The organism is Pseudoalteromonas sp. RWi3 (genome assembly GCF_054960735.1).
Map to the genome: position 1 here is coordinate 1 of NZ_JBHNYL010000007.1, position 55912 is coordinate 55912.

Genomic DNA, 55912 nt, shown 5'->3' on the forward strand with positions numbered 1-55912 from the left:
TTTTCTGCACGCGCTTTTGTTCTGCTTTTTTGACGTGTTTGCTGATCCACTTGGTCATTTTTGCCATTAATGCTGGCGGGAAGTCATGACCCATACCGTTTACTATCTTTAATTTTGATTTGCGAATCTGTTGGGCGGTTTGCTTTGCGGCGGCGACTGGCATGACAGGGTCTAAACTGCCATGTATAACGAGGGTTGGAGCTTTTATTTTCGGCATTAAATGTTGCCGACAATCGCTAGCAGCAATGGCTGCGAGTTGACGGTTAAAGCCTTGTGGGTTGTGTGCTCTATCCACTCCTAATGTGGCTTGTTTACGCAAAGCTTGTTCGTTTTGAGGATATGCTGGACTGCCAATTAATTGATTAAGCTTTATATTATAATGTATAGCACTATCACGGCTGAATTGACGAGGACGATGTTTTGCCAGCTGTAAAAATAGTTTTAAGCTCGATGCAGATAGTTTTGGCTTGCCAGAACTCGACATAATGGAGGTTAAACTTAAAACCTTCTTTTTATTTTTCGCGGCAATCAATTGCGCAATCATTCCTCCCATTGATGCACCCACTAAATGTGCTTTTTTGATTTTTAATGCGGCCATTAATTCTAATACATCATTTGCCATATCATCTAACGTATATGGAATATGGGTTTTAATAGGTAAACGTTTACTTAGCCAGATTTTAAATAGGTTAGGGCTACCAAACTGCTCTAGTTGGCTTGAAAGCCCGGCATCGCGGTTATCAAAACGGATTACTCTAAAGCCTTTAGCTATAATGCCTAAATATAATTCATCAGGCCATACCGTGAGCTGCGCACCGAGACCCATAATTAAAATAATAACAGGAGCGGTTTTATTACCTGTATCTTGGTAATTTATAGTAATACCAGTATGTGTTTTTATTGTAAGCATATTCGACATTTAACATGTTCTGACTTTACGCTTTTTAGTATAGTCATATTAGCCTGAAGGGTCATCGCATCTATTATGAACTTTTATGGTCATAGCCTCGCTCATATGCTGAATATAGTTATACATATCTCAAACACAAATGAAGGGAAATATATGTTTAGGTGGTTGTTTATTTTATTTTTTTTGACGGGTTGTACAATCCAAAAAGCACCCATTAATCAAACGCGGCTTAGCAAAAGTACGATTACACCGCCAGCGACATCGAACACGCTCAAAACAATAGGGGTCATTTCCATAATTGGCGATGTGCTACAGTGCGAACATACCGGGTTCACTGTATTTAATAACGAGGAACAACGCTATTTACTGCCTGCAGCATTAAATGAACAGTTAGTGCAATATGCTGTGACCAAGTTTGCTACCGATGGTGTCGTGTTAAAGCCATTGAATCGGGAGGTGCTATCTTTTATCAATGATGAAATAGGCGTATCTCAATTTACTAATATAAAGCTTAAAGAGCGCTTGGAAATTGATCTATTATTAGTGCTTAGTGGCACGTTTGAATACCGTTCAAAGGATGGTTACTACGCTGAGGATAACGCACTCAATACCAACGCGAGAGGCGTTTTATACCAACTATCATCGGGTGAAATTATTTCAGAGGCTGAACATTACTAATATGACTTAAAAAAGCAGTTCAGTTGTACGTTAGACGCATTTCCTAACAATGATGAGCTCTACGAGTTAATCAAAAAAGCGGGAACAGAGTCTCAAGAAGTTGTGGTGAAAACGCTGATTAAATCGCTTTCACCAAAGCAAAGCCCTAATTAACTAGGGCTTATGAATTAATGTTGCTGTGCGTATTGCTCCGCTTTTTTCCAAACGCGAAGCGTATTACCGCTTAAAATCTTTTTAATATCGGTATCGCTGTAGCCTCTATCCATCAATCCTTGTACTAGGTTTGGATAAGTGGACACATCTTTTAAGCCGATAGGCAGCGAGTCACCTACACCATCATAATCAGAGCCAATGCCCACATAATCAATGCCAATTAATTCAACAACGTGATCTATATGATCAAGTACTTGCTCAAGGCTGGCAAAAGGGAATGGGTTTTTAGCGCGGTACATCGCATCAAAATCTTTGCTTAACTTAGTACCTTGCTTTTTCGCGGCGTCCTTTTTGTCATTTAATTGATCGTACCAATTACGTGAACTAGAGGTAACAAAACTTGAGCCAAAGTTTATCTGAATAACACCGCCGTTTTCTTTAAGCGCTAATAACATCTTGTCATCCATATTGCGCTCAAAACCAGGGGTGTACTTACGCAATGACGAATGTGATGCAATAACAGGAGTTTTCGACAGCGCCATTACTTGGTAAAACGCATCATCAGATATATGTGATACATCAATCAACATGCCGATGTTATTCATCTCTTTTATTAGCTCTTTACCAAATGGGCTTAAGCCTTTCCATTTACGACGGATATCATACGATGAATCTGAAATGTGGTTACTTTGAGAGTGAGCTAGCGTGATATACCTTACACCACGGTCAAAAAAGTGTTTTAGGTTTTTCATGTCACCTTCAATGGGCGAGCCGTTCTCCATGCCCATTGCTATTGATATTTTCTTATCTTTAAACTGTTGTTCTATATCGCTTGTAGAGTCAGCAATGGCAAACTTATCAGGGGCGCGCTGTACAATCGCCTCCATCCCATCAATTAATTGATTCGCTAATTGATAGCTTTTGCCTTTACCTTCAAACTCTAAATGAGCAGGAATATAAATCGACATAAACGGGGCATTCAAGCCACCTTCAACCGCGCGTGGGTAGTCAAAGTCACCGCCATCAGTAGCTTTAGTTACATCAGCCCACTTTGCATGAATACGGTAAGGAACATCAATATGGGTATCGATTAAAATGGTATCTTGCGTGAGTTTGACAGCTTTATCTGAAAGGGTGGCCGTCGTTGCTTGTACCCCTGCAACTGTTAGTGCGATGGCGCTAAGTGCTAAACGTAATTTCATGTTCTTACCTATTTATTATAATAATGCTAATGATTGTAACAACAATCGATTCGTCCTGCCTACTATCCGTTTATCCTCTTTTTTAGCCATTAATTACTTATTACCCTTCGGTATCAAGTGTAATCGTTATAGTCCTAGCCAACAAAGACTCAGTATGCATCTAAGGCGTACTGCAATTTAAGGGACATCACTATGCAATTTACTATCAACAATAAGCAGTGCAAACTATCTTTTAAACCAATCTTAGCAACATTATTATTGGGTTTTTCATCATTCAGTTACGCAGATGAAATAGATGAAAACGATTTAGTGCTTAAATTCCATGAGGGTTTTTCTGTTGACTTTCAAACAGCCAAAATCAAAGACGTGTTTGATGGTAACGGTGTTGGTATTAATTACCAAGCTTCATTAGGCGAACTTTCAGAAGACCAGCTCTATGGTAAGGTTGATCTTTATGGGCGCTTGCAGCATCAAATAAATGAAGAGGGTGGCAAAGCTAATTTAACTCAAACCGAAATCACCTTAGGGGTTAATTGGGCATATTCAGACAAAGCACATTTTTATATTGAAAGTGCATTAATGAAGCAGCAGCTCGATGTTAATAATCACGTAGGTTCTCAAACATTTGATATAACTCGTGTGGGTGGAAAATATAATTTTTATAAGGATTTTGTGCTGAATACGGCACTAGAGCATCGCGATGCGTTAAAAAGTGAGACTGGTTATAAGTTCGCACTGGAAACAACGAAAGCAAAATATGCCCTATTTAGCGCGGGTTACCTAAGTGTTGGCAATAATCAATCAATGTTTTTTACTGTGGTATCAAAATTTTGAGTAGTAACTTAATCGGTCTTGGGTACAATACTGAGTATTATCAAAGGAGTGTACCCATGCGAAGTTATTGGTTTTGCCAGTTGTTGGTTTTTACTTGTATTGTGCTTATAAACTATAGCTTAGGAGTTGCGATATTAAATACAGCATCAGAGCACCATGCTAATTTGCTTTTAAGGACTATCTCGCATGCATCTGTATTTGTGTTATTGACCCATTTTATCCTTTACACCTTAGGTAACCGATTGTGTGGTAAGTTAAAAATAACACGACTCAATATTTTTTTGCTAAGTGCATTATCTATTGTGTTAGCATTAATACAGACTCTGAATGTAGTTTATTTTACGCCTTTCATTTTACCTGAGAGTGCTTCGAGTATGAGCATACAAATGTATGGAGAAGCAACAGTAGATTTAAATGAGCAACAGTTTACCGGAGTGTTCTCAAGCTTTTTTAATGCGTTAGTAATGAGTTTAATATGGAGTGGTTGTTACTTAGCGGTAGTATCGCGAAGAGAAAAAAAGCTTATTATGAGTCAGCTGAAAGAGCAACAACTTGAAAACCTTAAAAACCAAATAAACCCTCATTTTTTATTCAATACCTTAAACTCAATTCGTGGCATGATTTACCAAGATCAAGATAAAGCCGCTGATATTGTTACTCAGCTTTCTGAGTTATTTAGATATAACCTCACCACAGATTTACAAACCCACGTCAATTTTGAACAAGAGTGGGCGGTATGCGAACATTATTTGGCGATTGAAAAAGTACGGTTTGGTAAACGGCTTTTAGTCACAATGCAGTGTGATGACGCGTTAAAAAAAGTCGTATTACCGAGTATGGCTTTATTAACTTTAATCGAAAACGCTACAAAGCACGGCATTGCCCATTTAGTAGAGGGTGGAGAAATAAAAGTAGATGTAGTGAGAACAGGGGAAACAGTCACGATTACAGTGAGTAACCCTTTTGATGAAACGAAACTTAAATCCGGCACCAAATTGGGATTACAGAACATTCAATCAAGACTTGAGCTGATGTTTGCGCAACATGGTAAGTTGCTCATTAAAAAACAGAGCGGACAGTTTAATGCAACTTTGGAGGTACCCTATGCAACATAATAAGCCGACCATAACAGCATTAATAGTCGATGATGAGCTACTTGCTCGAAATGAGTTAGCTCGGTTATTACAACCCTATAAACACATAGATATAATCGATGAGGCAGAAAATATTAGCCATGCTTATGAATTAATAAAAAAGCATAAGCCTGATGTTGTTTTTCTTGATATTGAAATGCCGGGCGGCACAGGTATTGAACTTGCAGAGCAGCTAGCTGGTGAGACGAATATAATATTTTGCACAGCCTATAACGAGTTTGCTGTAGATGCCTTTAGCCTTAATGCCGTTGATTATTTACTAAAGCCTATTGTAAAAGACCGTTTAGAAGGCACATTAGCAAAGCTTGAAGGGCAATTGACACAGCGCCCAGTTAGTTACTTAGAAGATAACTTTAAATTGATGGTTAAATTTTCTGAGAACATGAGAATTATCCAATTAGCGGATATTTTAAGGTTTGAAAGTATTGGTAATCATGCAGCGATTTATACTGCTTTCGGGAAGGCCTATATTCATAGCTCTTTAACTAAAATCGAAGCTCGCTTAAACCCAGATTACTTTTTACGAGCAAGCCGCAGTGACATAATACGACTAGACGCGATAATGGAACTTGAAGAAACCATAAATTATGGGCTATTGGCAAAGCTCAGTAATGGTGCACAAGTTGAAATATCTCGTCGTCAAGCAAGTAAGTTAAAGCAACAATTGAGCTTTAATCTATAGCTATTGTTGCAAATGTTGCTCTTCACTTTGCATGGCTTTGAATTCGTTTTTTGAAATAATGGTGACCGACTCGTGTAGCTCAGAGAAAAAAACCATGGCTTCACCATTTTTTAACTGCTGGTGAACTTGCGCCACTTTACTTTCAATACTGAACTCTTGCTCACCGTAATCGGTGCCTTCGCGTAAAACGTAACTTTCAATTAAGTTATACAGTGTATCTTTATCGAGTTGCTGGTGTGGAATGATCATAACTGCTCTTTATTGACTAGCTGATTAAAATACTCTGGCACGATTTGCTCTAACCAATAAATAGGTTTAAACGGGTTGTTACCTGATATAAAGCCGACGTGGCCGCCTTTTTCAGAGATGCGCAGCGTAACATGCTCGCTCACATCTTGCCTACTCGGAACTGCTTTAATAGATAACATGGGGTCATCTTTGGCATGTACAACCAATGTAGGTGTGCTTATGTGCTTTAAGTAGGGTTTGGCGCTAGCTTGTTGGTAATAATCCTCTGCACCGTCAAAGCCATGAAGAGGGGCTGTTAGCTGATCGTCAAATTGCCATAGGTCATCAATCTCCATCAACTGCTCTGGCGTTAAATCGATTTGCTGCTTAATTTGCGGTAATTTACGGCGCATGGATTTTTTCATCCGATCGAGTAAATATTTTTGATAAATTTTACCTAGGCTTTTACGAATAACTTGGCACGATGGTGATAAATCATAAGGGGCTGACACAACCGCTGCGCCGTCAAGTAAACAGTCATCACCTTGTTCACCAACATACTTAGCCAATACATTACCACCTAATGAAAAGCCGACCGCAACCATTGCACGATTTGGAAACTGCTGCTTTAGGTGCTTAATTAAAAAATCAAGATCGCCTGTTTCGCCGCTATGATAAGCGCGAGGTAATTTATTAGCCTGTGTTGAACAATTGCGAAAGTGCATTAGCACCACTTGATAGCCTTGCTTTTTTAATGCCTTCATCATGCCTTTGGCGTAAAAGCTATTGATGTTGCCTTCAAGCCCATGCAGCACAATAGCAAGCGGGGCTAAATCATTTTTTGGTAATGACCATGCAAGTTCTAAAAAGTCGCCATCTGGAGTATCAAGTAGTTCTAATTGGTAACGTGTATGATGAAACGGCCTAAAAAAACGCGGTATGATAGTTTGCACATGACGGTTTTGCATCCACCATGCTGGGTTAAAATGTGAAAGCATTTTTGGTAACTGTTCAGCTAATCGAGGGGTTAGTGTAACAAATTTTTTGTAATAAAAAGCCCCTAATCAAACAAGTTGATAGGGGCTTTGCGCGTCGTGCTTAATGTGGTTGGTTAAGAGTGTCATCGTCGTGTACTTTTTTAATAAAAAAATACACAAAGAAAAGGCATAAACTAATAACAACACCTAAAAAACCAAATGATAAAAATAATACTGGGTCGCTAAAAAAATCTCTAAAGAATACGTCCATAACCGCCTCCTAATGTCTATGGGTTAATCATAGGCTGGCTGAGCATGGTTCGATATGATCCAGATCAAGCTATTTTCCTGATTGTTAAATGAGCCGTAAAGAAGTTGATTTGGATCATGTTTTGAACCAACTCCTTGGGCTTTTCACTGGCACTTACTCCCATTGTTGCAAAGTAACGCCTTGATATTAAGCTCCTGTGAAATGCTGAATTCTGCCTCTTGAAGAGGTTTGGGTATAATAATAAAACCCTAGTTCATTTTTAGCTGTTTATAGAGTGTTGAGATAAATTTGCGACCTACATCAGCTTTCAAAGCTTTGCGATTCCTTTTGCAGATAGGCTTTATTGTGAATGCATTTGCTTTATATATGTTTTATCTAGTCAATTAGTTTTTTAATAACTAGCATGTGTACATGTGTTTTAGCAAAGAAGTTAATATTTTGACTAGAGATTAAATCGCCTTCTTTTAGAAGGGGAATTTCGGTATCAGTATCGGCTTTTAAGTTTTCAGCAATAGCAACACCAGAAATAATATACGCTAGGTTTTCTTGTGCGATTGTTATTGATTCGCTTGTTTTTAAATGCACTATTTCCATAACCGTATGACTGTTAAAAGTCGCATGTTGATTTTTATCACCGCCATAAATACGGGTGATGCCCGATTTGCTGGGGGTGTATGCTTTATAGTCGGCTGGTTGGCCTTTTTGCTCAGGTAAGGCCCAGACCTGTAGCATGCGGTTTTGCTTATTATCTGGGTTGATTTCGTTGTGGTTAAAGCCTTCACCGCCGGCTCTTTGTACTTGAACATCACCAGCTTTTAAATCTTTACCATGTTCCATAGAGCCTTCGTGGCTAACTCTGCCTTCAACAATAATTGAGATAACATCAATTTCACTGTGAGGGTGCATCCCAGAGCTACCTAGTGGATTGTACCGCGCATCAGCAAGGTATACCATATTGCCAAAACCTTCAAAAGTCTCGGCCTTTTTGCGTTCCCCAAATACTCTACTATCTGTCACTAAGCGATGTTCTGTAATGCCTGCAAAACCGCCTAACTCTAATGAATCTCTTGATAAAACTTTCATACTTAATACCTAATTGGTGCGTTGAGTTGATGGAATCATTTTAGAGAGATATGATTGTTTGATAAATATGTTAAAGTGAAAACTTCTTTTTCAAATTCAACAACAATAGGTGTTTGAGTGTCTGACATTGATTTAAACGATATGATGCTATTTATAGCTGTAATAGATGCAGGTAGTTTTACGCTAGCCGCCGAGCGGGTCAATATTCCTAAAGCTAATCTGAGCCGCAAAATAGCAAGACTAGAAAGTAATTTAGGTGTTACCTTGTTAGAGCGTACGACACGCACACAACACATAACAGAAGTAGGTATGTGTTACTTAGAGCATTGTCGACGTATTCAGCAAGAACTTGAGTTTGCGAAAGTAGCAGTGGCAAAATCACTTGACACAGTCAGTGGTAAGTTAAAAGTAGGGGCGTCGGTAGGAATAGGACATGAAGTACTCAAAGATCATTTAGCGCAGTTTATGAGGCAATACCCTAGTGTAAATTTACAACTTGAATTAATAAACCGTCGCGTAGATTTAATTGAAGAAGGATTTGATCTCGTTATCAGAATAGGGGACTTAGATGACTCTCGATTGATTGCAAAGCGCTTGGGGAAAATCAGCCGAAAAATATATTCAAGCCCACAGTATTTACAATCTCACGGGGATATTCAGTCAATACAGCAATTGAGTGAATGTGATCTCTTATTGATGAGCAGCGTGCAAAATAGTACTAAGTTAAGGTTGTCTGCTGGTAAGAAGCAGTATTATGAATGTAAATTGGAGCCTAAAGCCATCGTTGATGATTTCACATTATTAAAGCAATTCGTTATTGATGGTTTAGGTGTGGCAGTTCTTCCTGATTATATGTGCCAAGATGCGCTGAAAAAATCTGAGTTGGTCTCTGTGCTTCCTAATTGGGGAATGGAATCAGTTGATATATTTGCCCTTTATCCAAAGCATCGCTTGGATATACCTAAAGTACGTGCATTTTTAGAATTTATTCAAACATTATTTGCACAAAAGTTAGTCTAATCTTGCCGGTATGCTATGGATTTTGGTTCTGTAAACGGTGATTGGTTTATGCGTAAAATATCTGTGTAACGTTTGTGTGTTGTTAGTATTTTTTATATACGCTTTATTTTATGGACAATAAAAGAACCACAGACCCATAGGTACTGTGGCTTTCATTCATGATTGTATTACTTAGCTGAGTTACGTAACTCTATTTTTTCGATGCCACTCATTAGAGCATGTCAATATCTACCGCCAAACTATCCAAGTGTTTACTAATCGCAGGGCTCGTTTTATCACTCATTTGACCGCCCAAATGTTTATTAAAAAATTGCTCCATCGCTAGCATCGCCGCCAGCATATTCTCTGACTTTTTAAAACCATGCCCCTCATCTTGGGCTAGTATATATTCTACAGGCAGAGATTTTTTAGCTAGCGCTTTAGCCATGTTGTCTGATTCAGCTTGTACTACACGTGGATCGTTCGCTCCTTGAATTAATAAAACTGGCGCAGTGATATTATCAACAAAATTTAGAGGAGATTTTGACTGCATATCAGCCAACTCAGTAGGAATAGCACTATCGCCTATGCCGCTGTACCAAGCTCCTAAGTAAGGTCTTGCCCAATCAGGAAATGAATCCATTAGGGTAACAAGGTTAGAGGGTCCACAGAATGAAATTGCCGCTTTAAAAAGTTCAGGGGTAAACGTCGCGCCTGAGAGAGCCGCATAACCACCATATGAGCCACCCATAATGCCAAGGCGCTCCTTATCAGCAATGCCTTGCTCAATAAGGTAATGAGCACCATCGGTTAAATCATGTTGCATTGTTCCCGTGCCCCAATTTCTATCTCCAAGGCTTGAAAAGTGCTTACCAAACCCAGTGGAGGATCTAAAGTTGGGTTGTAATACGGCATAGCCACGGTTTGCTAATAGCTGTGCAACAGGGTTAAAGGTGTCAGATTTGAGTGTCCAGTGTACGCGTAACCAAGGGCCTCCATGAGGTAGAATAATAGTCGGGAGATTCGTTTTCTCTCCTTTAGGCAGAGTTAAATAAGCTTGTATAGTAACTCCGTCTCGTGCTTGATAAGTAATCGACTTTCGCTTTGCTAACAGCTCAGGTGCAATAGCGTCCGCTTGCTTTGCTAATACACTTACTTCGCCCGTGGCTTTATTGTAAATATAATCGCCACCAGCATCAATATCACTTGCTACATGCAATTGCCATGAGCCAGACTTTTCATTACGGCCTGTAATTGTGATTTCGACATCCGATGTAAAGTGTTGATTAACGTTACTCCAATGCACGGCAAAATTCTGATCAAGGGGGTATGTTCGTAAGCGACCGCCATAGTATGAAACCGCCAAAGGCTTACCATCATCATTAAATACAGTGCTGTATACATCTGACTCGTTTTCAGGATCTTTATGCAGCGTAGTCAATTGCAATGTAGTTAAGTCTAAGCTTAGTAGTTCTTTTTTATCGCGACCTTCAATACTGGCACTAATATAGGCTATTTGTTGCTCGTTATCATACCCGGATATTGAAATATCCTCTCCCGAATGAGTCTTTATAACGCTTTTCCACTGGCCATCAATGTTGGCAAATAGCTCACGACTATTATCGCTTAGCATAGCCACACCCAATGTCGCTTTACCTGTTGAAGAAAAATAGAAAGCTTGAAAGTTATTACTATTGTTCAGTATTTTTGTCATCTTCTTTGATTCAATATCAAGTAAGTAGCCATCTAACCTTGTTGACTTATCGTGGTTGGCAATGACCACTAGTTTGCTGGTATCACTGCGTACCTGCTGAGACAAAATATAGCGAACCTTATTGTTATTAGTTAATTGAGTAATTTTGGCGACTGGTTTTGAGTCAGAAAGAAGTGATTGCTTAAGCGTTAAACGATATATTTGAGTGTTCTCATTACCACCAATATCCTTGGAAAAAAACAGTTCATCATCGTTGTATGACCATAAAAAATTTTGAATCGGCTCCTTTGAAGAGGTAATGGGAAATGCCTGATCAAGGTTGGCTCCTTTTGGCATAATGAAAATATTAGCCGTGCCCTGATATTTTTTCTGAAAGGCAACCCATTCACCATCTCCCGACACCTTTATGTTAGTAATATCACTGGTGGCAAAAAAATGTTCTAACGGAATTAACTCAGCCGCTTGTGGTTGGTTGTCGATAGACTGCACATCTGCTTGAGTCGTTGTTTGTTTAATCACGGTACAACCTGTAAATGCACTCATTAATAAACTTGCGAAAGTGGCGACGATAATCGTTTTTTTAAGTGTCATGCTAATTCCTATACATCTGTTATTTGAGCGGCTAATCAATGGCTGCTCAATAATTTAAAAATATAGTAACACGCTAATTAATTATCGTAAAACGATAATTAATTATTATTTTATAAGTTCATGATTGTTGTTATACTAGTCCGATATATTATTACAAACAAAATTTATCATGAACGAACAAATGAAAAACCTACAGATGATTGGGTTTAGTTTAAGAGTCTTTGTACTACTTTTTATATCTGTTTCAGTGATGTATGTCGCTTATAGCTATATAGTTAATGACGTCTTAGTATTAGTAAAAGGGGGGTTATTTGATCAATTATGGGAGAATGAGCGTGCTAATAGAACATTATTACTTTTGACTCAGTTGCCCCATATCCTTGTCTTAATTACAGGCGGATACTGGTTACAGCGCTTACTAGGCAACTTCCAACGAGGCGATTTTTTTACTGATGATGTTATTAAATCATTTTTTTGGTTAATTTGGCTTAAGGTTATTAGCATCTTGCTGATGATTGGTGAAGATATATATGTAGCCTACTATCACTCTACATTGTTTGAAAAAACAGCATTGGAGTTAAATCTCGACATTGGCGAAAGTCTGACTATGTTATTACTATTGTTAGTGGCCTATATGCTTAAAGCTGCAAAAGATATCGAAGCTGAAAATAAAGAGTTCATATAAACATGGAAATAATTGTTAACCTAGATGTGATGATGGCGATGCGTAAAGTAAGCTCTAAAGAGCTGGCTAAAGCAATTGATATAACAGAAGCAAATTTGTCGTTACTAAAGCGTGGTAAAGTGAAAGGTGTCCGCTTTGAAACCTTGGCCAATATTTGTAATTATCTAGACTGTCAGCCTGGTGATTTATTAGTTTTTAGCAAAAATGAGTAATAATTTTACCCATTTGAAGATATATTACCCAAGCCACCATCAAGATAGAAATTTACTTTCATTAAATTGTGTCGTTAAAGTACGTTTAGGGTAGTGCTTAACTTTTAGGGGGGGATTTAATTAAGCCCTAGTTTATTATGGAATTAACATTTACCACTCACACGCTTACCAAATACATCCCAATATTATTCGGAGCTGTCAGTTTGGCTAAGTTCATGTAGTTAGCTGTATCAATTAACATCTGTTGCTGCTGTTTTTCAAGCTTTAGCTCAGTACTGAGTAGCTCTTTGCGAATTATAGCGTAATTTGCAATCGTGGTTTGATTGGCTTTTAGATAGGCGCGGGTAGCACGTAGGGGCTTTAATACCTGCTGGTCAAATTCACAAATGGATTGTTCAAGTTCGTTTAGCTGGTTTTGGCTAATTGCTAGATTGAGAGAGTCTAGATAATACAGTAACAAGCACAGGTTTACGTTTTTACCTTGCTGGTTTTGATAAGCCAACAGGCGTGTTTGCATATCACCTTTGCTATAAAGGTCACATGCAAATTGCCAAAAGTTATCGCTGTTAAGCAAGTTCATCGGCAAACGCTTGTTCTTTTTCTTCCATCTCTTCAAGGGCCATGAGTAGCTCTTCTTCGATGTCGTTTACTTTAGGTGTTAATGTCGCTTGTTTTGCGATTAACTCTTTTAGTTTAGCTTTGTTGTCATCGTTATAAAGCTCGTTATCGCCCAGTGCAACTTCCACTTCGCTAAGTTCTGCTGAGTGTTTATCGAGTTGCTTTTCAAGTTTTTCAATCTGCTTTTTAAGGGGCTGAATTGATTTTCTAAATTCTGCCTCTAAGCGCTTTTGCTCTTTACGGTTAATTTGTGAGTTTGCTTTTGGTTCGTCATCAGTTTGCCCAACCTTAGCAGCTTCTTTATTGGCATTAAGTAACCATTGGTAATACTCGTCTAAGTCATAACCAAACTGCGTGACTTCGCCATTATCAACCAAATAATATTCATCAGCGGTGTTTTTTAGCATGTGGCGATCATGCGATACCGTAACCATCGCGCCTTCAAAACCTTGCAATGCCATCACTAAAGCGTGGCGCATTTCTAAATCAAGGTGGTTGGTTGGCTCATCCAGTAGCAATAAGTTAGGTTTTTGATAGACCAACATAGCTAAAACAAGGCGGGCTTTTTCACCCCCTGAGAATGGGGCAACTGGCTCAAGAGCCTTGTCGCCTATAAACGCAAAACCGCCTAAAAAGTCACGCAGTGATTGCTCGGTGGCTTTTGGGTTTAAGCGTTGTATATGTGTAACGGCACTGGCTTGTAAATCTAAGGATTCTAATTGGTGCTGCGCAAAGTAACCGATGTTTAAACCCTGGTGTTGAAATACTTCACCAGCTTGCGGCTTTAGTTCGCCAGCTAGGAGTTTAATTAAGGTCGATTTACCCGCACCGTTGCGCCCGAGAAGTGCAATACGACTACCCGGTACTAAGTTAAGTTTTATACTATCTAAAATAGTCACATCACCATAACCTGCTTTGGCTTTATCAAGTGTCATGAGTGGGTTAGGTAAAGCAATTGGTTCAGCAAATTCAAAATCAAACGGTGAGTCGGCATGTGCTGGGGCAAGCTTTTCCATGCGTTCAAGTGCTTTAACACGGCTTTGTGCTTGTTTAGCTTTACTTGCCTTTGCTTTAAAGCGCGTAATAAATTGCTCAAGGTGGGCAATTTGCTCTTGTTGTTTTTCAAACATCGCTTGTTGTTGCAGCAATCGCTCGGCTTTTTGACGTTCAAATTGCGAGTAGTGACCTTTATAAACATTAATTTTTTGTTGGTCGATATGCCAAATTTGATCAACCACCGCATCTAAAAATTCACGGTCATGAGAGATCAATACCAGCGTGCCTGTGTAAGCGCGTAAAAAACGTTCTAGCCAATATACGGCATCTAAGTCTAAGTGGTTAGTTGGCTCATCCAGCAGTAGTAAGTCGGCATCGCGAATAAGAGCTTGGGCTAGGTTTAAACGCATACGCCAACCACCTGAAAATGCACTGACTGGGTTTTCAATTTGGTTATTGGCAAAACCTAAACCGTGCAGCAGCTCGCCTGCTTTGGCTTCAATACTGTAACCTTTAATGTTCTCAAGCTGAATATGCACTTTGGCTTGTGTATCGCCGTCGTTATTTTGCTCAGCTTCACGTAATGCAATCCGCAGCGCGTAGTAATCAGGGTGGCCTTGCAATACGTAATCAATAGCGCTTATTTCAAGCGCTGGGGTTTCTTGTTTTACCGACGAAATAGACCAATCTTTAGGGATGGTGTAATTACCCGCATCTAACGAAAGCTCTGACTTTAATAAGCTAAATAAGGTAGATTTACCGCAGCCATTTGCACCGACTAAGCCTACTTTGTGCTCTGGAAATAAGGTTGCTGAAGCATCTTTTAATAGTGCTTTACCGCCACGCAGAAGTTCTATTTCTGAAATTTGGATCATGAATACGTTACTTTACTGTGCCCTGATTTAATTGCCCACATCATAGCACGGATCGACTTATGGTTATCAATCGTATCTTTATTAGGATAAAATGAAGGCAGTTAAAACTGTGGAGAAACGGTGTGAAACAGAGAAAACGATTTATTGCGGGTGCAACCTGCCCTGAATGTAAAACCATGGACATGATGATGCTATATAAAGAGCATGACGTTGAAAAGGTTGAGTGCGTTCAGTGCGGTCATAAAATGACTCAGCCAGAGCAAGCTGTGCAAGCATCAACACGCCAATTTGAACAAGTGATTGGCGTGTTTAAGCCGGGCGATTAACCGTTTGTTTAATAATGCGGTGGCGGCGGCTCTTGCATTTGCGACATTAAAGAGGGTTGTTGCGACTCTTTTATTTTTTCAGCCAGTAGCTCTGTTTGGCGTTTCATTTTAGCCAACAGCTGCTGGTGAGCTTTAATTTCATCATTTAAAATATCAATGGTCTCGTCTTGGAAGGCTACTTTGGCCTCAAGCTCCATTAAGCGATGTTCAATTGTGTTCATTAGCTTCTCGTATAGTAAAGCGCTCAGCGATTCCGCTGGAGCTTTCGGTTAACAACGCAGTATCGTTATCAGTAAACGCGACATCTAATACCACCGCAGATTTAGGCTTACTGCCTTCACGCGGAGTGACTCGCCAGCTTTGAATATTTTCACCATCAGCTATTTGCCATAAATCAACTAAGCGGTTAGGTGAGCCAGTTAACAGCAACGTTGCTTGTTCGTTAAATCGAACCGCAGTAAAAATTTTCTGACGGGCAATATACTTTAGTTTGCTAACAAGATCACCTGTTGTCAGCTGCCATACATGTGCTTGTGCCATACTGTCTGCGGTAAAGGCATAGCGACCTTGTGGATCAAGGGCTACTTGCGTAACACGGTTGGGGTGATTAAAACGGTGAATAACTTGGCCGCTTTGCGTATCCCAAAAGTAAGCAACATAATCATTTGAGCCACTTAATGCAAAACGGCCATTGGGTGAAAGATCTACCACGTTAATTTTTTCTTGGTGGCCAAGGAACTCAATGCGCCTTCCGGTCTCTAAGTTGAGGTAAACCACAACATTGTCGCTACGGCCATACAAAACACTGCGGCCTTGGTTGCTAATAGCGATATCGCGAATGGTGGCGGTTTTTATTTTGTAGTAGCCAACGTTGTCACCCGTGTTGATATCCCAAACGGCAAACGTGGTTTTTTCAGCGGTAACGGCATGGCTGTTATCAAAGGCGATGGCAACAGTATGTACCAAACTATCTTGGTCTTGTTGCTGAAACCATTGGTATTTTAATACTTGCTGTTGATTATCCCATAGGGCGACCCCATGGTGTATAGATGAGATCAGGCTATACCGGCCATCATGAGAAAGGGCAGAGGCAAATGCGCCCTTTGCTGCGTGCTCATAGCTGGCAGTCGCGTGTTCTTTTTGTTCTGAGCAGGCAATTAATAAAGTGCAGCACAGAAGATACAAAAAAGTACGAAATATCGACATATTACAGGTATTTCCCCTTAACTCTTATTGACTGAGAGGTTAGACTAGGACGCGATAAAGGTCGAGGTCGTTTATCTAATGATTTGAAATTGGCTTTTTGCCGTATTCAGTAATTAGATAAGCAGCCTATCACGTAGGCCGTTAATCTTTAACTAGTAATAATACAATAAATGACATCTGCAAAGTGTGTCGGAGATTTAAAATGAAAAAGACGATTAAATTGTCATTGATTGCAGCGTCAGTTTTAGCGCTTACAGCTTGTAATCAAGAAGCAAAACAAGAACAAGCACCTGTAAAGCTAGAAACTGAAGCACAACAACAAGCATACGGTATTGGTGCATCTGTTGGTAACTTTTTAAATAAAGACTTAGCTGACAAAACTGAACTAGGTGTTGAACTTGATCAAGCACTACTTATGCGTGGATTTAAAGATGCGCTTGCTGGCGAGTCTAAGCTTGATGAAGAGAAAATCCGTGAAGTATTAACTGCACTTGATACATCTGTACGCACTAAGCAAGAAGCTCAGGCTAAAGTTGAAGCAGAAAAGAGTAAAGCAGCTGGTGAGCAATACCTAGTTGATAACGCTGCAAAAGAAGGCGTAACAGTAACTGAGTCAGGTCTTCAATACGAAGTACTTTCAATGGGTGACGGTGAAAAACCTGTAGCTACTGACGTTGTTAAAGTGCATTACAAAGGTACTTTACTAGACGGTACAGAATTTGATAGCTCTTATTCACGTAATGAGCCTACAACTTTCCCACTTAACCGAGTTATCGCAGGTTGGACTGAAGGTTTACAACTTATGCCTGTAGGGTCAAAGTACAAATTCACTATTCCATCTGACCTTGCTTACGGCGAACGTGACCTAGGTAAGATCCCTGCTAACTCAACACTTGTTTTCGAAGTAGAATTACTGGAAATTCAAGGCGAAGAGGAAGTGGCAGCTGCTGAGTAATTTACTCAAGTTAGCAAAAAGGGGCCAATTGGCCCCTTTTTAATGTAACTTATAAAACATTAATCTGTATGATTTGAGTATAGGTTATCGATGAGTTCATCCTCTAGCTCAAAGCGTAGTTCTAACGCTTCACCTAACTTAGATAAGTCATTATCAAATTGGTCCAACAAATCATCTTTTGCAACTTCGGCATACTTATCGTTAAAGTCTAATGCTATGTCCGTTGTGTCAGAGATGCGAGGGTATAATTCATTTGCAAGTTGTTGGCTTTTAGGCCCCTTTTGCTCACAGGCTTTTGCTATGTCGTCATAAACTTCAAAGTGCCCAGCAGACAAATAATCCATTAAAATTTGGCAAAAGGTCTGAATTTGCAGCTGATCTGGTAAAGCGTGGTCTTTTTTATCATACGGTGAAAAACCAGCGATTTTACAATAAAGTACGAGTAGCTCTTGGCGCTCTGTTAGCCATTTATCGATTATTGTGTGGCTACCGCCCCATTTTTGTTGAGCTTTTTCCAAACGCGTCAGCATGATTATTCTCCTAAGCCGGGTTGGTTTTGTTTATATAACAATGAAATATGGAGAAAAGATCAACACATTTTTTTCTTTATTCCGTAATAAAATTTTAAGTTGTTGATATTAATTGATTTATCAAAGTTAAATAAAAATGTATTCAGTTTATTTAAGGCAAGAAAAAACCACCATAAATGGTGGTTTAATTTCTTTTTCCATGACTTGTTAGAACAAGCTTTCTTTTTGTTTTGGGAAGATTTTTATTATTGTTGTTATACAATTTTTATTATTGTTTTTGTTAACGCGGGACAAGTTATACCAAGGTTTTTTGTATGTTGCAAACTTATTAATAAAAAAATTTAAATGTTACATTCTTTTTCGGGCATTTTTTTACGTTGCATAAAACCTTTGATCTAAATCTATACAGGGGTGAATTATAGCGATAGAGCGCTGTGCGATATGGTGATACAATCTGCACAATATCTACAAGTTTTAGGATCCTTTACGCTATGAGCGAATTAAAAAACGACCGTTATTTACGTGCATTACAAAAACAACCTGTTGATGTGACTCCGGTATGGATGATGCGCCAAGCTGGCCGCTATTTGCCTGAATACCGCGCAACACGTGCACAAGCGGGCGATTTTATGAGCCTGTGTCGAAATGCTGAACTTGCCTGTGAAGTGACTTTACAGCCATTGCGTCGTTACCCGCTAGATGCTGCTATTTTATTTAGCGATATTTTAACGATTCCAGATGCAATGGGCTTAGGCTTGTACTTCGAAACCGGTGAAGGCCCTAAATTTGAACGCCCAATTTCATCTTTAGCTGACGTTAAAAAAATTCCAAAGCTAGACCCAACTGATGAACTAGGTTACGTAATGAACGCAGTCAGTACTATTCGCCGTGAACTAAAAGGTGAAGTGCCATTAATTGGTTTTTCTGGCTCGCCTTGGACCTTGGCTACATATATGGTTGAAGGTGGTAGTAGTAAAGTATTTGGTAAAATCAAAAAGATGGCGTTTGCAGAGCCGCAAACATTGCACTTATTACTTGATAAACTTGCTGACTCAGTGATTGATTACCTAAACGCACAAGTAAAAGCCGGTGCTCAATCACTTATGGTTTTCGACTCGTGGGGTGGTGTATTAAGCCCGCGTGATTACAACGAGTTCTCATTGCAGTATATGCACAAAATTGTTGATGGTTTAATCCGTGAATATGACGGCCGCAAAGTGCCTGTAACCCTGTTTACTAAAAATGGTGGTCAATGGATTGAAGTAATCGCTGCAACAGGTTGTGACGCAGTAGGGCTTGATTGGACTATTAACATTGGTGATGCTAAACGTCGTGTAGGCGATAAAGTAGCGTTACAAGGTAATATGGACCCATCAATGCTGCACGGAACGCATGATCGTATTCGCCAAGAGGTAGGCACAATTTTAGAAGATTTTGGCACAGGTAATGGCCATGTATTTAACTTAGGCCATGGTATAACGCCAGATGTTGACCCTGAAAATGCAGGCGTATTCATCAATGCGGTACATGAGTTAAGTGCACAATATCATAAATAACAAATAGCTATTTATACTCTTTATTAAAAAGCCCGCTTAATATTAAGCGGGCTTTTTGTTACTTATCAGTGGTTGCGTTTAGACCTACGTAAATAAACGGTTTAAGCCATTTAGTGCCGCAACGCGGTAGGCTTCAGCCATGGTTGGATAGTTAAATGTGGTATTAACAAAGTAATCGATATTATTACCGCCATTTTTTTGTTCCATAATGGCTTGGCCAATGTGAACAATTTCTGAGGCACGCTCGCCAAAGCAATGTACGCCAAGTACTTCTTTGGTTTCAGTGTGAAACAGTATTTTTAAACTACCGACTTCAGTACCTGCAATTTGTGCGCGGGCTAAGTGTTTAAACTGCGCACGCCCTACTTCATAAGGAATTTTTGCGGCAGTTAGCTCCTGTTCTGTTTTACCCACAGAGCTCATCTCAGGAATGGTATAAATACCCGCCGGAATATCAATAATTAGTTTTTCATCGCAATTGCCACAAGCGATAGCATCAGCAGCAATTCGACCTTGGTCAAACGCCGCACTGGCAAGGCTTGGATAACCAATCACATCACCTACTGCATAAATGTTATCGATTTCGGTTTGGTATGTTTCGTTTACTTTTAGCTGGCCACGGCCATCAGCTTTTAAGCCAACAGCTTCAAGATTTAAGCCGTCGGTGTTACCGGTGCGGCCATTGGCAAATAAAATACAATCCGCTTTTACACGCTTACCTGATTTTAAATGCATTATCACGCAGTCTTCACGGGTTTCAATGCGGTCAAACTCTTCGTTATGACGAATAACAATGCCGCTGTTCCAAAAGTGGTAGCTTAATGCGTCTGAGATCTCAGCATCCATAAAGGCTAGTAGGCGGTCACGAGTATTTACCAAATCAACCTTAGCACCTAAGCCTTTAAAAATAGATGCATACTCACAGCCAATTACACCTGCACCATAAATTAAGACGCGATGTGGGTCATGCTCAAGGCCTAAAATAGTGTCACTGTCGTAAATGCGTGAGTGAGTAAAATCGACTTCAGGTGGGCGATAAGGGCGCGAACCAGTGGCAATAACAATTGTTTTAGCTGTTAAACGCTCTGTTGAACCATCTAGGCGAGTAATTTCAACGGTGTTTTTATCGATAAAGCTCGCATCACCTTGGAATAGGTGAATACGGTTACGATCGTAAAAGCTACTGCGTAAATTAGACTGCTTTGAAATTACCGAACTTGCGTGGCGCAAAATATCAGGAAACGTTAAGCGAGTAGGGCGTTCACCCATGCTAAATAGTGGGTTCGCTTTGTATTCAATATAGCGGCTAACAGAGTGACGTAGCGCTTTTGATGGAATGGTGCCCCAATGAACACAGCCCCCACCTACACCTTCTTGGCGTTCAATAACAGCCACTTTTTTGTTGCTTTTAGACAGGTTCATGGCGGTACCTTCACCGCCAGGACCTGTGCCTATAATTATTGCATCATATTGATATGATGGTTGTTCTTTCTTTACTTGTTGTTTGGCCACAGCCACTCCTACATTAACTAAAAGAGGCTTTTAATAACCTCGCATTCAGTGCTAGCCATGCTTGTTTTTGACTTTCCCAAGCGGCTTCTAATTCATGGTATTGTGTAATTAAAGCTGATTTTTCGCATTGTTGCAGCATGTTATTCTTTTTAACTTCTAGTACCTGTTTTTTTAGGGCACAAAAGTGTTGTAGCTTTTTCAGCAATAAATCATATTCTTGCTGCAATAATGTTAGCTTATCTTGCGCTAGTGGCAATTTAGCTAAGCGAATTTGCGTTTTGTTCATGAGTGTTTCGGCTTTCGCTTTTTCAATACGTTCGACCGGCGTACGTTTCAATTTACGTGCTAAGCCTAATGCCGCGAGTGAGCGAATTAACCATTTTGTTGGATCATAATGAAACCACCTAATGCCATTACGGTAGTCGCTGGCAAATATATGGTGAAAATTATGATACCCCTCGCCATAGGTAAATAGCGCTAAAAAGCCATTATCACGGGCTGTATTTTTTTCAGTGTAAGGGCGTGAGCCCCAAATATGCGCCACTGAATTAATAAAAAAGGTAAAGTGTTGGCTTAACACTAAACGCAATAATCCCGCTAATAATAGCATACCAAATACATCGCCGACCATTAAACCAAGGGCTAAAGGAATACCAATGTTTGTTGCCAATACCAATTTCATATAGTGACGATGCTGCCACATAACTACTTTATTGCGTTGTAAGTCACGGCAGTTGCTGTAATCACCATAGCTATCACCTTGATAATCACGCAACATCCAACCTATATGACTATACCAAAAGCCATTAGTTGCAGCGTATGGGTCTTTTACAGGGTCATCTACTTGGCCGTGATGAATGCGGTGATCACTACTCCAATGCAGCGCACTGTTTTGTAATGCAAATGCTCCGCCTAAAGCAAAAAAAGCTTCTATGGCAGGGTGAGCGTCGTAGGTTTTATGTGCCCATAGGCGATGATAGCCAGCTGTTATCGACATGCCGGCGTAAAACATACACGCAACAAAAGCAATCCAATGCGCGCTTGAAAATCCGTAGGTAACTCCATACCAAGGAACTAAAGTAACAGCAGCCAAAAATGTAAGGCTAAAAAATAGGACATTGGTCCAAATAATCGGTGGTTTTTTCATCTTTAAAAATCTGAGCGTACACTTGTACGCTAAAATAGTATTTCATTCTCTCGCCGTCAAGTATTAGACTGGGGAATTAAGCTAAAAGTCAGCATAATTTGATTTAAATTAAATCAGGAGTAGTTCATGTCGGGTGTTCGCGCGCAACAAAAACAAAAAACAAGACAAGCCTTAATTGAGGCGGCATTTAATCAATTAAGTGCTGATCACAGTTTTTCTAACCTCAGTTTACGTGAAGTTGCTCGTGAAGCGGGTATTGCGCCTACCTCTTTTTATCGGCATTTTAAAGATATGAATGAGCTCGGTTTAACCATGGTTGATGAAGCTGGTTTAACATTACGTCAATTGATGCGCCAAGCGCGGCGACGTATCGCTAGCGGTGGCAGTGTGATCACGACCTCAGTGGTGACTTTTATGGAGTTCATAGATAACTCAAGTAACCAATTTAGACTCCTTTTACGCGAGCGCTCAGGTACTTCCAAAGCATTTAGAGCCGCCGTTGCCCGTGAAATTAAACATTTTATTTTAGAGCTGGCACACTACCTTGAAAGCGAAACACCTTGTGATGCAACTCAAGCATATATTCAAGCAGAAGCAATGGTTACCCTGGTATTTAATGCAGGAGCAGAAGCCCTTGATTTGGAAGGCCAACAACGTGATGAGTTGGTTGAGCGAGTGATTTGGCAGTTACGTTACATTACCCGCGGTGCGAGTAATTACATTAGAGATAACAATAATAGCTAAAACTACAGATAGTTAATCTAAGCAGTGACAAGTTAAGCACTGGTTTAAAAAGCTTAAAAATCTACCTTGTAGTATTAATTTATCCACTTTAAGTTGTTTTTTGAATTATATATCCTATTGAAGTCGGTTTAAATGATATTTAAAGGTGATATTATGCTTGCACCTTATGTGGATGAGTGTTAAAAATAGGCCTCACTGAACACACACATTTAGAAAAGATGATGCAAAATACACGTTTAATTACATTAAAACTAAACCTCCTGCTGCTAACTTATGTGAGCGGGCGTTAGTGTATTTTCATTAAGAAACATTAAAAGACCCCGCAAAATGCGGGGTTTTTTTTATCTCGCAATTAGGGTAGCTGAGAACTAAGGGTAAATTATGCAGGATAAAGACAAGGTATGGATTTTCGACACCACATTACGTGACGGTGAGCAGGCGCTAAAAGCAAGCCTAACAGAAGATGATAAAATTCAACTGGCACACACCATCAGCCGCTTAAATGTGGATGTAATGGAAGTGGGGTTTCCGGTTTCGAGCCCTGCCGATTTTCGTTCAGTACAACGCATTGCGACTGAAGTAAAAGGTCCTATTATCTGTGGCTTAGCTCGCTCTGTTGCTAAAGATATTGAAGCCTGCGGCGAAGCACTTCGCAGCGCACAGCAAAGCCGTATTCACACTTTTATCGCTACCAGCCCATTGCACTTAGAGCACAAATTACGTATGAGCTTAGATGACGCCACGGCGATGGCGGTTAAATCAATTAAACTTGCTCGTAACTATACCGATGATGTGGAATTTTCATGTGAAGATGCTGGGCGTACACCGCATTGGGATTTATGCAAAATTGTTGAACAGGCCATCAATGCCGGTGCTTCAACAATTAATTTACCCGATACCGTTGGTTTTGTAACACCAGACGAGTACGCGGCGATGATCCATCATTTAATGAATAATGTGCCTAATATTGATAAAGCCCGTTTAAGTGTACATTGCCATAACGACTTAGGCTTAGCGGTGGCAAACTCTGTTGCAGCTGTTCAAGCTGGCGCACGCCAAATTGAATGTACTATCAATGGTATTGGTGAACGTGCGGGTAACTGCTCGCTTGAAGAAGTGGCGATGATTATGAAAATGCGCCAAGACCACTTAAAAGTACATACCGATATTCGCAGTGAAGAAATTTATCGCGCATCACGCCAAGTGGCAAAAATTTGTAATATGCCAGTGCAGCCTAACAAAGCGATTGTGGGCGAAAACGCCTTTGCGCACAGTTCTGGCATTCACCAAGACGGTGTATTAAAAGCGCAAAATACCTATGAGATTATGTCGCCAGAAAGCGTAGGTGTACCAAACAACCAATTAAATATGACTTCACGCTCAGGTCGCCACGTTATTGAACATCGTTTAGAGGAGCTAGGTTACCAAAAGTCTGATTACGATATGGATAGCTTGTATGCAAGCTTCTTAGCCTTAGCTGATCAGAAGGGCACGGTTTACGATTACGACCTTGAAGCGATGATATATTTTAATCAAATCAGTGATAAAGACGAAAAATACCAATTAGAGTTTGTTAACTCTACCTCTAACTCGCAGTCAGTGGCGAGCTCAACGATTGGCATGACTATCAGTGGCGAATCGAAACAAGAAGCTGCAACCGGCAATGGCCCAGTTGAAGCGTCATTCTTAGCGATTGAGCGTTTGACAGGTATGGCTGTTGAAATGATTGAATTTAATTTAGAAGCCACCGGTGAAGGGGCAAGTTCTCTTGGCCAAGTAAATATAATAGCTAAATACGATGGTCGTCCCTATCACGGTGCGGGCATTGCAGCGGATGTGGTTGAAGCGTCAGTACGCGCCATGATCCGTGTTTATAACTTAATTTATCGTGCACAAAAAGTGTCTGATTTAAAACAACAAAGGAAAGCAGGATGAGTCAAACAAATTATAGCGTTGCGGTATTAGCAGGCGACGGTATCGGCCCAGAAGTAATGGCAGCAGCAGAAAGCGTGCTGGATGCGGTAAGCAGCAAATTTGGCTTTACCATGACTCGTCATCCACATGCTATTGGCGGCGCAGCAATTGATGAATTTGGCAAAGCATTACCAGATACAACGCTTGCAGCGTGTGAAAAGGCCGATGCGATTTTATTTGGCTCAGTCGGCGGCCCAAAATGGGAGCACTTACCGGCTGATGAACAACCAGAGCGTGCCTCTTTATTACCGCTACGTAAGCACTTTGGACTGTTTTGTAATTTACGCCCTGCCCAGCTACTACCGGCATTAAGTGCAGCTTCACCACTGCGTGCAGATATTAGTGAACGTGGCTTTGATATTTTGTGTGTACGTGAACTAACAGGTGGCATCTACTTTGGTGACAAAGGCCGAACAGGTGAAGGCGCTGACGAAGCGGCATTTGATACACAAACTTATTCGCGCAAAGAAATAGAACGCATTGCGCGTTTTGCCTTTGAAGCGGCAAAGTTGCGTAGCAATCATGTTACCTCAGTAGATAAAGCGAACGTACTAGCATCAAGTGTATTATGGCGTGAAGTGGTTACAGAAATAAGCAAAGACTACCCAGAAGTCAGCCTAGATTATATCTACGTTGATAACGCAGCAATGCAACTAGTTAAGCAACCAAGCCAGTTTGATGTATTACTTTGTGATAACTTATTTGGTGATATTTTGTCAGATGAGTGTGCGATGATCACCGGCTCTATGGGGTTATTACCATCAGCCAGTTTGAATCAATCGGGTTTTGGTATGTATGAACCTGCTGGTGGCTCTGCACCAGATATCGCAGGCAAAGGTATTGCTAACCCAATCGCACAAATCTTAAGTGCGGCACTGATGTTACGTTATTCATTGGGGCAAGACGAAGCGGCGCGTAGTATTGAAAAAGCAGTCGCCGAAGCCGTTGAGGCAGGCGTTGGTACGCCAGATATTTATCCAAATGGTGGATACACTACCAGCGATGTTGCAGCAGCGATTGTTTCACGTATCTAAATATTTTTATAGCCGAAGCACCGTTATGCTTCGGCTCAAAACAGCATTAGGGAATTAGCAAGTGGCCCAAACTTTATACGACAAAATCTGGCAAGCACATGTAGTGGCCAGTATTAATGAGCAAACCGACTTACTTTATATTGACCGTCACTTAGTCCACGAAGTAACCTCGCCGCAAGCGTTTGCAGGCCTTCGTGAAAAAAATCGTAAAGTACGTTGCCCAGAAAAAACCATCGCGACTATGGATCATAATGTATCGACTAAAAGCCGATCACTTGATGCTGCCAGCGAAGTATCTAAAAATCAATTAATGGCGCTTGATGCAAACTGTAAAGAATTTGGCATTACGCTTTACGATTTAAACTCAATTAATCAAGGCATTGTGCATGTAATGGGGCCTGAGCAAGGGATTACCTTACCGGGCACTACCATAGTGTGCGGCGATAGCCATACCTCAACGCACGGTGCATTTGGTGCGCTTGCTCACGGTATTGGCACCTCTGAGGTTGAACACGTACTCGCAACGCAAACACTACAGCAGAAAAAAGCCAAGTCATTAAAAATTCAAATTAATGGTGTTTTACGCCCAACTGTGACGGCCAAAGATTTAATAATGGCGGTGATTGGTAAACTTGGTACAGCAGGTGGTACAGGTTATGTGGCAGAGTTTTGTGGTGAAGGCATTGAAGCACTGTCAATGGAAGCGCGTATGACACTGTGTAACATGAGTATTGAAATGGGCGCGAAAGCCGGTTTAATAGCCTCTGACCAAATTACGTATGATTACTTAAAAGGTCGCCCGTTTGCACCAAAAGGTGCTGACTTTGATGCAGCTGTTGAATATTGGGAAACATTAAAAACCGACGAAGGCGCGCAATTTGATTTAGAAGTAGAACTTGAAGCTAGCAGCATTCAGCCGCAAATTACGTGGGGCACGAGCCCTGAGCAAGTAATTGGTGTGGATGAATTTATACCCGATCCAGATAAAGAATCTGATTTAATTAAAGCTGATGCAATTCGTAGTGCACTTAAGTACATGGGCTTAAAAGCGGGAGAAAAACTGTCATCAGCAAGCGTTGATACCGTATTTATTGGCTCATGTACTAACAGCCGGATTGAAGATTTACGTGCTGCTGCTCATATTGTGCAAGGTAAGCAAGTTGCTGCTGGCGTTGAAGCGTTAATTGTACCGGGTTCAGGGTTAGTGAAAAAGCAAGCCGAAGATGAAGGCTTAGCCGATATTTTTAAAGCGGCGGGTTTTGAGTGGCGCGAGCCGGGTTGTTCAATGTGCTTAGCAATGAATGATGACCGTTTAGGTGCAGGCAAGCGCTGTGCATCTACCTCAAATCGTAACTTTGAAGGTCGCCAAGGCCGTGGTGGTCGCACACATTTAGTTAGCCCAGCAATGGCTGCAGCGGCAGCCATACATGGTTGTTTTGTTGATATTAGAGGAGAGGCTTAATGAGCACTTATTTTAGCGGCTTAATGGCCCCACTAGATAAAAACAACGTCGATACTGACCAGATTATCCCTAAGCAGTTCTTAACATCAACCAGCCGTGACGGCTTTGATGCAGCACTGTTTTACGATTGGCGCTATTTAGATAACGGCGAGCCAAACCCAGAGTTTATTTTAAATCGCCCCTGTTACCAAGGTGCGCAAATATTGTTAACGCGCGATAACTTTGGCTGTGGCTCATCACGTGAGCATGCACCTTGGGCACTTAAACAATACGGTTTTGAAGTGATTTTGGCAGAAAGCTTTGCTGATATTTTCTTTAATAACTGTGGTAATAACCAAATGCTTGCGATTGCATTACCAGCGCAAACATTGGATGACTTATTTGTACTGAGTGAACAGCACGACGATATTCATATCGACATCGATCTTGAAAATCAAACGTTGACCAGTAACAAGTTTGCACCTATTAGCTTTGATATTCGCAAAGACGTAAAAGAGCGCTTATTAAGTGGCTTAGATTTTATCGGCGTGACCGAAACCCTAAACCCACAAATCGACGCCTTTGAAGCAAAGCTTAACGCCGAACGTCCTTGGCAGTAGTGGTTTAAAAGTTATTAAACAATGAAACGCGGCTCTGGCCGCGTTTTTTATTGCTGCCATAGAATATTGTTGATAACGTTGGAAAAACGCAGATAATAAAAACAATAAGCATAATGATGAAATCATTTTCTCCAAAACATATCGGCATTATTTTAGGTGCGCTTTATGGTATTGCAATGCGGGTGTTTATAGAGTTTGGTAATACGATCAACTTTAGCAGCCTTGTTACTATTTCTTTTATGTTTTTAGTTCCTGTAGCTATTGGTTATATCCGCATTTATTTTGAGTACAAAGTTAACCAATTAATGTCTTACAAACAAATGGCTGTTAAGTCTTGGCAGCCTATTTTTGTGTTTTTATTAGTAAGTGTTGCTACGTTGCTCGAAGGTAGCATTTGTGTGGCTATGGCATTACCTGCCTTTATGCTTTTTGCAAGTATTGGCGGCATGTTAGCTGGTTTTGTCCACCGTACGTGGGTACAGAAAGATAAAAAAATATTAATGTCAGTTGCCTTTTTACCCTTGGTATTATCGCCGCTTGAAGTTAATTTTTTAGCGCTTTCGCAAACCTATGAAGTGAAAAACGATATAGTAATACACGCCCCTATTGAAGTTGTTTGGCGCCATTTGGCCGATGTAAGCTACATAGAAGAAGGGGAGTTTCCACTGTCATTTTCTCAGTTCATTGGTATTCCTCGACCGTTGCAAGCGGACATGAATGCAAAGGGGGTCGGCGCTATAAGGACGAGTAAATGGCAAAAAGGGGTTGTATTTAATGAGGTGATTACAGATTGGCAGCCTAATCAGCACATGCTTTATCGGTTTGATATAGACCCTGATTTAATACCAGATAATGCGCTCGATAAACATGTAAAGCTAGGTGGTGAGTATTTTTCCCCGCTTTATGGTGGCTACTACTTAACATCTACATCTGATGGCCACACACGCTTAACTTTAAAAACTACGGTTCAAGACAATACAAGCTTTGGCATTTATTCGCGATTTTGGGGAGAGGTTATTTTTCAGGATTTTCATCACTCTTTGCTAACGTTACTTAAAAAAAGATCTGAAAAGGCGGTATAAAACTGAGCGATAACCATTTAACGAGAATATTTTCTTTGTATGTACAATCAAGCTAAGCTGCAACTTTATATTTTTAGGAACATGCTATGAAATTATTAACTGCTGCGACTTTATTGTTGGCATCTACTGCGGCATTTGCGCGCCCTGCGCCTTTGGTGTCTATTCCAAGCCATGATGGCTTTTTTGATAATATTGCTGCCCACTGCGGTAAAGCGTATGAGGGTAAAGTTACGGTTGATAATGCCGCAGGCCCGAGCTCGTTCGCAGGTAAAAAGCTGGTTATGCATGTTCGCCGCTGCAACGAGCGAGAGCTCCAAGTGCCTTTTCATGTTGGGGATGATGCATCTCGTACATGGATCATCACAAAAACAGGCAGTGGCTTGAGCTTAAAGCACGATCATCGCCATAAAGACGGCACTGACGATATCTCAACTATGTATGGCGGCCATACGGTTGATGCGGGTTTTAAGAGCGTGCAGTCGTTTCCTGCGGATCAGTATTCAAAAAAATTGTTTGTTAATCAAGGGATACCGCAATCAATGGGTAATACGTGGCAAATGTATATTTATCCAGAGCAGTTTACCTATCGTTTAATTCGTCAAGGCCGTGAGTTCCGGGTTGATTTTGATTTAACTAAACCAATTACACCACCTGCTGCGCCTTGGGGCTATAAAGACTAGCCTTTATTTGGCTCGGTTTCACACTGTAGCAACACCGTTAAAGGTGGCTGATAGGGGCGAGGTTTGCTAGGGAAGCGCTCATATTCTTGTACGCCATCAGTCACTTTTAACATAAAAGAGTTGCCCTTGCATAAGCGTTGAGCATGGCGTAGTAAAAACACAGATTGTTTTTGGAAGTGCTGATAGCTGTCTGATTGTATTTCGAGGCGATAGTTATTATCGTCAATTTGAGTTTGGTGATAATGCACTTCATGATCAAAATCATAGCGCTTTTCGGTTTTGCCAACCTCTGCGTATGTCACGGCACAACTTATCAATAGCATTAAACTACCGCTTAATTTTAAGCTTTGTGCTATTTTTCCTCTCATATACCTCACACTCCATTATTGTATTGCGTCGGCGATTTAACTACAGTGGTAAATCATGATCTAAGTCTAACACCCAAAAAGGGAAAATGTGATGTTCAAACAAATAAAACAGCTATTTTCAACGTTTACTGAGCAGCCAACTCAGATGCAAGAGCATGACTTGAAAACGGCAGTTGCGGCATTATTGATTGAGGTCATGCGTGCTGACACAGAGCAGCAAGATGAAGAACTAAAAGCGCTATCAGCCACGCTTAAAAAATATTTTGAGTTAACGGATACTCAAGTAGATGAGTTAATGCAAAGCGCGGGTAAAAGTTTAGATGACGCCATAGACTACTTTCAATTTTCTAAGCAGATCAATAATCAATGCAGCGCGCAGCAGCGCATCGATATTGTAGAGTTATTGTGGCGATTAGCGTATGCCGATGGTGAGTTAGACCCACAAGAAGAGTATGTTATTCGCAGGGTGGCAAACTTATTGTATGTTACCCATGAGGACTTTATCGCTGCTAAGTTAGCAGCGACAAAAATTTAGCGATTACTTATTTAGTTTGCTGGCAACGCTAACAAGTTGTTGCGCCAAGCCTGCTACTTTTTCTGCTGTAGCAGGGTCGCTAATACGGCCATTTTCATCAAGTACAGTGTGGATGGATGGCACTGCAAGTTGGTCTGCCAGCACTAAACTACCGATACCCGATAGAATATCGCGAACATGGTTTAATCCTCGAAGGCCCCCTAAACCACCAGGTGAAGAGGCGTAAAGTGCAGTCACTTTATTACGAAACGCTGGAACACTGCCTTGCTCTGTGCGCGAAGCCCAGTCAATGGCATTTTTAAGTGCGGCGGTAATTGAGCCATTATATTCAGGGCTGGCAAGTAAAATACCGTCTGCAGCGCGTAATTTGTCTTTGAGGAGTTGAGCGCCCTGAGGTGTACCTTGTGCTTCAATATCTTCATCAAACATTGGTAAGTTTAAATCACCGAGTTTGATTACCTCTACCTCTGCACCGCTTTCTAATGCAAAGCGGGCTGCTTCATTAATTAATTTTTGGTTAAAGCTGTCTTTACGTAAGCTGCCTGCTAAGGCAATAATTTTAGGTGCAGTCATGGTATTCGCCTTAATGTTGTTTGTTTAATTATCTTGTTACTTACTTTAGCAAATATGTACTTGCATAAAAGCCAAATAAACGCAAAACTTATGTGCATATATGCACAGTAAGAATAATGAGTAAGCATGGCGATACACTTTGATGATTGGCAAGATGTAAAAGTTGCCTATGAAGTCGCGCGGTTAGGGACATTGACTGCTGCTGCTGAAAAGCTCAACGTACACCACAGTACGGTGCTTAGGCGGATCAATAACTTAGAAAAAAACTTAAATGCACGATTATTTCACCGCCACGCACGTGGCTATAAAGTAACAGAAATAGGTGCAAAACTATTTACCACGGCACAGGCGATTAATACTGACCTTGAGCGCTTACATAATGACATAATTGCAGCAGATAGCACTTTACGAGGCAGTTTATTGCTTACCACTGTAAGTGGGTTCATTGATGTACTAAGCGATGTGTGTGAGCAATTTCAGAGTTTGCACCCGCAAGTGCAGTTAGAAGTCATTCTTGACCAAAAACGTTTACGTTTAGATCATGGTCAAGCGCATATTGCAGTGCGTGCAGGTCCACGGCCTGATGAAGGGGATTATATTGCTCAGCACTTAGCTCATTTGTCATCGGGCTTTTATGCATCTAAACGTTATATAGAGAAGCATGGGCTGCCTAAGTCATTAAAGCAGTTAGAGCTACATAATTTTGTTTCTGGCGTAGCAGGTTACAATGCCAAGGTGCCTTATTTTGCTTGGGTAGATGAAAATATTCCCGCATCACAAGTTAAATTACGCGTGTCTGAAACCTCTGAAGCTACTCGGGCGATTGTGAAAGGGCTAGGTATCGGTGGCTTACAACATGATGTAGCTGCGCAATATCCCGATTTAGTGCCGGTATTAGCGAGTGAATTAAGTTGGCCTACCGATTTATGGTTAGTAACACATCATCTTGTACATCGTACTGCGAAGGTGCAGGCATTTAGCCAACTATTAAAAGCATATTTTAAAGAGATTACCTTATAGTGACTTTTTTACTTTTATACCGAGCCTTTTCGCTAGCCGGATCAAATTAGCGCGGTCGACATTTAAGGTGCGTGCGGTCGCAGCCCAGTTAAAATTATGCTGCTCAAGCTGCAGACTAACGAGATTATGCGTAAAGGTATCTGTTGCTTGTTTTAATGACAGTTGCGGGCTATTTTCTTGCATGGTCGCAGGCGTCGGGATTAGAGCTGAAGTTTGTCTATTAAGGTTGAGCTCGCAATGTTCAGCCTCAATGGTAATGATGGCTTGTTGCCACTGGCTTTGTTTGGCTTTTAATGCTGCGCGGCTTATAACATGCTCTAACTCTCGAACATTGCCAGGCCAAGAGTATTGAGTTAATGTCAGCTGCGCCTCGACGCTCAGTTTTAGTTGCTTAATGGCTAGTTTTCTGGCTGTTTTTTCGATAAAGAAACCGGCTAGAAGTACCACGTCGTTTTCACGTTGTTTTAATGTCGGTACATGTAAAGGATACACACTGAGCCGGTGATATAAATCGGCCCTAAAGCGACCTTGTGCCACTTCATCTTTAAGATTACGGTTAGTTGCGGCGATCACACGTACATCAACATATTTTATCTTATCTTCGCCGAGCGTTTGAATTTCACCACTTTGTAATACCCGCAGTAATTTACTTTGCATCGTAAGTGGTAATTCGCCAATTTCATCTAAGAATAACGTGCCACCATCAGCGAGTTGAAACTTTCCTTGGCGTGCATTTTCCGCGCCTGTAAACGCCCCTTTGGCATGACCAAAAAATTCACTTTCGGCGAGGTTTTCAGGTAATGAGGCACAGTTTAAATGGATCAAAGGCTGCCGACTGCGCTTCGAGTGTAAGTGTATATTGCGGGCAACAAGTTCTTTTCCAACCCCAGTATCACCCTGAATAAGTACGCTAAATTCAGAACCTGCAACCAGTTTTATGTCATTTCTTAAGGTTTGCATCGCTGGGCTGTGGCCAATAATTTCAACCCCATCTCGGGTGAGTGCTTCACGATTTAACTCTTGTACTAATGCATGACTATGCTGGGCATGATGTTGGTACTGCTGTAACAAAAGGGCGGTTTTTAACTGTGCTGCACACAGCTGACTAAGTATGGCGAGCTGTTGCATATCAAAGTCATCAAAGGCGTGGGCATTTAGGCTATCTAATGTAATCACACCCAATAAAGTGTCGCCTTCTAATAATGGCATACCCAGGCAGGCATGCACGGGAATATCCCCTTCTTGATGGTTAAGTAACCCATCATAAGGATCCGGTAACGAGCAATCTTGAGCAAATTGTAACGGTTGTCCCGAGCGACAAATAGCCTGTAAGCGGGGGTGATCGTTGATCACAAATCGTCTGCCTAATGTATCTGGCATTAAGCCATCGATGGCCACTGGTTTTAATACGTTGTTTTGACTAATAAGCAATGCAGTTGCATCACTGGAGACTACGCCTTTTACACACTCAATAATATGTTGATAGTGATTGGCTTGTGCCTTAATAGCGCCTAGCTGCAAAGCGGTGTTTAAAAGGACAGTAGTATCTATCATGTCAATTTGACTCTAATGTGTTTTATTTTTTTTTAATGGTGTGTCATTATGACACTTAAGTCAACAGTGAAAGATTAAGGTATTGATAATTAATGACTTTAATTGTTGGCTCACTCTGTGCAATACAAGGTGTATATCCATAATGTACAGGGTGATTTATGTCTTACTACAACACTGTTTGCAGCAACTTAGCCACAGATACTGATTTTTACCTGCGTTTATTAATAGGCGCTAACTGGGCGCTTTTACTGAGTTGCCTGTCCCTTGGAGTGACTGTTTTATTTAGTTACCCGTTGGCTGATTTGCTTTCAATTAAGCTACAAATAGTGGCGCATATTTCCACTATTATCGCAGCGACTATTTTAAAAATTAGTTATGTGTTGCGCTGTGTTGCATTAAGTAGCTTAGGTAGAGAGGTACGCTAATGCGCCCAATAAATTTAACAGAGCCGGCGGCTGAAAATGTGCGTTTTTATCAAATTAGTCAATGGCCAATCTGGAACCTCGCTTTTCGCCCTGCTTTTTTAGGTGCGGGCTTGCTTGCCCTTTTTTCTATTGGCTATTGGTTACTTATTTTAACTGGGTATGCAAATTGGCAGTTAAGTATGCCTGCAACACTCTGGCACGCTCATGAAATGATGTTTGGTTTTGCAGGTTTTGTTGCTGTAGGCTTTTTATTAACCGCGGCTCAAACCTGGACCGGCGTGCCTAGTATCAGTGGATGGCGTTTGATGGGATTAACCTTGATTTGGTTAGCAGCGCGCGGTGCATTTTTCATCTCAATTCCAAGTGTTAGCGATATTAATGTATATCTGGTGATTGGATTACAGTTTTTATGGTGGCTTGGCGCTATTATCGTTTTAGCCAACATGCTGATTGCGGCTAAAAGTAACAATAACTATGTGTTCCTATTTATGCTCAGTGCGCTAGCAGCTTTAAATATTTCCTATCTATGGTTAGTCAATTTACAACAGAGTGCCTTGGCATTATCAATCGTTGATACCGCCATCTTAGTAATGACGGTATTAGTTGGGGTCATTGCCGGGCGTGTTGTGCCCTTTTTTACAGCACGAGGCTTAGAGCTCAGCGAGCAAGTGCGCTCGCCCCGATTAGATAAAATATTGCTGTATTGCGCGGTGCTGGGTGTCTCTGCTTTTTTCATTAGTCAGGTATTTGTGCGCAGTTTAAACCCCGGTTGGATAATGAGCGCCGTGGCTGCTTTGCACTTAACTCGCTCCTTTATATGGTGGAATAATAAGGTATTTACAGTGCCACTTTTGTGGTCACTGCATCTGTCTTATTTTGCTTTGGGTGTGGGTTTAACCTTGGTTGCCCTGAGCTTTTTCAGTTCAATTATCTTATTTAGCGACGCGCTGCATATGATCACTATCGGCACGATTAGCATGATGATTTTAGCCATGATGAGTCGTGTATCACTGGGTCATACAGGCCGTTCTCTTTGTGTTCCACACGCTATATCGGCTGCGTTCATTTTAATGATTATTGCGGCGATAACTCGTTCATTACTTCCCACCGTCATTGGCTCATCTACTGCGTGGCAGCTAAGCGCATTATGTTGGCTGGTGGCATTTTTACTGTTCTTGCTCCATTTCACACCTATTTTGACGCGGCGTCGTGTTGATGGGCGTCGGGGTTAATTTTTTAAGTTATTAGGAAACGTAGTATGTTATCTGAAAAAACCATTTCGATTGTAAAAAGTACAGCTCCTTTACTGGCCCAAGCAGGGACAGTTGTGACAGAACATTTTTATAATCGGCTATTTAGTCACAACCCTGAGTTACAGCATATTTTTAATATGGCCAATCAACGCAGCGGCCGTCAGCAGTTTGCATTATTTAATGCGTTAGCTGCGTATGCACAACACATTGATAACTTAGATGTGTTGAAAGAGGCACTAGCACGAATTAATCATAAACACGCCAGTATGCATATCTTGCCTGAGCACTACCCTATTGTGGGTGGGCATTTGATTGGCACCTTAAAAGAGCTATTACCTGAGCAGTTCACCGCTGAAGTGGAGTACGCTTGGCGAGAGGCATATGCTTTACTTGCTGATATTTGTATAACCGAAGAGGCCGCGCTTTACGAACACAGTAAAACCAAACATGGAGGTTGGTCAGGTACACGTCCATTTGTTATAAAAGAAAAACACATTGAGTCTGCGTTAGTCACCAGCTTTATACTTGCGCCGATTGATAACAAGGCGGTAATAGCTCACAAACCTGGGCAATATCTAGGGATAAAGGTAAAACCTGATGACACGCAATACAATGAAATTAGGCAATACTCTATTTCTCAACAAAGTAATGGAGAAAACTACCGAATCAGTGTGAAAAAAGAGCTTTTACCGGGTCCTGGCATTGTTTCCAACTACTTACACTCACTTGATGTGGGTAATACTGTAGAGCTGTTTCCGCCAGCTGGTGATTTCTTTTTAAAAGACAGTAAAAAACCAACAGTGCTAATTTCGGCTGGTGTTGGTCAAACTCCTATGCTAGCGATGCTGCAAACATTATTACAGGATGAAGTGAGCACAAACACCTTTTATTTACACGCCTGTGAAAATGCACAGCATCATGCGTTTGCCGATTATTTAGCAGATCTTGCTGCCGTGCATTCCTCCTTAAGGCATTACACTTGGTATAATCAAGAAACTAAAGATGAAGTGTTCAGAGGGTTAATGAATATAAGCACTGTTGCAGATCAACTTCCATTGCTAGAAGGCGATTTTTACCTATGTGGCCCAACAGGTTTTATGGCAGCAATTAGGCAACAACTGCTTGCTTTGAACGTTGATGCTGAACGCATACATTACGAGGTGTTTGGTCCACACCAAGCGCTTTAATCCGCTTATAGCAAAAAGGCGCTTAATGCGCCTTTTTGGTTTTAAATAACTTCACATTCGACATTGCTAAGTGGAATACTCAGTTGTTTTTTAGGGTAAAATAAAAAGCATTGCTCCCCTGATTTTTGCAAGACAAACTTTTCTGAAGGGATGTTATGTGCGCCCATAATAGGCATGCCATCAGGACCTTTCTTCGTGCCGTGATCTATCAAAAGCTGTGCGCTTTTAGTAAATACATCATCCGCAAGAGTCACTAAAGGACCACCTTTTGCAGTTTGAATTGCTTGTTGCAGCTGGGTAACAATGCCCGGATTTACTCGTGTTAGGGTTGCATCTTGAGGCTCTAAAGCCTGTGTGCTGTTGCATCCGGTTAGTATTACTGCGCAAATAGCACTTAGCATGTATTTAGTCATTTGCGTCCCCTGTACTAGGCCAGGTTAAATCCATATTTGTGTTGTAAAGCGACTGAGGTATCTCAAGTGATAAACCAGTTTCGTTGCTTTGTGTATAGCTGGCAGGTTGTTGTTTTACATTTTGTGGCACTTCAGGGCAGCCATTATTTGTAATATGGTATAACGCCGTTGATAGTAGTGCTTCGTTTGTATCACCTAGTTGATGATCAAAGTCATCAGCAATAGGGCAGCCTTTAACATCAGCTGAAAACTGTGGTGCAGGGGTGGGTGTTAAACCATCTGAATATTCACCAAAGCCTTTGTAATTAGCACCACTAAACTGAATAGTATAGTAAGTGGTTGCACAGTTATGCGTAGGTGTAAAACCATAAGGTTTACCGCACGTTGTGTCGCCAATTAATACCACTTCAACATCAATCCCTTTTAAACCATTAATAAAGGCTTCAGAGGCAGAGCAAGTACCTGATGTGCTAAGGACATAAACTTTTGATAGGTTTAAATCAGGTAAGAGTATTTGTTTGCCTTCAAATGTTGAGTAATCAATTTCTTGATTAATGAATGACAAAGGTACTTCCTCTGGTAGCTTGTCATTCTGAATGGTTTGATAATAGTAAAAATCATCGGTGTTAGCAGGGCCAGCAACCATGTAAGCTAATTGTGACGACATGGCTAATAAACCACCGCCGTTGTATCTAAAATCGATGACTAATTCGTCGACTTGATCAGCCTTAAACTTATTAACGGCATCGATTAAACCTTCTTGCGCAATACCGATATGGCTATTGAACTGCATATAACCGACACGTGTATTGTTTTGTGTAGTAAACGTATTTACGTTCTGCACCGGGGTTTTTGCAATGTTACCTGCTGTAATGGAGATTGATTTTTCAGTCCCGTCATTACTGCGCACTCTAAAGTTGTGTGCTTCGCCAGCCGTTGGGCCAAACAAAATACTATTGAGCGAGTCAATTCCATCTTGAGTGTTGGTATCTATGCTTACATCATCAACAGAAAGAACGGTATCGCCACGTTGTATTCCTGCATTTTGTGCCGGTGAATTATCTTCAAGATAGGCAACTCTTAACACTCTTGGTGGCGTATTTGAAATAAATGACCAGTTAATGCCGTAACCTGATACCACGCCTGATTGTGCTTCTTTGTAAAAGTCTTCTGTTGGTTCGCTGTAATGAAAGTTATCTTTCTTAGCGCCAGAATCTGTGGTTTGCTCAGTTTTTAATTGTGCAAAATATGCCGCAACAGTATCAAAGCTTTCAGGGTTTTTGTCTGTGATCTCATCATACCAAAGATATGTTTCATCACTCCAAGAGCGCAACCACATTTTTTCTGTCAGGGTGGAGCCTGCTTTATCAGGGTATGGCTGGTTATTATTGTATGGATCGTTGCCTGTGCGTGGCACATCACATTGGTTTTTAAATGTACTTGATGGGTCAAATTCACCCGCAACCCATTCAACCTCATTAGACTGTGGTGGCGGTGTTACCACATTGGTAGAGTCTGTATCATTTGAATCTTTATTTAGGCTACCGCCGCCTCCACATGCTGTAATTGCAAGGCCAGAAAAAGCAATGAGAATAGCAGTAGAGATTCTTTTTTTATTAAACATACTTAGTTACGTTCCTGTAAATACTTGTTTCGAAAATATCAATACAGCCCAAGATAGGCAACAAAAAATATGTTTATAATGTAAACATTTGTAGAGTTAAAGATGCTGAGAGTTTTTGGTTTGCGCTAAACTCTGGTTTTGCCATGCTCTAAATAACTGTTGTTGCTTATTAGATATTTTTAATCCGTAGGTTTTTTGCATGTAAAAGTATGCATCTGCAATACGCTTTCGTGAATAAGCGGGTGGCTCAACAACTCGTTGTTTAAAGTTAACTTTTACCTGACAGTTACCATATTGTGTGGCGCTACCTGCAAGCATACCAAAGCGATAATTCGACCTATCAGCGTTAATCTCACCGATTGCAGGAGCAAGGTTATTAATATCGGCTTCCATTTTTCTAAATTGCGCACTGGTTTTCACGCAGTTTTTTCGCCCACCATTTTGCCAACATTGTAACTGGTGGCCAAATTCCCATGCAGGGACTATATGCTCCCATTCAATCCGAACGGCACGAGCATTGGGTTTACCTGAGCGTGTTACGGCATTGCGCGGTTGATAGCCACATGCTGAAGGATCAGGTATTAATTTTTTTCCTTGGCGTTTTATATCGCAGCCACAGTAAATGCTTTTGGCATCACTGGGTAACGTTTTTATTAAATGTCTTTTTGCCGTTGAGAAGCGAGTAAATTGCTCGCTGTGGAGGTTAAAGCTTGCAAGTGAAGCTATCAGCGCAATAATAAAATAAGGCATATCCAATCATTTTAGTGAACTACAGGATACGCCATTTTAGAGTTATTAATCTAATGGGTAAATAATGAATTATTAGGAGCTTATTCTAGATTGTTTACGGTTGCGCAAACGCACATTTTGAAACAATAAAACAAAGCCAGTTAAACAAAATAAGACACTGGTCGCAGAGAAGCTAATTAATAATGGATTATTAAAATCTTCGCGTTCATCGTAGTCCATTATGTGTAACATCCAAAAAAAGTCAAAAATTCGCCATATCGTGCTGCGAACTGTGATTACTTTACCACTATCTGCCCATAAATAGAGTGTTGTATTAAAAGTGTCGTTAAAACTCACTTGCCATATATTTTCTTTGTAGCCAACTTCTCGAGGCCCTGTTTCAAGTTTAATTATCCTATTAATCTCAGCGTCAATTAGTAGGTGGGCTTTTGCATTTGCAGCAATTTGTATTTTATTGGGGTTACTAAGTGGTTGCCCCGTTAACCCATTAAAATGCAGCGCTTTTGAGTCAGTTTTTAGCGTAATGATTGGGGTGTTTAAAAAATGAGAATAGGTAATCTGTTTAGGCTGTTTGACTTGAGCAACTATTTTGTCGAGCGATGCTGGGTAATCTGCCTGAGTAAATGGATTATCGATAGCTCGAGTTGCCAAATGTTTACCATGAACTTTTTCAAGCGGAATAGCGCTCATGACTAAACCACCTAACAGCCATGCAAGAATTTGCAAAGCAAGAATGTATCCAAGCCATTTATGACATTTACGAGCGTGCTTAAAAATACGTTTATTCATCAAGAACTCATTTGTTATTATTTTTTTGTGCAGTATTTTACAAAGTATACAGTGTTTGACCATGTGGCAAATTGTCGCATTAGGGCTAGCTACGTAGGTGATGGTCTAATTTGCAAGGGATAGGGTTTGGTATAAACGCAAATTTAGGTTAAAGTTTGCGTTGTAATTAACGCGGGGTAAAACAATAGCATGTCGGAAATTCAATTTTTAAATGTAGATCTAGAGCTTGAGTCTAAACAAGATATTAGTTCACTAGTGGCAGACTTAAAAAAAATTGCCACAGTTTTACACTATGACAAAGATGAGTATCGTCAATTAGCGCGTATTGAGGCGAATATTGAAGTGTCTACTCCAGATAAAGCCATTAACCATATGTGTGAATTAATTGAATCCTGTTCACGTAATGCATTAAAACAATGGCTAGCGTGCTCTCGGCGCACGTTTGATATAGGCTTTGAATCAGGCACTTCACCAAAATGTTTTAATCAAGCGTTGCAAGCGGATACGCTACTGCGAATATCTGCTATCGGTGCAGGCGTTGAGATAACGATTTACCCAATAGAAAGTTAATTTTTACGCTCAACCACTGCTGCGGTCATTCTTGATACGCAGCACAGCTCGCCTCGACTGTTTGTTATTTTAATTTCCCATACCGATGTCCGTTTACCTATGTGTATAGGCTTTGCAACAGCTGTAAGTATGCCATTTCGCGATGCTTTTAAGTGGTTTGCATTAATTTCTTGGCCTACACAGTAAAATTTTGTGAAATCAATAACAAAATTGGCTGCATAGCTGGCAACTGTTTCTGCAAGTACAACGTTTGCTCCTCCATGAACCATTCCAATAGGATTGTGGTGTGCAGGTATTGCAGGCATAGTTGCCACTAAATAGTCGTCGCCAATCTCAGTGATTTCTATACCCATGGTTTTCATTAATGTGCCTTGGCCATTAATGCCTTCATCAAGTTGTTTACACTGCGCTAGAGTGATTGGGTGATACCAAATAGTCATGGAATGTCCTCAATTATAAATTTAAAGCCAGTCTACACTTTTGTACACTTTCCTACAGTTAAGATCATCTAAATAGCTAAAATATACCTAATGTTACATTTTAGGAACGCATGATGAAAAAAGGAATAATGCTGTTAATTGGCTTTTTATCGTTATCCAGCTATGCAGATATCAATCATCAGGTTGATCTCGGGTTTACTGATTTAAGTGGTTTGGATAAAGCATTTTTAGGTGCGAGATACCGTTATTTTAGTGATGACTTAAATGTCTTATCGGGTCCTCAAGAGTTGAAAAGTCACTTGCACCGAGTGAACAATATTGCGTTAGGTGGCTTTGCGAATGACAACCTTTATTATATTACCAGTGATGCGACTTATTATTGGCAACATGGCTTAATTTTAGCGGCTGGCTTGCGGCATGTTGATGATGATGGCGGCCATAGGCAATCAGACAGCTCTTTAGTGACGGCCTCAATTGGAAACCAGGTAAATGATCAACTACAAATAGGCTTAACTGCTTTTTACAACTATTTTCAAGGGAGAGACTATTATTTAAAAGACAATGTAACGTCGGTTGAATGGAGTTATGCGCCGTATGTGCGTTGGACCAGCTTAACCAATAATAGAGGCTGGGATCTACAAGCTAAGCAGTTAGTTGGGCGCTATCGGTATGTTCAAGGGCGGGTAGCGTATTATATAAATCAAGAATGGTCAGTTGCTTTGGTCGCTAATGTTCGTGATCATGGCAATAATACTGATAACTATGAGTTGCAAACACAGTACTGGTTTAATGAGCATATAGCGTTAAAGTTTGGTTTAGGCGCATCTTTTAAATCTGATGATGGTTTAAATAGTGCCACTTTATTATTAAGTACTAGGTGGTAAACAAGAAGGGCTAAAGGTAACTAATTTAAAATTTGCGATTTTTAAATAACTGTATATACTCACAGTTAAATGTACTGTATGGAAAACCAGTTGTATGCGCCCATTAACGAATCGCCAAGCTCAAATTCTCGAACTCATTAAAGTATTTATCAAAGATACTGGGATGCCACCTACGCGCGCCGAAATAGCCCAGACCTTGGGTTTTAAAAGTGCCAATGCAGCTGAAGAACACTTAAAAGCACTTGCTAAAAAGGGTGTAATTAAAATGAAGCCCGGTGCCAGTCGTGGCATTCAGCTGGTAGAAGAGGATGAGCCAGAACAGTTAGGTTTGCCATTGATTGGCCGAGTTGCAGCTGGTGAACCAATACTTGCACAACAACATGTTGAAAGCCATTGTCAGATTGACCCTTTAATGTTCAAGCCAGCCGCTGATTTTTTACTGCGTGTTCAAGGTATGAGTATGAAAGACATTGGTATTATGGATGGTGATTTACTAGCAGTTCATCGAACACAAGTTGCTGAAAACGGCCAAGTAGTTGTTGCGCGTGTTGACGAAGACGTGACAGTTAAACGCATTGAAAAAGCAGGGAAGAAAGTTCTCTTACATGCTGAAAATGATGAGTTCAGTGCAATTGAGGTCGATCTTGAGCATGAATCATTTAATATTGAAGGGTTAGCGGTCGGCGTAATCCGTAACGCTGATTGGATGTAAGTGCGGGTTTACTGCACAAGCCAATGATAAACATTAAGCTTGTTTAGATAGTTACTGGCTTATTCAGCTTATGCTCAATGCACCAAATGAGTGAAATTTGGTGCTTTTATATTTTTTCAACTTTAGCTACTGTATCTCACACTTCTATGTAGCGTCTTAACCCTTATCATACCTTGTTATCCGCTAGTTTTAAGCCCTTACACTATTTCCCAAAAACAAAATAACGCCCTGATTTAACATTGTTATTTTTGCACCAAAATAGAATTTTATTTACTTAAAAACTTGCTAATTGTTTATTTTTTAACTAATTGGTTAATACGCTGTGTTAATTAGTGATCTTTTGCGTTGTAGCGTCTGAAGGCAAAAATATAACCAGTAACAATAAAAAATAACGAATTGGCGCGAATAAAGCAGTGCCGCCTCTTCGCTTTGCGTCTTGCAATAGCATCAAAAGGAGCTGTCACATGGGTAAATTGAGCTCTACCTTGTGGCTTATATTACTAATGCTTCCGCAGCAATTATTGGCAAACAGCCAATTTAATATGCGCGAAGGTGTAACCGATATAAGTAATAACGTTTATCAACTGCACATGACAATTTTTATAATATGTTGTGTGATTGGGGTGATTGTATTTGCCGTTATGTTTTGGGCATTAATACATCATCGTAAATCGAAAGGGGCGGTACCTGCCCAATTTCATGAAAGTACAAAAGTCGAGATACTTTGGACGGCAATTCCCTTTGTCATTCTTATAGCCATGGCAGTACCAGCCACTAAAACTTTAATAGCGATGGAGGATGCCAGTAAAGCTGACATCACTATAAAAGTGACGGGGTCGCAGTGGAAGTGGCATTATGAATACATGGGAGAAGATGTTGATTTTTATTCTATTCTTTCAACACCAAGTGACCAAATTGCAAATCAAGCTGAAAAAACGGATACCTATCTACTCGAGGTTGACAAACCTTTAGTGCTACCAATTAACAAAAAAATTCGTTTTTTAATGACCTCAGATGACGTTATTCATTCATGGTGGGTGCCTGACTTTGCTGTTAAGAAGGATGCCAATCCAGGCTTCATCAATGAGACATGGACCCGAATTAATGAAGAGGGTATTTACCGAGGTCAATGCGCTGAACTATGTGGCAAGGACCACGGTTTTATGCCAGTCGTAGTAGAGGCCAAGTCCGAGGCAGAATTTGATGTTTGGTTAGCCAATGCTAAGCAAGCTAAACAACAAGCTGCAGCTGCGGATGCAGCACTATTAGACCAAACCCTACCAAAAGAAGAGCTTATGGTATTGGGTGAGCAAGTATACATGGCTAGTTGCGCTGCCTGCCATCAACCCACAGGCATGGGATTACCCGGTGTTTTCCCTGCTCTTAAGGGAAGCCCTATCGTATTGGGAGATATTAAAGATCACATAGATATTGTTGTACAAGGTAGCCCAGGTACTGCCATGCAGGCGTTTGTAAAACAACTATCAATTAAACAGCTTGCCGCTGTTATTACCTATAAACGTAATGCGTGGGGTAACAATACAGGTGAAGTAGTTCAGCCAAGTGATATTCAGGCATGGATTGATGAAACTGCGGAGGCTAAGCCATGAGTAGCATAACAGACGAGCATAATAACGACGTTGCGCATCATGATGCGGGGCATCATCACCCAGCAAAGGGTTTTAAACGTTGGTTATTTACTACTAATCATAAAGACATTGGTAGTTTATATTTAATATTTTCACTTACCATGTTTTTAATTGGTGGTGCCATGGCTATGGTGATCCGTGCTGAATTATTTCAGCCTGGGTTACAGCTGGTCGACCCTCACTTCTTTAACCAAATGACCACGGTTCACGGGTTAATTATGGTGTTTGGAGCGGTGATGCCAGCATTTACTGGGTTGGCAAACTGGATGGTGCCCTTAATGATTGGCGCGCCGGATATGGCTCTACCTAGAATGAATAACTGGAGCTTTTGGATTTTACCTTTTGCGTTTTTGATTTTGTTAGCATCGTTGTTTATGCCAGGTGGTGGTCCTGCATTTGGGTGGACATTCTATGCGCCGCTTTCAACAACGTATAGTAATGATAATACCGCTTTATTTGTGTTCGCGGTGCATATAATGGGCATTAGCTCCATTATGGGTGCCATCAACGTGGTTGTAACTATCGTTAATATGCGTGCGCCTGGCATGACGTGGATGAAACTTCCGTTATTTGTTTGGACGTGGTTGATCACAGCGTTTTTATTGATAGCAGTAATGCCCGTGTTAGCCGGTGCAGTCACTATGGTATTAACTGATAAATACTTCGCAACCAGCTTTTTTGATGCTGCTGGTGGGGGCGATCCGGTTATGTTCCAGCATATTTTCTGGTTCTTCGGTCACCCTGAAGTGTACATTATGATATTGCCTGCATTTGGTATTATTTCGACGATAGTACCGACCTTTTCTCGTAAAAAGCTTTTTGGCTACGCCTCTATGGTGTACGCAACCTCCTCAATTGCGCTGCTAAGCTTTATTGTTTGGGCGCATCATATGTTCACGACGGGAATGCCTGTTGCAGCTGAGCTATTCTTTATGTATGCAACGATGCTGATATCGGTGCCTACTGGGGTAAAAGTGTTTAACTGGGTAGCCACCATGTGGCGAGGTTCTATCAGCTTTGAAGTACCCATGTTGTTCAGTATTGCGTTTATAGTGCTGTTTACTCTAGGTGGATTCTCAGGCTTGATGTTAGCTATTACACCTGCCGATTTTCAGTATCACGACACGTACTTTGTGGTGGCACATTTTCATTATGTGTTAGTGACCGGAGCCGTATTCTCGATAATGGCGGGTGCATACTACTGGCTGCCAAAATGGACGGGCAATATGTTTAATATAACCTTAGCTAAGTGGCACTTTTGGCTATCTTTGGTGAGTGTAAACGTGCTGTTCTTCCCAATGCATTTTGTGGGGCTGGCTGGTATGCCAAGACGGATCCCAGATTACGCGCTGCAATTTGCTGACTTTAACGCGATTATTAGTATTGGTGGCTTTGCCTTTGGGTTGTCGCAGTTACTATTTGTTGTTGTGGTTTATAAGTGCGCGAAAGGCGGTGACAAGGTGCCAGCAAAAGTGTGGGATGGTGCTGAAGGGTTGGAATGGGAAGTTGCATCGCCTGCGCCGTACCATACGTTCGAAACACCGCCGGAGATTAAATAATGACGCATGCGCCTTTGCTTAAACGACTGGTATTAATATGCATAGGCATGTTTGCTTTCGCTTTTGCTTTGGTGCCTTTATACGATGTTTTTTGCGATATCACAGGCTTAAATGGTAAGCCCTCTCTAGAGCAAGCACAGCAAAGTAACACCATTACTGATAATCGCGAAGTGGATGTTAGCTTTACAACACATGCTCAAAGTGGCGCGCCTTTTGAAGTGAAATCACATGAATACAGTGTGGTGGTAAAACCTGGTGCAATGCGAGAAGTATTGTTTAAGGCAAAAAACCTTAGCAACCAAGACAAAGTTATGCAGGCAGTTCCCTCAGTGTCACCGGGTAAAGCTGCTAAGTATCTTCATAAAATGGCGTGTTTTTGTTTTGACCAACAGCCGCTTAAAGCGGGAGAAGAAGTTGAGTTTAAACTCCTTTTTTATGTCGATACTGAGCTACCAAGTGATGTTGAAGAGTTAACTTTGTCGTACACCGTATTTGATATTAGTAGTCAATTTTTGGCTAGTAATTAGGAGCAAGTAAGATGAATCAAAATTACGAAAAATACTATGTACCAGATCAAAGCCCTTGGCCAATTGTGGGTGCTGTTGCGATGTTCTTAATCGCTGTAGGTGCTGCGCTAACTGTCATGCAAGCAAGTGAAGAGGGTGGTAATGGACATTACATATTGTACGGTGGCATTGCTATTTTACTCTATATGTTATTCAGCTGGTTTAAAAATGTGATTGAAGAATCGCATCAAGGTTTGTATTCAGCCCAGATGGACAGATCATTTCGCCAAGGGATGAGCTGGTTTATTTTCTCTGAAGTAATGTTTTTCATGGCTTTTTTTGGTGCATTATTTTATGCCCGAATGATATCTGTTCCTTGGTTAGGTGGCGCAGGTAACAATGCGATGACAAATGAAGTGCTATGGCCAACATTTGAAGCTGTATGGCCATTAGTGACTACGCCAGCTGGTGATACAACACAAGCAATGGGGTGGCTTGGACTACCTTTAATAAATACAGTCATACTGCTCATCTCATCTGTGACGCTGCATTTTGCCCATGTGGCAATGGAAAATAATAAACGAGGTCCGTTAAAAGTTTTTTTGGGTGCCACTATTTTACTTGGGGTTGTGTTTTTAGGCTTACAGGTTGAAGAGTATATCCATGCTTATCAAGATCTAGGGTTAACCTTAGACTCGGGTGTTTATGGCAATACATTTTTCTTGTTGACCGGGTTTCATGGTATGCATGTGACATTGGGTACAATTATTTTACTAGTTGTATTCTTTAGAATATTAAAAGGCCATTTTAGCCCCAAAAAGCACTTTGCTTTTCAAGCTGCTGCTTGGTACTGGCATTTTGTTGATGTAGTTTGGTTGTGTTTATTTGTGTTTGTATATGTGTTGTAGGATTTACATTCGGGTTGATATAGCCAAGTTTAAATGCGGCAATGACAACAAAAAGTACAACGACAGAAAATAGCACGCGACGGCCTAAATAATGAGACATAGGCCGTCCTTTATCACGACCAGAGACCATAATAAATAACGCACGAAATAAGTTAAAAAGTATAAACAATAACAACAGTACAATAATAATTTTTATAATCACTGGGTTCACCTTTATGCAGTTAGTTTTATGGCGTAAACAAAAGCTTAGCTCAATTTTCATCGTTTGCGTGGTGTTAGTTGTGGTATTCGTATGTTTGCGTTTGAGTTATTGGCAAATACAGCGTGCAGAAACGAAAAAGTTGCAGCTTGCACATATTGAGAGTGTGCAAGACCAGGGGGTTATGCAATGGTCTCAAGTGCAGGCATTACCAGTTACTTGGAATAAAACTGGTATAAAAGTCACTTTTACTGGTCGGCTCGAAAGTCAGTATTATTGGTTGCTGGATAATCAAATATACCAAGGACAAGTAGGCTACGATGTGCTTACTTTATTTACACCAACAGGCAGTAAAATCCCCATTGTTGTTAACTTAGGGTGGGTAAAAGCACCTCTCACACGTCAACAGCTTCCAACCGTTAATCTGCCAAAGCAGCCTATAGAAATGACAGTACAATTAAAACAAGGACACCTCTCAGGTTTTACCTTAGAAAATAGTGATGCAGCTCAGTCAGATGGTTGGCCTAAGCGAATTCAAAATATTGATTTAGAAGCTTTCTCTAAACAAGCAGGAACATTAATGGCTGATTTTATTGGCTATCGGCAAGGCGCAGGAGATGAGCTAGGTATACCGCATTATCAAGCTGTTGTAATGAGCCCGCAAAAACATTATGGCTATGCGGTGCAGTGGCTGTTAATTGGTTTAGCGTGTATTGGGGTTGCTGTATTTGCAAGTAAAAAGAAGGATTTAAAATGAAAAATAAACCGATGATCATATTTATAGGGTGCTGTTTGGTGCCATTAATTATGGCGTATTTATCACTGAAGTTTGAGTGGATCACTCCCGCTATCAGTAACAATGGCGAGTTTTTAGCGACTGAAATAAAGCTAAAAGAGTGGCAAGAATCAGAGCATAAGCAATGGACAATTGCACTTAATCACCCACAGCAGTGCTCGCAAGCATGCACTGAGCAATTAAATGCAATGGATAACTTATATGTCGCACTGGGTAAAAACCAAGGCAAAGTAGACATGGTGATTTTAGGAGAACCAAAAGAAACCGCAACATCATGGCGACAATTAGCAGAAACAGATCAGCTTGAGCCTGCAAGTTTATATCTAATTGATCACATGGGTTTAGTTGTTTTGCATTACCCATATAAGCAAGAACCACAACAAAACCGCTTAACACAAAAGGGGCTATTAAAAGACTTAAAAAAGTTACTCAATTATTCGCGCTCAAGCTAATGCCATTAAAAGGGGCTGATGATGTATAAAAATTATAAAAACTTAGTGGTAGCAACCTTCTTTTTATCTATCGTGGTTGTAGGGTTAGGCGCTTATACGCGCTTAAGTGATGCAGGATTGGGGTGCCCTGATTGGCCAGGCTGTTATGGCTTTTTAACAGTGCCAAAACATGAAGCAGATTTAGCACATGTTGAACAAACTTACCCTGATATGATGTTCGAAACAGCAAAAGCTTGGAAAGAAATGATCCATCGCTACTTTGCTGGCAGCTTGGGATTATTGATTTTAGCGTTGTTTATTTTCGCGTTCATTCAACGCAAGCATTCGCAATCCCCCGTAAAATTACCCTTTTTTTTATTAGTCTTAGTTATATTTCAAGCAGCGTTAGGTATGTGGACTGTTACGATGAATCTACAGCCCCTTATTGTAATGGGTCACTTATTAGGCGGCTTTAGTATTTTGTCATTAGTCGCTTTGTTGTATTTAAGGCTAACCGCTAAACCCATAGAGGGAGGAGATGCACCTGCACGGCGTCATTTTAACTTAAGCCTAGTCGCATTGGTTGTATTGATTATTCAAATTGCATTAGGGGGCTGGCTGGCGGCAAATTATGCTGCACCACATTGCAACGGGTTACCACTGTGTAGTTATGGGCAACCCTTTTCTCTAAGCAGTGTGTTTCAACTTCCGTTAGAACACAGTACGTATGAATATGGCGTGCTGTCACAGCAAGCAAGGATGTCGATTCATTTGTTGCACCGAATTTGGGCTTTAGTGACATGTGTTGTGCTTGCGCTCGTAATGTGGCGAATTTATAGCCATGCCTTATCAGCAAAAATTAAACATTGCACGATCACTGTATTGGTTGCGTTAGTGTGTCAAATAAGTTTAGGGCTGGCTGTTGTGCATTGGCATTTTCCATTAGGGGTAGCGCTGGCACATAATTTAATGGCTGCCATACTATTAATTACGCTTATTCGTTTATGTTTCTATTTAAAAGCACGTAGCTAGGAGGCTGTTATGGCACAATCATTAACAATAACAAAAGTCACACCTCATCAACTATCTGATTTATTGAAAGATTATTTGGCAATTAGTAAATTTAAAGTAGTGGCAATGCTGGTTTTAACTGCTTGGGTGGGCCTGGCACTTGCCCCTGATGTGGGTCGAGGGATTGCTGTACAATTTATTAGTTTATTGGGCATAGGTCTGTTGTCAGCTGCCGCTGCGGTGATAAACCATGTAGTGGATAGTGAAATTGATAGCAAAATGGCACGTACGCGTCATCGCCCAGTGGCGAAAGGGCGTTTATCAAAACGGCACGCTCTTTCTTTTGCGGCAGTCATTGGTGTGAGCGGTTTTGTGATGCTGGTTATTTGGGCTAATCTGCTTACCGCTGTACTAACACTTTTTGCGCTGGTGGGTTATGCCTTTATTTATACGTCGTTTTTAAAACGGGCTACACCACAAAATATAGTTATTGGTGGGCTTGCCGGTGCAATGCCCCCTTTATTGGGTTGGGTGTCTGAAACAGGTCAAATGGCGGCTGCACCTTGGTTATTGGTGATGATAATATTTACGTGGACGCCGCCGCATTTTTGGGCATTGGCCATTGCACGTAAAAGTGACTATGAACGTGCTAAAATCCCTATGCTGCCCGTTACACATGGTATTGAATTTAGTAAAACGTGTGTCATCGCTTACTCTATTTTATTAGCATTAGTGTGCGTACTACCCTATTTGATAGGCATGTCTGGAGAGATTTACTTAACCGCTTCTAGCTTATTAAACGCAGTCTTCATTTATAAAGCAATTAAATTAAAAGTAGCACCTGAAGAGGGAACTGCGATGGATCTATTTCGTTTTTCAATTATTCATTTGATGTTACTCTTCATAGCCTTATTTGCTGATAAATGGCTAGTTATATGAAAATATGGGTATTAAAGTTTGGTCTATCAATAACGGTGGTTTTATGTTTTCTGTTATTGGTAGGTTGTAGTGATAAGAGCAAGCCAGACGTAGATGCATTAGTTTATGAAACTGCAAAACCACTAAGTGAATTTTCATTAAATGATCAACACAATAGTGAAGTGACAAACGCTAATTTTGAGGGACAGTGGAACCTCGTATTTTTGGGATATACCAGTTGCCCAGATATTTGCCCACTCACGTTAGCAAAATTAAACGCAGTTCATAAATCACTGAGTGATCAGTACGTATTGCAAATATGGTTTTTATCGGTTGATCCAAAACGTGATACTGCCAAGAAGAGAAAAGCCTACATAGACTATTTTAATCCTAACTTTTTAGCTGTATCAGGAGAGCATAAAGCACTGTTCCCGTTTGTAAGAGAACTTGGGCTTATTTATGCCATTAGTGATAGTACAGAACAAGAATACGCCGTAGATCATAGCGCATCAGTTGCATTGGTTGATTCAACTGGGGCTGTAAGGGCAATATTCAAACCTGAGTTTAAGCAAGGAAGTGTGCCACTGATAAACACCAAAAAAATGCTCAAGGAATTTAAAATAATTGCAGATTATTACGAGTAAACATTCCATAACGTCTATTAAAAAATATAAAAGGAGCGGATAGCTCCTTTTTTGCATTTACGCTATTAGAAAAACAAATTTACTATTTTTTTGATGCATTTATGGCATTTTCAGTAAGTCCGTCTAAGCTTTTGTAATGGATTGGTAAAACACGCAAAGTACAAAGAATATGATCAAACTTCCAGCGGAATTAGCGATTAACCAAGTTGAAGTCTTACACCAAGATTTATTAAATGAATTAAGCGGCAATGATGATGTTTGTTTAGATATAAGCGATGTTACTCGTGCAGATACAGCGTCAGTTCAATTACTTTGTTCTTTACAAAAACATTTACTATCAGTGCAGCATAAAATTATTTGGGTTGGCCAAAGTGATGCGCTAAAAGGTGTTATTACCCAGTTGGGTTTAAGTGAATATTTAGTACTCGATAATGCAGATTAAGAGGTTTATATGAAAAGAATTTTAGCTGTGGATGACTCTGCGTCGATGCGTCAAATGGTTGGCTTTACATTAAAAAAAGCAGGGTTTGATGTGACGGAAGCGAAAGATGGAAGCGAAGCTTTAAGTATTGCCAAGCAGCAAGGTTTTGATGCCGTTATTTCGGATGTAAATATGCCCGTAATGGACGGTATTACTTTAATACGAGAATTACGCACTCTCCCGAATTATAAATTTACCCCATTATTGATGCTTACTACAGAGTCTGGAATGGATAAGAAAGTAGAAGGCAAAGCTGCAGGTGCGACGGGTTGGATAGTCAAACCTTTTAACCCAGAGCAATTATTAGCAGTATTAAAAAAAGTGATTCGCTAATCTAGGGAGCGGGGCATGAGTATAGATTTAAGTCAATTTTTTGAAGTTTTTTTCGAAGAAAGCTTTGAAGGCTTGGATGCCATGGAAGCAGAATTACTAAATTTAGTTCCCGGCGAAGAAGATTCAGAAGCAATAAACACAATATTTCGTGCTGCTCATTCAATTAAAGGAGGCAGTGGTACATTTGGTTTTAACTCGGTCGCAGATTTTACACATGTATTAGAAACGCTTTTGGATCAAATTCGTGATGGATCTCGCCCTCTTACCGCCGAGCATGTCAATTTATTACTTAAGTCTATCGATTGTTTGCGAGCTTTATTAAGTGCCTTGCAAGCAGAGCAAGAGCCAGACCTAAGCGAATCTATAGAGCTACGTCAAAAGTTCGAACACATCCTTGAATTGGATGAAAGCTCAAATGATGAATCAACAAATAGTTCTGAACAGCAAGCAGAGTTAAATACATTTCAAATTGACTTTAAGCCACATCATCACCTATTTAAAACAGGTAATGAACCGCTTTATATGGTGAGTGAACTAGCCGAGCTCGGTGATTTAGATGTAGTTGTTTTTCATAACGAAGTACCTGACATTAAGGAGCTTGCACCGGATGATTGTTATTTATCATGGCGCTTTTTCCTTAATACTGAAAAACCTGAAACTGCAATAAAAGAAGTATTTGAATGGGTGGAAGATGATGCAGATATTACCATAAGTCTATGCGGAGGTTTATTTGAAGATTTAGACGATAACGCTGTTGAAAGTGAAGATAAGAATGAATCTCAACCAGCTGATACTTCACCTAAAGCGGCAACAGCAGTCAAAGCTAAACCTAGCACCTCTGCAAAAGTTCAAAGTCCAGGGGCATCAACTTCAGAGTCAACCTCTATTCGTGTGGGGATAGATAAAGTTGATTCGTTAATCAATATGGTAGGCGAGCTTGTTATCACGCAAGCTATGTTAAGCCAGCTTGGCGAACAGGAAGTTACAGAAGCAACGTTTGCCTCCTTACAAGAAGGGTTAGCGCAATTAGCTCACAACACTCGAGATCTCCAAGAGAGTGTAATGGGCATTCGAATGTTGCCAATCAGTTTTGTATTTAGTCGATTTCCTCGATTGGTTAGAGACATCTCGCAAAAATTAAATAAGCAAGTTGAATTGAAATTACTGGGTGAGCAGACTGAGCTTGATAAAACTGTAATGGAAAAAATATCAGACCCAATGGTGCACTTAGTTAGAAACTCCCTAGACCATGGTTTAGAAACAGTTGATCAAAGAATAGCCGCAGGAAAAGACCCTGTTGGTGTTGTAACACTAAATGCATTTCACCAAGGCGGCAATATCGTTATTGAAATTATGGATGATGGACAAGGACTTAATACGCAAAAAATAAAAGAAAAAGCGATTGCTAATGGGGTGATTTCTGAGACTGACGAATTATCAGATAAAGAAATAAATGAGCTTATTTTTGTAGCAGGGTTTTCAACTGCCGACGCGGTGAGTGACTTATCAGGCCGAGGGGTAGGTATGGATGTTGTGAGGCGTAATATAGAGTCACTTAACGGCTCTGTAGAAGTGGCATCAGCGCCTGGCGTAGGTTCAACTTTTACTATTCGCTTGCCATTAACACTTGCAATTTTGGATGGACAACTCGTTAAAGTTGCAAAGCATACTTATATTATCCCGCTTATTTCGATTGTAGAGTCGTTACAGATTGATGTAACAAAAGTGAGCCGAGTAGGTAAAGACCTTGATGTATTAAGGCTTCGTGATGAGTACATCCCTATTTTGCGGTTATACAACATTTTTAAACATCAAGGGGCGATTGAAACATTAGATAAAACGCTATTAGTCGTAGTTGAGAGTGACAACCAAAAAATTGGACTGTTGGTGGATGATTTATTATCACAGCAGCAAGTGGTCATCAAAAGCTTAGAAGCCAATTATCAGAAAGTTGATGGTGTCTCAGGTGCCACAATTTTAGGTGATGGCAGAGTGTCACTGATAGTAGATATTAGCGGATTAATAAAAATGTCAGGGCTCAGAAAGCCAGGTAGCCAAGAATTAATTATTGAATCGCAAGCTAATTTGGAGGCGTCATGAGCGCTTTGCTGAATGAGTTAAATAGCAATTTGACCCTTGAAGAAGAGCAAGGGGTTAGGCAATTTTTAACTTTTATTATGGCCGAAGAAGAGTATGGGGTTGATATTTTAACGGTGAAAGAAATCCGCAGTTGGGAAGAAATAACCGTTATTCCTAATGCTCCAGATTATGTTCAAGGAGTCATTAATATTCGAGGCACCATAGTACCAATCTTAGATTTGCGATTACGATTTGGTTTGCCAAGAATCGAGTATGGCGCACTAACAGTAGTGATTGTAATAAAGGTCGATTTAGGGCAGAAAACAAAAATAATGGGCATGGTTGTTGATGCGGTATCTGATGTTTATAGCATTATTGAAAAAAACGCCAAAATGGTTCCAACATTTACAGATTCAGATAATTCAGAATTTGTTGCAGGACTGGTTAATGTTGGTGAAAAGATGGTTGCGTTATTAGATCTGAAAAAAACGATGGATATTTAACTGTTCATTTTAGTTAATTAAGTAATAAAAGGTGATGGGCATGGGGTGGTTTAGTAATTCAAAGCAGCCAAAATCAGAAAATGATTTAGTAATAGCTGCATTAAAAAAATCATTGGCTGTTATTGAGTTCGAGCCAAACGGCACAGTGATAACAGCAAATAATAACTTTTTAGATATGATGGGTTATCGCCTAGAAGAGCTACAAGGCCAAAACCATAGTGTGTTTATTAGAGCTAGTGAAACAGAAGAGAATCAAAGTAAATCGATTTGGCAGCGAGTGAAAAGCGGCGAGTCAGTTAACGGTGAATTTAGCTTATTAGCCAATGATGAAAAGGAGATTTGGCTTCAGGCAAATTACAGCCCTGTTATAGATGAGCAGGGAAATGTTACTAAAATAGTTCTACTCGCATCAGATATTACTGCCCTTAAAAAAGAAACAGTGGACGCCACAAGTAAAGTACAAGCCATTAATAGGTCTCAAGCGGTTATAGAATTCAATTTAGATGGCAGCATTATTACGGCTAATGATAATTTTTTAGCAACCGTCGGTTATAGCTTATCTGAAATACAAGGCAAGCATCACAGTCTGTTTGTTGATCCTGACTATGCAAAATCTGAGGAGTATCAAAAGTTTTGGCAAAAACTAGGGAGTGGTAATTTTGACTCAGGTGAATACCTTCGCGTTGGTAAAGGTGGTAAAAAAGTTTGGATACAAGCGTCATATAACCCTATTTTTGACCAAAAAGGTAATCCGGTTAAGGTCATTAAATATGCGAGTGATATTTCCGATCAAAAAGCAATTTCTGAAAAAGCACGTGTCAGTGCTGATTTAGCGAGTGCTTTAAAAGTATGCCAAGCTAATGTAATGATTGCTGATAATGATCTTAAAATCATATTTGTGAATGAAGAAGTTAGAAAAATGCTCAGCGCCAGAGAGACACAATTAAAAACGGTTCTACCGAGTTTCTCAGTGGCTAATTTAATTGGCACATGTGTTGATGATTTTCACAAGCAGGCATCCCATCAACGCCACCTTTTAAAAGAGTTGAAGCAACCGCATCATGCCCGATTAACGTTAGCAGGGCTGATCTTTGAGTTGATCGCAACGCCTTGGGTAAATGACGATGGA

Annotated in this window: 61 protein-coding genes (1 of these 61 cut by a window edge); 39 read left to right on the forward strand and 22 right to left on the reverse strand. The window is 40.5% G+C overall.

The window, feature by feature from the left end; genetic code table 11:
- Positions 1–910: alpha/beta fold hydrolase (locus ACFI4Z_RS10710; protein ID WP_462670720.1), on the reverse strand; the 910-nt coding region annotated here is incomplete at its 3' end.
- Positions 911–1063: 153 nt separating this feature from the next.
- On the opposite strand from ACFI4Z_RS10710, the gene ACFI4Z_RS10715 reads away from it, so the two are divergent.
- Entirely contained in the window at positions 1064–1588 is a 525-nt protein-coding gene (locus tag ACFI4Z_RS10715; RefSeq protein ID WP_462670588.1) for a hypothetical protein, read from the forward strand.
- Between the two features lie 167 nt (positions 1589–1755).
- On the opposite strand, the gene ACFI4Z_RS10720 is transcribed toward ACFI4Z_RS10715, so the two are convergent.
- Positions 1756–2943 (reverse strand): dipeptidase, encoded by a 1188-nt coding sequence (locus tag ACFI4Z_RS10720; protein WP_462670589.1) that lies wholly within the window; start codon positions 2941–2943, stop codon positions 1756–1758.
- 192 nt (positions 2944–3135) lie between these two features.
- On the opposite strand from ACFI4Z_RS10720, the gene ACFI4Z_RS10725 reads away from it, so the two are divergent.
- The 3 genes from ACFI4Z_RS10725 (at position 3136) to ACFI4Z_RS10735 (ending at position 5613) form a co-directional block, all read left to right on the forward strand.
- Entirely contained in the window at positions 3136–3777 is a 642-nt protein-coding gene (locus ACFI4Z_RS10725; protein WP_462670590.1) for a hypothetical protein, read from the forward strand.
- A gap of 374 nt (positions 3778–4151) precedes the next feature.
- Positions 4152–4892: a sensor histidine kinase gene (locus ACFI4Z_RS10730; protein WP_462670591.1), complete on the forward strand. Its 741-nt coding sequence runs from the start codon at positions 4152–4154 to the stop codon at positions 4890–4892.
- A complete protein-coding gene (locus ACFI4Z_RS10735) occupies positions 4882–5613 on the forward strand; it encodes a LytR/AlgR family response regulator transcription factor (protein ID WP_462670592.1) in 732 nt (243 codons plus the stop codon). The genes ACFI4Z_RS10730 and ACFI4Z_RS10735 overlap by 11 nt, the downstream gene beginning before the upstream one ends.
- Here ACFI4Z_RS10735 and ACFI4Z_RS10740 read toward each other — a convergent pair whose 3' ends face one another.
- The 3 genes from ACFI4Z_RS10740 to ACFI4Z_RS10750 all read right to left on the reverse strand — a co-directional run bounded on the left by ACFI4Z_RS10740 (position 5614) and on the right by ACFI4Z_RS10750 (position 8172).
- Positions 5614–5862, reverse strand: a complete 249-nt coding sequence (locus tag ACFI4Z_RS10740; protein WP_462670593.1) for a YheU family protein — start codon at positions 5860–5862, stop codon at positions 5614–5616.
- The gene (locus tag ACFI4Z_RS10745; protein WP_462670594.1) at positions 5859–6839 is read right to left on the reverse strand and encodes a hydrolase; all 981 of its coding nucleotides are present in this window, start codon (positions 6837–6839) and stop codon (positions 5859–5861) included. Before ACFI4Z_RS10745 ends, ACFI4Z_RS10740 begins: the two co-directional genes overlap by 4 nt.
- Positions 6840–7464: 625 nt before the next feature.
- Positions 7465–8172 (reverse strand): pirin family protein, encoded by a 708-nt coding sequence (locus tag ACFI4Z_RS10750; RefSeq protein WP_462670595.1) that lies wholly within the window; start codon positions 8170–8172, stop codon positions 7465–7467.
- A 117-nt stretch (positions 8173–8289) separates the two neighbouring features.
- On the opposite strand from ACFI4Z_RS10750, the gene ACFI4Z_RS10755 reads away from it, so the two are divergent.
- Entirely contained in the window at positions 8290–9192 is a 903-nt protein-coding gene (locus ACFI4Z_RS10755) for a LysR family transcriptional regulator (RefSeq protein WP_462670596.1), read from the forward strand.
- A 211-nt stretch (positions 9193–9403) separates the two neighbouring features.
- Here the strand turns inward: ACFI4Z_RS10755 and ACFI4Z_RS10760 are convergent, their stop codons facing one another.
- Positions 9404–11476 (reverse strand): alpha/beta hydrolase family protein, encoded by a 2073-nt coding sequence (locus tag ACFI4Z_RS10760; protein ID WP_462670597.1) that lies wholly within the window; start codon positions 11474–11476, stop codon positions 9404–9406.
- Positions 11477–11657: 181 nt separating this feature from the next.
- On the opposite strand from ACFI4Z_RS10760, the gene ACFI4Z_RS10765 reads away from it, so the two are divergent.
- Together ACFI4Z_RS10765 and ACFI4Z_RS10770 are read left to right on the forward strand one after the other, a co-directional pair.
- Positions 11658–12161: a DUF2975 domain-containing protein gene (locus ACFI4Z_RS10765; RefSeq protein WP_462670598.1), complete on the forward strand. Its 504-nt coding sequence runs from the start codon at positions 11658–11660 to the stop codon at positions 12159–12161.
- Between the two features lie 2 nt (positions 12162–12163).
- The gene (locus tag ACFI4Z_RS10770) at positions 12164–12373 is read left to right on the forward strand and encodes a helix-turn-helix domain-containing protein (protein WP_462670599.1); all 210 of its coding nucleotides are present in this window, start codon (positions 12164–12166) and stop codon (positions 12371–12373) included.
- Positions 12374–12530: 157 nt separating this feature from the next.
- Here the strand turns inward: ACFI4Z_RS10770 and ACFI4Z_RS10775 are convergent, their stop codons facing one another.
- The gene (locus ACFI4Z_RS10775) at positions 12531–12953 is read right to left on the reverse strand and encodes a TIGR02444 family protein (RefSeq protein ID WP_462670600.1); all 423 of its coding nucleotides are present in this window, start codon (positions 12951–12953) and stop codon (positions 12531–12533) included.
- Positions 12940–14862 carry an ATP-binding cassette domain-containing protein gene (locus ACFI4Z_RS10780; RefSeq protein ID WP_462670601.1) on the reverse strand — a complete coding sequence of 641 codons (1923 nt, stop codon included), beginning with the start codon at positions 14860–14862 and terminating at the stop codon, positions 12940–12942. Before ACFI4Z_RS10780 ends, ACFI4Z_RS10775 begins: the two co-directional genes overlap by 14 nt.
- Positions 14863–14984: 122 nt before the next feature.
- Between ACFI4Z_RS10780 and ACFI4Z_RS10785 the strand changes: the two genes are divergently transcribed.
- Positions 14985–15188 (forward strand): YheV family putative zinc ribbon protein, encoded by a 204-nt coding sequence (locus tag ACFI4Z_RS10785; protein WP_087532624.1) that lies wholly within the window; start codon positions 14985–14987, stop codon positions 15186–15188.
- A gap of 8 nt (positions 15189–15196) precedes the next feature.
- On the opposite strand, the gene ACFI4Z_RS10790 is transcribed toward ACFI4Z_RS10785, so the two are convergent.
- Positions 15197–15409 carry a SlyX family protein gene (locus tag ACFI4Z_RS10790; protein ID WP_087532623.1) on the reverse strand — a complete coding sequence of 71 codons (213 nt, stop codon included), beginning with the start codon at positions 15407–15409 and terminating at the stop codon, positions 15197–15199.
- Positions 15396–16394 carry a WD40 repeat domain-containing protein gene (locus ACFI4Z_RS10795; protein WP_135475407.1) on the reverse strand — a complete coding sequence of 333 codons (999 nt, stop codon included), beginning with the start codon at positions 16392–16394 and terminating at the stop codon, positions 15396–15398. Before ACFI4Z_RS10795 ends, ACFI4Z_RS10790 begins: the two co-directional genes overlap by 14 nt.
- Positions 16395–16596: 202 nt before the next feature.
- On the opposite strand from ACFI4Z_RS10795, the gene fkpA reads away from it, so the two are divergent.
- Positions 16597–17349, forward strand: a complete 753-nt coding sequence (gene fkpA, locus ACFI4Z_RS10800) for an FKBP-type peptidyl-prolyl cis-trans isomerase (protein ID WP_394193470.1) — start codon at positions 16597–16599, stop codon at positions 17347–17349.
- A gap of 59 nt (positions 17350–17408) precedes the next feature.
- On the opposite strand, the gene rsd is transcribed toward fkpA, so the two are convergent.
- On the reverse strand, positions 17409–17879 hold the full coding sequence (gene rsd, locus ACFI4Z_RS10805; RefSeq protein WP_394193469.1) for a sigma D regulator: 471 nt from the start codon (positions 17877–17879) through the stop codon (positions 17409–17411).
- Between the two features lie 491 nt (positions 17880–18370).
- On the opposite strand from rsd, the gene hemE reads away from it, so the two are divergent.
- The gene (hemE, locus tag ACFI4Z_RS10810) at positions 18371–19435 is read left to right on the forward strand and encodes a uroporphyrinogen decarboxylase (RefSeq protein ID WP_462670602.1); all 1065 of its coding nucleotides are present in this window, start codon (positions 18371–18373) and stop codon (positions 19433–19435) included.
- Positions 19436–19519: 84 nt separating this feature from the next.
- Here the strand turns inward: hemE and sthA are convergent, their stop codons facing one another.
- Positions 19520–20947: a Si-specific NAD(P)(+) transhydrogenase gene (gene sthA / locus ACFI4Z_RS10815; RefSeq protein WP_462670603.1), complete on the reverse strand. Its 1428-nt coding sequence runs from the start codon at positions 20945–20947 to the stop codon at positions 19520–19522.
- A gap of 13 nt (positions 20948–20960) precedes the next feature.
- Positions 20961–22094: an acyl-CoA desaturase gene (locus tag ACFI4Z_RS10820; RefSeq protein WP_462670604.1), complete on the reverse strand. Its 1134-nt coding sequence runs from the start codon at positions 22092–22094 to the stop codon at positions 20961–20963.
- Positions 22095–22220: 126 nt separating this feature from the next.
- On the opposite strand from ACFI4Z_RS10820, the gene fabR reads away from it, so the two are divergent.
- From fabR to ACFI4Z_RS10855, 7 genes are all read left to right on the forward strand, one after another.
- Positions 22221–22838 carry an HTH-type transcriptional repressor FabR gene (gene fabR, locus ACFI4Z_RS10825; protein ID WP_462670605.1) on the forward strand — a complete coding sequence of 206 codons (618 nt, stop codon included), beginning with the start codon at positions 22221–22223 and terminating at the stop codon, positions 22836–22838.
- Positions 22839–23219: 381 nt separating this feature from the next.
- Positions 23220–24773, forward strand: coding sequence for a 2-isopropylmalate synthase (gene leuA / locus ACFI4Z_RS10830; protein WP_462670606.1), 1554 nt, complete (start codon positions 23220–23222; stop codon positions 24771–24773).
- On the forward strand, positions 24770–25846 hold the full coding sequence (gene leuB, locus ACFI4Z_RS10835; protein WP_462670607.1) for a 3-isopropylmalate dehydrogenase: 1077 nt from the start codon (positions 24770–24772) through the stop codon (positions 25844–25846). The genes leuA and leuB overlap by 4 nt, the downstream gene beginning before the upstream one ends.
- 61 nt (positions 25847–25907) lie before the next feature.
- The gene (leuC, locus tag ACFI4Z_RS10840; RefSeq protein WP_462670608.1) at positions 25908–27308 is read left to right on the forward strand and encodes a 3-isopropylmalate dehydratase large subunit; all 1401 of its coding nucleotides are present in this window, start codon (positions 25908–25910) and stop codon (positions 27306–27308) included.
- The gene (gene leuD / locus ACFI4Z_RS10845) at positions 27308–27907 is read left to right on the forward strand and encodes a 3-isopropylmalate dehydratase small subunit (protein WP_462670609.1); all 600 of its coding nucleotides are present in this window, start codon (positions 27308–27310) and stop codon (positions 27905–27907) included. The genes leuC and leuD overlap by 1 nt, the downstream gene beginning before the upstream one ends.
- Positions 27908–28023: 116 nt before the next feature.
- Entirely contained in the window at positions 28024–28989 is a 966-nt protein-coding gene (locus ACFI4Z_RS10850; RefSeq protein ID WP_462670610.1) for an SRPBCC family protein, read from the forward strand.
- A gap of 86 nt (positions 28990–29075) precedes the next feature.
- The gene (locus tag ACFI4Z_RS10855) at positions 29076–29669 is read left to right on the forward strand and encodes a hypothetical protein (RefSeq protein WP_462670611.1); all 594 of its coding nucleotides are present in this window, start codon (positions 29076–29078) and stop codon (positions 29667–29669) included.
- Here ACFI4Z_RS10855 and ACFI4Z_RS10860 read toward each other — a convergent pair.
- Positions 29666–29992, reverse strand: coding sequence for a hypothetical protein (locus tag ACFI4Z_RS10860; protein WP_462670721.1), 327 nt, complete (start codon positions 29990–29992; stop codon positions 29666–29668). The two genes, ACFI4Z_RS10855 and ACFI4Z_RS10860, sit on opposite strands and share 4 nt — an antisense overlap.
- Before the next feature lie 136 nt (positions 29993–30128).
- Here ACFI4Z_RS10860 and ACFI4Z_RS10865 point away from each other — a divergent pair, with 136 nt between their 5' ends.
- A complete protein-coding gene (locus ACFI4Z_RS10865; protein WP_462670612.1) occupies positions 30129–30572 on the forward strand; it encodes a tellurite resistance TerB family protein in 444 nt (147 codons plus the stop codon).
- Between the two features lie 3 nt (positions 30573–30575).
- On the opposite strand, the gene ACFI4Z_RS10870 is transcribed toward ACFI4Z_RS10865, so the two are convergent.
- Positions 30576–31145, reverse strand: coding sequence for an NADPH-dependent FMN reductase (locus ACFI4Z_RS10870; RefSeq protein WP_462670613.1), 570 nt, complete (start codon positions 31143–31145; stop codon positions 30576–30578).
- Between the two features lie 126 nt (positions 31146–31271).
- Between ACFI4Z_RS10870 and ACFI4Z_RS10875 the strand changes: the two genes are divergently transcribed.
- Positions 31272–32165 (forward strand): LysR family transcriptional regulator, encoded by an 894-nt coding sequence (locus tag ACFI4Z_RS10875; RefSeq protein ID WP_462670614.1) that lies wholly within the window; start codon positions 31272–31274, stop codon positions 32163–32165.
- On the opposite strand, the gene norR is transcribed toward ACFI4Z_RS10875, so the two are convergent.
- Positions 32160–33719, reverse strand: coding sequence for a nitric oxide reductase transcriptional regulator NorR (gene norR / locus ACFI4Z_RS10880; RefSeq protein ID WP_462670615.1), 1560 nt, complete (start codon positions 33717–33719; stop codon positions 32160–32162). The genes ACFI4Z_RS10875 and norR overlap by 6 nt on opposite strands.
- A gap of 158 nt (positions 33720–33877) precedes the next feature.
- Here norR and ACFI4Z_RS10885 point away from each other — a divergent pair, with 158 nt between their 5' ends.
- From ACFI4Z_RS10885 to hmpA, 3 genes are read left to right on the forward strand one after another with little or no spacing between them, the layout of a single operon-like run.
- Positions 33878–34144, forward strand: a complete 267-nt coding sequence (locus ACFI4Z_RS10885; RefSeq protein WP_462670616.1) for a hypothetical protein — start codon at positions 33878–33880, stop codon at positions 34142–34144.
- Positions 34144–35376, forward strand: a complete 1233-nt coding sequence (locus tag ACFI4Z_RS10890; protein WP_462670617.1) for an NnrS family protein — start codon at positions 34144–34146, stop codon at positions 35374–35376. The genes ACFI4Z_RS10885 and ACFI4Z_RS10890 overlap by 1 nt, the downstream gene beginning before the upstream one ends.
- Positions 35377–35402: 26 nt before the next feature.
- Positions 35403–36584: an NO-inducible flavohemoprotein gene (hmpA, locus tag ACFI4Z_RS10895; protein ID WP_462670618.1), complete on the forward strand. Its 1182-nt coding sequence runs from the start codon at positions 35403–35405 to the stop codon at positions 36582–36584.
- Positions 36585–36625: 41 nt separating this feature from the next.
- Here hmpA and ACFI4Z_RS10900 read toward each other — a convergent pair whose 3' ends face one another.
- The 4 genes from ACFI4Z_RS10900 to ACFI4Z_RS10915 all read right to left on the reverse strand — a co-directional run bounded on the left by ACFI4Z_RS10900 (position 36626) and on the right by ACFI4Z_RS10915 (position 40160).
- Complete coding sequence (locus ACFI4Z_RS10900) at positions 36626–36997, reverse strand: hypothetical protein (protein WP_462670619.1); 372 nt, start codon at positions 36995–36997, stop codon at positions 36626–36628.
- A complete protein-coding gene (locus ACFI4Z_RS10905) occupies positions 36990–38621 on the reverse strand; it encodes a S41 family peptidase (RefSeq protein ID WP_462670620.1) in 1632 nt (543 codons plus the stop codon). Before ACFI4Z_RS10905 ends, ACFI4Z_RS10900 begins: the two co-directional genes overlap by 8 nt.
- 96 nt (positions 38622–38717) lie before the next feature.
- Positions 38718–39371, reverse strand: a complete 654-nt coding sequence (locus ACFI4Z_RS10910; protein WP_462670621.1) for an endonuclease — start codon at positions 39369–39371, stop codon at positions 38718–38720.
- A gap of 72 nt (positions 39372–39443) precedes the next feature.
- Positions 39444–40160: a hypothetical protein gene (locus ACFI4Z_RS10915; protein WP_462670622.1), complete on the reverse strand. Its 717-nt coding sequence runs from the start codon at positions 40158–40160 to the stop codon at positions 39444–39446.
- Positions 40161–40349: 189 nt separating this feature from the next.
- Between ACFI4Z_RS10915 and ACFI4Z_RS10920 the strand changes: the two genes are divergently transcribed.
- The gene (locus tag ACFI4Z_RS10920) at positions 40350–40730 is read left to right on the forward strand and encodes a hypothetical protein (protein WP_462670623.1); all 381 of its coding nucleotides are present in this window, start codon (positions 40350–40352) and stop codon (positions 40728–40730) included.
- Here the strand turns inward: ACFI4Z_RS10920 and ACFI4Z_RS10925 are convergent.
- The gene (locus tag ACFI4Z_RS10925) at positions 40727–41170 is read right to left on the reverse strand and encodes a PaaI family thioesterase (protein ID WP_462670624.1); all 444 of its coding nucleotides are present in this window, start codon (positions 41168–41170) and stop codon (positions 40727–40729) included. The genes ACFI4Z_RS10920 and ACFI4Z_RS10925 overlap by 4 nt on opposite strands.
- A 113-nt stretch (positions 41171–41283) precedes the next feature.
- On the opposite strand from ACFI4Z_RS10925, the gene ACFI4Z_RS10930 reads away from it, so the two are divergent.
- The 6 genes from ACFI4Z_RS10930 to ACFI4Z_RS10955 all read left to right on the forward strand — a co-directional run bounded on the left by ACFI4Z_RS10930 (position 41284) and on the right by ACFI4Z_RS10955 (position 47388).
- Positions 41284–42054 (forward strand): hypothetical protein, encoded by a 771-nt coding sequence (locus ACFI4Z_RS10930; RefSeq protein WP_462670625.1) that lies wholly within the window; start codon positions 41284–41286, stop codon positions 42052–42054.
- 94 nt (positions 42055–42148) lie between these two features.
- Positions 42149–42766, forward strand: coding sequence for a transcriptional repressor LexA (lexA, locus tag ACFI4Z_RS10935; protein ID WP_462670626.1), 618 nt, complete (start codon positions 42149–42151; stop codon positions 42764–42766).
- Between the two features lie 464 nt (positions 42767–43230).
- Positions 43231–44376: a cytochrome c oxidase subunit II gene (coxB, locus tag ACFI4Z_RS10940; protein WP_462670627.1), complete on the forward strand. Its 1146-nt coding sequence runs from the start codon at positions 43231–43233 to the stop codon at positions 44374–44376.
- Entirely contained in the window at positions 44373–45974 is a 1602-nt protein-coding gene (gene ctaD, locus ACFI4Z_RS10945) for a cytochrome c oxidase subunit I (RefSeq protein WP_462670628.1), read from the forward strand. The genes coxB and ctaD overlap by 4 nt, the downstream gene beginning before the upstream one ends.
- Complete coding sequence (locus tag ACFI4Z_RS10950) at positions 45974–46501, forward strand: cytochrome c oxidase assembly protein (RefSeq protein ID WP_462670629.1); 528 nt, start codon at positions 45974–45976, stop codon at positions 46499–46501. Before ctaD ends, ACFI4Z_RS10950 begins: the two co-directional genes overlap by 1 nt.
- Positions 46502–46512: 11 nt before the next feature.
- Positions 46513–47388, forward strand: coding sequence for a cytochrome c oxidase subunit 3 (locus tag ACFI4Z_RS10955; protein WP_099295531.1), 876 nt, complete (start codon positions 46513–46515; stop codon positions 47386–47388).
- On the opposite strand, the gene ACFI4Z_RS10960 is transcribed toward ACFI4Z_RS10955, so the two are convergent.
- Entirely contained in the window at positions 47288–47650 is a 363-nt protein-coding gene (locus ACFI4Z_RS10960) for a DUF2909 family protein (protein WP_462670630.1), read from the reverse strand. The genes ACFI4Z_RS10955 and ACFI4Z_RS10960 overlap by 101 nt on opposite strands.
- Here ACFI4Z_RS10960 and ACFI4Z_RS10965 point away from each other — a divergent pair.
- The 10 genes from ACFI4Z_RS10965 to ACFI4Z_RS11010 all read left to right on the forward strand — a co-directional run.
- Positions 47604–48344: an SURF1 family protein gene (locus ACFI4Z_RS10965; protein WP_462670631.1), complete on the forward strand. Its 741-nt coding sequence runs from the start codon at positions 47604–47606 to the stop codon at positions 48342–48344. The genes ACFI4Z_RS10960 and ACFI4Z_RS10965 overlap by 47 nt on opposite strands.
- Positions 48341–48835, forward strand: coding sequence for a transmembrane cytochrome oxidase associated protein (locus ACFI4Z_RS10970; RefSeq protein WP_462670632.1), 495 nt, complete (start codon positions 48341–48343; stop codon positions 48833–48835). Before ACFI4Z_RS10965 ends, ACFI4Z_RS10970 begins: the two co-directional genes overlap by 4 nt.
- A gap of 21 nt (positions 48836–48856) precedes the next feature.
- Positions 48857–49846 carry a COX15/CtaA family protein gene (locus ACFI4Z_RS10975; RefSeq protein ID WP_462670722.1) on the forward strand — a complete coding sequence of 330 codons (990 nt, stop codon included), beginning with the start codon at positions 48857–48859 and terminating at the stop codon, positions 49844–49846.
- A gap of 9 nt (positions 49847–49855) precedes the next feature.
- A complete protein-coding gene (gene cyoE, locus ACFI4Z_RS10980) occupies positions 49856–50764 on the forward strand; it encodes a heme o synthase (RefSeq protein ID WP_462670633.1) in 909 nt (302 codons plus the stop codon).
- Entirely contained in the window at positions 50761–51387 is a 627-nt protein-coding gene (locus ACFI4Z_RS10985; RefSeq protein ID WP_462670634.1) for an SCO family protein, read from the forward strand. The genes cyoE and ACFI4Z_RS10985 overlap by 4 nt, the downstream gene beginning before the upstream one ends.
- Positions 51388–51556: 169 nt before the next feature.
- Positions 51557–51829 (forward strand): STAS domain-containing protein, encoded by a 273-nt coding sequence (locus ACFI4Z_RS10990; protein WP_462670635.1) that lies wholly within the window; start codon positions 51557–51559, stop codon positions 51827–51829.
- Positions 51830–51838: 9 nt separating this feature from the next.
- On the forward strand, positions 51839–52201 hold the full coding sequence (locus ACFI4Z_RS10995; RefSeq protein WP_058561442.1) for a response regulator: 363 nt from the start codon (positions 51839–51841) through the stop codon (positions 52199–52201).
- A gap of 15 nt (positions 52202–52216) precedes the next feature.
- Positions 52217–54301 carry a chemotaxis protein CheA gene (locus ACFI4Z_RS11000; protein WP_462670636.1) on the forward strand — a complete coding sequence of 695 codons (2085 nt, stop codon included), beginning with the start codon at positions 52217–52219 and terminating at the stop codon, positions 54299–54301.
- Positions 54298–54783 carry a chemotaxis protein CheW gene (locus tag ACFI4Z_RS11005; protein ID WP_099295540.1) on the forward strand — a complete coding sequence of 162 codons (486 nt, stop codon included), beginning with the start codon at positions 54298–54300 and terminating at the stop codon, positions 54781–54783. Before ACFI4Z_RS11000 ends, ACFI4Z_RS11005 begins: the two co-directional genes overlap by 4 nt.
- Before the next feature lie 40 nt (positions 54784–54823).
- Positions 54824–55912, forward strand: partial view of a methyl-accepting chemotaxis protein gene (locus ACFI4Z_RS11010; RefSeq protein WP_462670637.1) — the beginning only. 1605 nt of this gene lie beyond the right edge of the window; 1089 of the gene's 2694 nt are visible here — the first part of the coding sequence; it begins with the start codon at positions 54824–54826; the stop codon falls past the right edge of the window.

What these genes read in the sequence shown, in the direction of transcription:
- ACFI4Z_RS10750 (WP_462670595.1), bottom strand. Translation starts at nt 8,172, where the DNA reads ATGAAAGTTTTATCAAGAGATTCATTAGAGTTAGGCGGTTTTGCAGGC.
- ACFI4Z_RS10870 (WP_462670613.1), bottom strand. Translation starts at nt 31,145, where the DNA reads ATGACTGCACCTAAAATTATTGCCTTAGCAGGCAGCTTACGTAAAGAC.
- ACFI4Z_RS10985 (WP_462670634.1), top strand. Translation starts at nt 50,761, where the DNA reads ATGAAAATATGGGTATTAAAGTTTGGTCTATCAATAACGGTGGTTTTA.
- ACFI4Z_RS10910 (WP_462670621.1), bottom strand. Translation starts at nt 39,371, where the DNA reads ATGCCTTATTTTATTATTGCGCTGATAGCTTCACTTGCAAGCTTTAAC.
- ACFI4Z_RS10860 (WP_462670721.1), bottom strand. Translation starts at nt 29,992, where the DNA reads ATGCTATTGATAAGTTGTGCCGTGACATACGCAGAGGTTGGCAAAACC.
- ACFI4Z_RS10885 (WP_462670616.1), top strand. Translation starts at nt 33,878, where the DNA reads ATGTCTTACTACAACACTGTTTGCAGCAACTTAGCCACAGATACTGAT.
- ACFI4Z_RS10955 (WP_099295531.1), top strand. Translation starts at nt 46,513, where the DNA reads ATGAATCAAAATTACGAAAAATACTATGTACCAGATCAAAGCCCTTGG.
- ACFI4Z_RS10970 (WP_462670632.1), top strand. Translation starts at nt 48,341, where the DNA reads ATGAAAAATAAACCGATGATCATATTTATAGGGTGCTGTTTGGTGCCA.
- ACFI4Z_RS10820 (WP_462670604.1), bottom strand. Translation starts at nt 22,094, where the DNA reads ATGAAAAAACCACCGATTATTTGGACCAATGTCCTATTTTTTAGCCTT.
- ACFI4Z_RS10975 (WP_462670722.1), top strand. Translation starts at nt 48,857, where the DNA reads ATGTATAAAAATTATAAAAACTTAGTGGTAGCAACCTTCTTTTTATCT.
- ACFI4Z_RS10925 (WP_462670624.1), bottom strand. Translation starts at nt 41,170, where the DNA reads ATGACTATTTGGTATCACCCAATCACTCTAGCGCAGTGTAAACAACTT.
- ACFI4Z_RS10900 (WP_462670619.1), bottom strand. Translation starts at nt 36,997, where the DNA reads ATGACTAAATACATGCTAAGTGCTATTTGCGCAGTAATACTAACCGGA.
- norR (WP_462670615.1), bottom strand. Translation starts at nt 33,719, where the DNA reads ATGATAGATACTACTGTCCTTTTAAACACCGCTTTGCAGCTAGGCGCT.
- hemE (WP_462670602.1), top strand. Translation starts at nt 18,371, where the DNA reads ATGAGCGAATTAAAAAACGACCGTTATTTACGTGCATTACAAAAACAA.
- ACFI4Z_RS10720 (WP_462670589.1), bottom strand. Translation starts at nt 2,943, where the DNA reads ATGAAATTACGTTTAGCACTTAGCGCCATCGCACTAACAGTTGCAGGG.
- ACFI4Z_RS10740 (WP_462670593.1), bottom strand. Translation starts at nt 5,862, where the DNA reads ATGATCATTCCACACCAGCAACTCGATAAAGATACACTGTATAACTTA.
- ACFI4Z_RS10795 (WP_135475407.1), bottom strand. Translation starts at nt 16,394, where the DNA reads ATGTCGATATTTCGTACTTTTTTGTATCTTCTGTGCTGCACTTTATTA.
- ACFI4Z_RS10890 (WP_462670617.1), top strand. Translation starts at nt 34,144, where the DNA reads ATGCGCCCAATAAATTTAACAGAGCCGGCGGCTGAAAATGTGCGTTTT.
- fabR (WP_462670605.1), top strand. Translation starts at nt 22,221, where the DNA reads ATGTCGGGTGTTCGCGCGCAACAAAAACAAAAAACAAGACAAGCCTTA.
- fkpA (WP_394193470.1), top strand. Translation starts at nt 16,597, where the DNA reads ATGAAAAAGACGATTAAATTGTCATTGATTGCAGCGTCAGTTTTAGCG.
- ACFI4Z_RS10990 (WP_462670635.1), top strand. Translation starts at nt 51,557, where the DNA reads ATGATCAAACTTCCAGCGGAATTAGCGATTAACCAAGTTGAAGTCTTA.
- ACFI4Z_RS10855 (WP_462670611.1), top strand. Translation starts at nt 29,076, where the DNA reads ATGAAATTATTAACTGCTGCGACTTTATTGTTGGCATCTACTGCGGCA.
- ACFI4Z_RS11000 (WP_462670636.1), top strand. Translation starts at nt 52,217, where the DNA reads ATGAGTATAGATTTAAGTCAATTTTTTGAAGTTTTTTTCGAAGAAAGC.
- ctaD (WP_462670628.1), top strand. Translation starts at nt 44,373, where the DNA reads ATGAGTAGCATAACAGACGAGCATAATAACGACGTTGCGCATCATGAT.
- leuB (WP_462670607.1), top strand. Translation starts at nt 24,770, where the DNA reads ATGAGTCAAACAAATTATAGCGTTGCGGTATTAGCAGGCGACGGTATC.
- ACFI4Z_RS10775 (WP_462670600.1), bottom strand. Translation starts at nt 12,953, where the DNA reads ATGAACTTGCTTAACAGCGATAACTTTTGGCAATTTGCATGTGACCTT.
- ACFI4Z_RS10865 (WP_462670612.1), top strand. Translation starts at nt 30,129, where the DNA reads ATGTTCAAACAAATAAAACAGCTATTTTCAACGTTTACTGAGCAGCCA.
- ACFI4Z_RS10960 (WP_462670630.1), bottom strand. Translation starts at nt 47,650, where the DNA reads ATGAAAATTGAGCTAAGCTTTTGTTTACGCCATAAAACTAACTGCATA.
- ACFI4Z_RS10790 (WP_087532623.1), bottom strand. Translation starts at nt 15,409, where the DNA reads ATGAACACAATTGAACATCGCTTAATGGAGCTTGAGGCCAAAGTAGCC.
- ACFI4Z_RS10965 (WP_462670631.1), top strand. Translation starts at nt 47,604, where the DNA reads ATGCAGTTAGTTTTATGGCGTAAACAAAAGCTTAGCTCAATTTTCATC.
- rsd (WP_394193469.1), bottom strand. Translation starts at nt 17,879, where the DNA reads ATGCTGACGCGTTTGGAAAAAGCTCAACAAAAATGGGGCGGTAGCCAC.
- ACFI4Z_RS10930 (WP_462670625.1), top strand. Translation starts at nt 41,284, where the DNA reads ATGAAAAAAGGAATAATGCTGTTAATTGGCTTTTTATCGTTATCCAGC.
- hmpA (WP_462670618.1), top strand. Translation starts at nt 35,403, where the DNA reads ATGTTATCTGAAAAAACCATTTCGATTGTAAAAAGTACAGCTCCTTTA.
- ACFI4Z_RS10770 (WP_462670599.1), top strand. Translation starts at nt 12,164, where the DNA reads ATGGAAATAATTGTTAACCTAGATGTGATGATGGCGATGCGTAAAGTA.
- ACFI4Z_RS10920 (WP_462670623.1), top strand. Translation starts at nt 40,350, where the DNA reads ATGTCGGAAATTCAATTTTTAAATGTAGATCTAGAGCTTGAGTCTAAA.
- ACFI4Z_RS10715 (WP_462670588.1), top strand. Translation starts at nt 1,064, where the DNA reads ATGTTTAGGTGGTTGTTTATTTTATTTTTTTTGACGGGTTGTACAATC.
- ACFI4Z_RS10905 (WP_462670620.1), bottom strand. Translation starts at nt 38,621, where the DNA reads ATGTTTAATAAAAAAAGAATCTCTACTGCTATTCTCATTGCTTTTTCT.
- ACFI4Z_RS10745 (WP_462670594.1), bottom strand. Translation starts at nt 6,839, where the DNA reads ATGCTTTCACATTTTAACCCAGCATGGTGGATGCAAAACCGTCATGTG.
- ACFI4Z_RS10850 (WP_462670610.1), top strand. Translation starts at nt 28,024, where the DNA reads ATGAAATCATTTTCTCCAAAACATATCGGCATTATTTTAGGTGCGCTT.
- leuD (WP_462670609.1), top strand. Translation starts at nt 27,308, where the DNA reads ATGAGCACTTATTTTAGCGGCTTAATGGCCCCACTAGATAAAAACAAC.
- ACFI4Z_RS10760 (WP_462670597.1), bottom strand. Translation starts at nt 11,476, where the DNA reads ATGACACTTAAAAAAACGATTATCGTCGCCACTTTCGCAAGTTTATTA.
- ACFI4Z_RS10995 (WP_058561442.1), top strand. Translation starts at nt 51,839, where the DNA reads ATGAAAAGAATTTTAGCTGTGGATGACTCTGCGTCGATGCGTCAAATG.
- ACFI4Z_RS10950 (WP_462670629.1), top strand. Translation starts at nt 45,974, where the DNA reads ATGACGCATGCGCCTTTGCTTAAACGACTGGTATTAATATGCATAGGC.
- ACFI4Z_RS10730 (WP_462670591.1), top strand. Translation starts at nt 4,152, where the DNA reads ATGAGCATACAAATGTATGGAGAAGCAACAGTAGATTTAAATGAGCAA.
- ACFI4Z_RS10915 (WP_462670622.1), bottom strand. Translation starts at nt 40,160, where the DNA reads ATGAATAAACGTATTTTTAAGCACGCTCGTAAATGTCATAAATGGCTT.
- lexA (WP_462670626.1), top strand. Translation starts at nt 42,149, where the DNA reads ATGCGCCCATTAACGAATCGCCAAGCTCAAATTCTCGAACTCATTAAA.
- ACFI4Z_RS11005 (WP_099295540.1), top strand. Translation starts at nt 54,298, where the DNA reads ATGAGCGCTTTGCTGAATGAGTTAAATAGCAATTTGACCCTTGAAGAA.
- ACFI4Z_RS10735 (WP_462670592.1), top strand. Translation starts at nt 4,882, where the DNA reads ATGCAACATAATAAGCCGACCATAACAGCATTAATAGTCGATGATGAG.
- ACFI4Z_RS10765 (WP_462670598.1), top strand. Translation starts at nt 11,658, where the DNA reads ATGAAAAACCTACAGATGATTGGGTTTAGTTTAAGAGTCTTTGTACTA.
- ACFI4Z_RS10725 (WP_462670590.1), top strand. Translation starts at nt 3,136, where the DNA reads ATGCAATTTACTATCAACAATAAGCAGTGCAAACTATCTTTTAAACCA.
- cyoE (WP_462670633.1), top strand. Translation starts at nt 49,856, where the DNA reads ATGGCACAATCATTAACAATAACAAAAGTCACACCTCATCAACTATCT.
- leuA (WP_462670606.1), top strand. Translation starts at nt 23,220, where the DNA reads ATGCAGGATAAAGACAAGGTATGGATTTTCGACACCACATTACGTGAC.
- ACFI4Z_RS10780 (WP_462670601.1), bottom strand. Translation starts at nt 14,862, where the DNA reads ATGATCCAAATTTCAGAAATAGAACTTCTGCGTGGCGGTAAAGCACTA.
- ACFI4Z_RS10875 (WP_462670614.1), top strand. Translation starts at nt 31,272, where the DNA reads ATGGCGATACACTTTGATGATTGGCAAGATGTAAAAGTTGCCTATGAA.
- coxB (WP_462670627.1), top strand. Translation starts at nt 43,231, where the DNA reads ATGGGTAAATTGAGCTCTACCTTGTGGCTTATATTACTAATGCTTCCG.